The organism is Nostoc sp., from assembly GCF_036917465.1.
GTDB lineage: Bacteria > Cyanobacteriota > Cyanobacteriia > Cyanobacteriales > Nostocaceae > Nostoc.
This window is the reverse complement of record NZ_JBALDL010000085.1, coordinates 288,358-343,044: the sequence shown is the minus strand read 5'-3', so window position 1 is coordinate 343,044 and position 54,687 is coordinate 288,358. Positions and strand designations below refer to the sequence as shown.

Annotated in this window: 52 protein-coding genes and 1 pseudogene (1 of these 53 only partly in view); 28 read left to right on the top strand and 25 right to left on the bottom strand. The window is 41.2% G+C overall.

All coding sequences use genetic code 11. The features are described 5' to 3' along the window. Positions 1-352: 352 nt before the first annotated feature. From V7K38_RS21115 to V7K38_RS21090, 6 genes are all read right to left on the bottom strand, one after another. Positions 353-850, bottom strand: coding sequence for a PAAR domain-containing protein (locus tag V7K38_RS21115; protein ID WP_334860366.1), 498 nt, complete (start codon positions 848-850; stop codon positions 353-355). 108 nt (positions 851-958) lie between these two features. Further along, the gene (locus tag V7K38_RS21110; protein WP_334860364.1) at positions 959-2,692 is read right to left on the bottom strand and encodes a VgrG-related protein; all 1,734 of its coding nucleotides are present in this window, start codon (positions 2,690-2,692) and stop codon (positions 959-961) included. 78 nt (positions 2,693-2,770) lie between these two features. Then, entirely contained in the window at positions 2,771-3,331 is a 561-nt protein-coding gene (locus V7K38_RS21105; RefSeq protein ID WP_334860363.1) for a CIS tube protein, read from the bottom strand. A 37-nt stretch (positions 3,332-3,368) separates the two neighbouring features. Then, a complete protein-coding gene (locus V7K38_RS21100; protein ID WP_334860361.1) occupies positions 3,369-7,007 on the bottom strand; it encodes a hypothetical protein in 3,639 nt (1,212 codons plus the stop codon). 107 nt (positions 7,008-7,114) lie between these two features. Next, a complete protein-coding gene (locus V7K38_RS21095) occupies positions 7,115-7,639 on the bottom strand; it encodes a phage tail protein (RefSeq protein WP_094331978.1) in 525 nt (174 codons plus the stop codon). Further along, positions 7,639-7,878 carry a hypothetical protein gene (locus V7K38_RS21090; protein ID WP_334860359.1) on the bottom strand — a complete coding sequence of 80 codons (240 nt, stop codon included), beginning with the start codon at positions 7,876-7,878 and terminating at the stop codon, positions 7,639-7,641. Before V7K38_RS21090 ends, V7K38_RS21095 begins: the two co-directional genes overlap by 1 nt. A gap of 95 nt (positions 7,879-7,973) precedes the next feature. Here V7K38_RS21090 and V7K38_RS21085 point away from each other — a divergent pair, with 95 nt between their 5' ends. From V7K38_RS21085 to V7K38_RS21055, 7 genes are all read left to right on the top strand, one after another. Further along, the gene (locus V7K38_RS21085; RefSeq protein WP_334860358.1) at positions 7,974-9,566 is read left to right on the top strand and encodes an eCIS core domain-containing protein; all 1,593 of its coding nucleotides are present in this window, start codon (positions 7,974-7,976) and stop codon (positions 9,564-9,566) included. Between the two features lie 260 nt (positions 9,567-9,826). Beyond that, positions 9,827-10,045, top strand: coding sequence for a hypothetical protein (locus V7K38_RS21080; protein ID WP_334860357.1), 219 nt, complete (start codon positions 9,827-9,829; stop codon positions 10,043-10,045). Between the two features lie 102 nt (positions 10,046-10,147). Further along, a complete protein-coding gene (locus tag V7K38_RS21075; protein WP_334860377.1) occupies positions 10,148-10,435 on the top strand; it encodes a type II toxin-antitoxin system VapC family toxin in 288 nt (95 codons plus the stop codon). Between the two features lie 259 nt (positions 10,436-10,694). Beyond that, positions 10,695-16,406: an eCIS core domain-containing protein gene (locus tag V7K38_RS21070; RefSeq protein ID WP_334860355.1), complete on the top strand. Its 5,712-nt coding sequence runs from the start codon at positions 10,695-10,697 to the stop codon at positions 16,404-16,406. Between the two features lie 75 nt (positions 16,407-16,481). Beyond that, a complete protein-coding gene (locus V7K38_RS21065; protein WP_334860354.1) occupies positions 16,482-17,321 on the top strand; it encodes a hypothetical protein in 840 nt (279 codons plus the stop codon). Positions 17,322-17,474: 153 nt separating this feature from the next. Then, positions 17,475-17,672, top strand: a complete 198-nt coding sequence (locus tag V7K38_RS21060) for a hypothetical protein (protein WP_334860352.1) — start codon at positions 17,475-17,477, stop codon at positions 17,670-17,672. 62 nt (positions 17,673-17,734) lie between these two features. Beyond that, on the top strand, positions 17,735-18,874 hold the full coding sequence (locus V7K38_RS21055; RefSeq protein WP_334860351.1) for a YbjN domain-containing protein: 1,140 nt from the start codon (positions 17,735-17,737) through the stop codon (positions 18,872-18,874). An 11-nt stretch (positions 18,875-18,885) separates the two neighbouring features. Here V7K38_RS21055 and V7K38_RS21050 read toward each other — a convergent pair. The 5 genes and pseudogenes from V7K38_RS21050 to V7K38_RS21030 all read right to left on the bottom strand — a co-directional run. Beyond that, a pseudogene (locus V7K38_RS21050) lies at positions 18,886-19,023 on the bottom strand (Txe/YoeB family addiction module toxin); the annotation flags it as partial. A gap of 75 nt (positions 19,024-19,098) precedes the next feature. Continuing rightward, complete coding sequence (locus tag V7K38_RS21045) at positions 19,099-19,743, bottom strand: FHA domain-containing protein (RefSeq protein ID WP_334860350.1); 645 nt, start codon at positions 19,741-19,743, stop codon at positions 19,099-19,101. Then, a complete protein-coding gene (locus V7K38_RS21040) occupies positions 19,721-21,853 on the bottom strand; it encodes a substrate-binding domain-containing protein (RefSeq protein ID WP_334860349.1) in 2,133 nt (710 codons plus the stop codon). The genes V7K38_RS21045 and V7K38_RS21040 overlap by 23 nt, the downstream gene beginning before the upstream one ends. Before the next feature lie 34 nt (positions 21,854-21,887). After that, positions 21,888-22,568 (bottom strand): response regulator transcription factor, encoded by a 681-nt coding sequence (locus V7K38_RS21035; protein WP_334860348.1) that lies wholly within the window; start codon positions 22,566-22,568, stop codon positions 21,888-21,890. 40 nt (positions 22,569-22,608) lie between these two features. Beyond that, entirely contained in the window at positions 22,609-23,745 is a 1,137-nt protein-coding gene (locus tag V7K38_RS21030) for a sensor histidine kinase (RefSeq protein ID WP_334860346.1), read from the bottom strand. A 537-nt stretch (positions 23,746-24,282) separates the two neighbouring features. On the opposite strand from V7K38_RS21030, the gene V7K38_RS21025 reads away from it, so the two are divergent. The 10 genes from V7K38_RS21025 to V7K38_RS20980 all read left to right on the top strand — a co-directional run bounded on the left by V7K38_RS21025 (position 24,283) and on the right by V7K38_RS20980 (position 33,638). Further along, entirely contained in the window at positions 24,283-25,122 is an 840-nt protein-coding gene (locus tag V7K38_RS21025) for a Pvc16 family protein (protein WP_334860344.1), read from the top strand. A gap of 30 nt (positions 25,123-25,152) precedes the next feature. Beyond that, positions 25,153-26,814 carry a phage tail sheath family protein gene (locus V7K38_RS21020; protein WP_334860343.1) on the top strand — a complete coding sequence of 554 codons (1,662 nt, stop codon included), beginning with the start codon at positions 25,153-25,155 and terminating at the stop codon, positions 26,812-26,814. Between the two features lie 103 nt (positions 26,815-26,917). After that, positions 26,918-27,373, top strand: a complete 456-nt coding sequence (locus V7K38_RS21015) for a phage tail protein (RefSeq protein WP_251959046.1) — start codon at positions 26,918-26,920, stop codon at positions 27,371-27,373. A gap of 22 nt (positions 27,374-27,395) precedes the next feature. Beyond that, positions 27,396-27,890, top strand: a complete 495-nt coding sequence (locus tag V7K38_RS21010) for a phage tail protein (protein WP_334860342.1) — start codon at positions 27,396-27,398, stop codon at positions 27,888-27,890. Positions 27,891-27,901: 11 nt separating this feature from the next. Then, the gene (locus tag V7K38_RS21005; RefSeq protein WP_334860341.1) at positions 27,902-28,249 is read left to right on the top strand and encodes a hypothetical protein; all 348 of its coding nucleotides are present in this window, start codon (positions 27,902-27,904) and stop codon (positions 28,247-28,249) included. Between the two features lie 238 nt (positions 28,250-28,487). Then, positions 28,488-28,871, top strand: coding sequence for a phage tail assembly protein (locus tag V7K38_RS21000; protein ID WP_334860339.1), 384 nt, complete (start codon positions 28,488-28,490; stop codon positions 28,869-28,871). After that, on the top strand, positions 28,814-29,017 hold the full coding sequence (locus tag V7K38_RS20995) for a DUF6760 family protein (protein WP_334860338.1): 204 nt from the start codon (positions 28,814-28,816) through the stop codon (positions 29,015-29,017). The genes V7K38_RS21000 and V7K38_RS20995 overlap by 58 nt, the downstream gene beginning before the upstream one ends. Next, a complete protein-coding gene (locus tag V7K38_RS20990) occupies positions 29,014-30,951 on the top strand; it encodes an FHA domain-containing protein (RefSeq protein WP_334860337.1) in 1,938 nt (645 codons plus the stop codon). The genes V7K38_RS20995 and V7K38_RS20990 overlap by 4 nt, the downstream gene beginning before the upstream one ends. Before the next feature lie 145 nt (positions 30,952-31,096). After that, a complete protein-coding gene (locus V7K38_RS20985) occupies positions 31,097-33,277 on the top strand; it encodes a CHASE2 domain-containing serine/threonine-protein kinase (RefSeq protein WP_334860336.1) in 2,181 nt (726 codons plus the stop codon). 142 nt (positions 33,278-33,419) lie between these two features. Continuing rightward, positions 33,420-33,638 carry a hypothetical protein gene (locus V7K38_RS20980; protein ID WP_334860335.1) on the top strand — a complete coding sequence of 73 codons (219 nt, stop codon included), beginning with the start codon at positions 33,420-33,422 and terminating at the stop codon, positions 33,636-33,638. A gap of 171 nt (positions 33,639-33,809) precedes the next feature. On the opposite strand, the gene larC is transcribed toward V7K38_RS20980, so the two are convergent. Continuing rightward, positions 33,810-35,093 (bottom strand): nickel pincer cofactor biosynthesis protein LarC, encoded by a 1,284-nt coding sequence (gene larC, locus V7K38_RS20975; protein ID WP_334860375.1) that lies wholly within the window; start codon positions 35,091-35,093, stop codon positions 33,810-33,812. 100 nt (positions 35,094-35,193) lie between these two features. On the opposite strand from larC, the gene V7K38_RS20970 reads away from it, so the two are divergent. From V7K38_RS20970 to V7K38_RS20955, 4 genes are all read left to right on the top strand, one after another. Then, a complete protein-coding gene (locus V7K38_RS20970) occupies positions 35,194-35,853 on the top strand; it encodes an L-threonylcarbamoyladenylate synthase (RefSeq protein WP_334860334.1) in 660 nt (219 codons plus the stop codon). 396 nt (positions 35,854-36,249) lie between these two features. After that, complete coding sequence (locus V7K38_RS20965) at positions 36,250-37,470, top strand: HetZ-related protein (RefSeq protein WP_334860332.1); 1,221 nt, start codon at positions 36,250-36,252, stop codon at positions 37,468-37,470. 377 nt (positions 37,471-37,847) lie between these two features. Further along, positions 37,848-38,144 (top strand): PD-(D/E)XK nuclease superfamily protein, encoded by a 297-nt coding sequence (locus V7K38_RS20960; RefSeq protein ID WP_334860331.1) that lies wholly within the window; start codon positions 37,848-37,850, stop codon positions 38,142-38,144. Continuing rightward, positions 38,104-38,331 carry a PD-(D/E)XK nuclease superfamily protein gene (locus tag V7K38_RS20955; RefSeq protein WP_334860330.1) on the top strand — a complete coding sequence of 76 codons (228 nt, stop codon included), beginning with the start codon at positions 38,104-38,106 and terminating at the stop codon, positions 38,329-38,331. The genes V7K38_RS20960 and V7K38_RS20955 overlap by 41 nt, the downstream gene beginning before the upstream one ends. Here the strand turns inward: V7K38_RS20955 and V7K38_RS20950 are convergent. Then, positions 38,328-39,155, bottom strand: coding sequence for a DNA adenine methylase (locus tag V7K38_RS20950; RefSeq protein WP_334860329.1), 828 nt, complete (start codon positions 39,153-39,155; stop codon positions 38,328-38,330). The genes V7K38_RS20955 and V7K38_RS20950 overlap by 4 nt on opposite strands. 165 nt (positions 39,156-39,320) lie before the next feature. On the opposite strand from V7K38_RS20950, the gene V7K38_RS20945 reads away from it, so the two are divergent. The 3 genes from V7K38_RS20945 (at position 39,321) to V7K38_RS20935 (ending at position 41,218) form a co-directional block, all read left to right on the top strand. After that, positions 39,321-39,527 carry a DUF751 family protein gene (locus V7K38_RS20945; protein WP_334831048.1) on the top strand — a complete coding sequence of 69 codons (207 nt, stop codon included), beginning with the start codon at positions 39,321-39,323 and terminating at the stop codon, positions 39,525-39,527. Between the two features lie 114 nt (positions 39,528-39,641). Beyond that, complete coding sequence (gene rbfA / locus V7K38_RS20940; RefSeq protein WP_334860328.1) at positions 39,642-40,061, top strand: 30S ribosome-binding factor RbfA; 420 nt, start codon at positions 39,642-39,644, stop codon at positions 40,059-40,061. Positions 40,062-40,981: 920 nt separating this feature from the next. Next, positions 40,982-41,218, top strand: coding sequence for a DUF4327 family protein (locus V7K38_RS20935; protein ID WP_094332736.1), 237 nt, complete (start codon positions 40,982-40,984; stop codon positions 41,216-41,218). A 485-nt stretch (positions 41,219-41,703) separates the two neighbouring features. Here V7K38_RS20935 and V7K38_RS20930 read toward each other — a convergent pair whose 3' ends face one another. Next, complete coding sequence (locus V7K38_RS20930) at positions 41,704-42,057, bottom strand: hypothetical protein (protein ID WP_334860327.1); 354 nt, start codon at positions 42,055-42,057, stop codon at positions 41,704-41,706. A 560-nt stretch (positions 42,058-42,617) separates the two neighbouring features. Here V7K38_RS20930 and V7K38_RS20925 point away from each other — a divergent pair. Then, on the top strand, positions 42,618-43,523 hold the full coding sequence (locus tag V7K38_RS20925) for a cation diffusion facilitator family transporter (protein WP_334860325.1): 906 nt from the start codon (positions 42,618-42,620) through the stop codon (positions 43,521-43,523). Positions 43,524-43,539: 16 nt separating this feature from the next. Here V7K38_RS20925 and V7K38_RS20920 read toward each other — a convergent pair whose 3' ends face one another. From V7K38_RS20920 to V7K38_RS20875, 10 genes are all read right to left on the bottom strand, one after another. Beyond that, positions 43,540-43,950 (bottom strand): response regulator, encoded by a 411-nt coding sequence (locus tag V7K38_RS20920; RefSeq protein WP_334860324.1) that lies wholly within the window; start codon positions 43,948-43,950, stop codon positions 43,540-43,542. 360 nt (positions 43,951-44,310) lie between these two features. Beyond that, positions 44,311-45,933, bottom strand: coding sequence for a glutamine-hydrolyzing GMP synthase (gene guaA, locus V7K38_RS20915; RefSeq protein ID WP_334860323.1), 1,623 nt, complete (start codon positions 45,931-45,933; stop codon positions 44,311-44,313). A 224-nt stretch (positions 45,934-46,157) separates the two neighbouring features. Beyond that, positions 46,158-47,273, bottom strand: coding sequence for a cobalt-precorrin-5B (C(1))-methyltransferase CbiD (cbiD, locus tag V7K38_RS20910; RefSeq protein ID WP_334860321.1), 1,116 nt, complete (start codon positions 47,271-47,273; stop codon positions 46,158-46,160). Between the two features lie 62 nt (positions 47,274-47,335). Next, positions 47,336-47,818 (bottom strand): hypothetical protein, encoded by a 483-nt coding sequence (locus tag V7K38_RS20905; protein ID WP_334860320.1) that lies wholly within the window; start codon positions 47,816-47,818, stop codon positions 47,336-47,338. Positions 47,819-47,965: 147 nt separating this feature from the next. Continuing rightward, positions 47,966-48,142: a hypothetical protein gene (locus tag V7K38_RS20900; RefSeq protein WP_334860319.1), complete on the bottom strand. Its 177-nt coding sequence runs from the start codon at positions 48,140-48,142 to the stop codon at positions 47,966-47,968. 117 nt (positions 48,143-48,259) lie between these two features. Continuing rightward, the gene (locus V7K38_RS20895; protein WP_334860318.1) at positions 48,260-48,484 is read right to left on the bottom strand and encodes a DUF433 domain-containing protein; all 225 of its coding nucleotides are present in this window, start codon (positions 48,482-48,484) and stop codon (positions 48,260-48,262) included. Positions 48,485-48,596: 112 nt separating this feature from the next. Continuing rightward, positions 48,597-48,893, bottom strand: a complete 297-nt coding sequence (locus V7K38_RS20890; protein WP_334860316.1) for a DUF7734 family protein — start codon at positions 48,891-48,893, stop codon at positions 48,597-48,599. 36 nt (positions 48,894-48,929) lie between these two features. Then, the gene (locus V7K38_RS20885; RefSeq protein ID WP_334860315.1) at positions 48,930-49,526 is read right to left on the bottom strand and encodes a DUF3177 family protein; all 597 of its coding nucleotides are present in this window, start codon (positions 49,524-49,526) and stop codon (positions 48,930-48,932) included. Between the two features lie 678 nt (positions 49,527-50,204). After that, the gene (locus V7K38_RS20880; RefSeq protein WP_334860314.1) at positions 50,205-50,450 is read right to left on the bottom strand and encodes a Calvin cycle protein CP12; all 246 of its coding nucleotides are present in this window, start codon (positions 50,448-50,450) and stop codon (positions 50,205-50,207) included. A 211-nt stretch (positions 50,451-50,661) separates the two neighbouring features. Further along, complete coding sequence (locus V7K38_RS20875) at positions 50,662-50,823, bottom strand: hypothetical protein (RefSeq protein ID WP_334860312.1); 162 nt, start codon at positions 50,821-50,823, stop codon at positions 50,662-50,664. Between V7K38_RS20875 and V7K38_RS20870 the strand changes: the two genes are divergently transcribed. Both V7K38_RS20870 and kdpA read left to right on the top strand, forming a co-directional pair. Continuing rightward, entirely contained in the window at positions 50,822-52,063 is a 1,242-nt protein-coding gene (locus V7K38_RS20870; protein WP_334860311.1) for an FIST signal transduction protein, read from the top strand. The two genes, V7K38_RS20875 and V7K38_RS20870, sit on opposite strands and share 2 nt — an antisense overlap. A gap of 349 nt (positions 52,064-52,412) precedes the next feature. Next, positions 52,413-54,158, top strand: coding sequence for a potassium-transporting ATPase subunit KdpA (kdpA, locus tag V7K38_RS20865; RefSeq protein ID WP_334860310.1), 1,746 nt, complete (start codon positions 52,413-52,415; stop codon positions 54,156-54,158). Positions 54,159-54,226: 68 nt separating this feature from the next. Here kdpA and V7K38_RS20860 read toward each other — a convergent pair whose 3' ends face one another. Further along, complete coding sequence (locus tag V7K38_RS20860; protein ID WP_334860309.1) at positions 54,227-54,481, bottom strand: hypothetical protein; 255 nt, start codon at positions 54,479-54,481, stop codon at positions 54,227-54,229. Here V7K38_RS20860 and kdpB point away from each other — a divergent pair. Continuing rightward, positions 54,475-54,687 carry the 5' portion of a potassium-transporting ATPase subunit KdpB gene (kdpB, locus tag V7K38_RS20855; RefSeq protein WP_334860308.1) on the top strand. It continues 1,929 nt past the right edge of the window, so only the first 213 of its 2,142 coding nucleotides appear in the window; the start codon lies at positions 54,475-54,477; the stop codon falls past the right edge of the window. The genes V7K38_RS20860 and kdpB overlap by 7 nt on opposite strands.

The following is a 54,687-nucleotide window of genomic DNA, read 5'->3' as shown; positions in this document are numbered from 1 at the left end:
CTCAGAGCTTCGTTAATGAGTCTTTGAACTCCGTTAATGAACCTCAGAGCTTCATTAATGAGTCTTTGAACTCCGTTAATGAACCTCAGAGCTTCGTTAATGAGTCTTTGAACTCCGCTAATGAACCTCAGAGCTTCGTTAATGAGTCTTTGAACTCTGCTAATGAACCTCAGAGCTTCGTTAATGAGTCTTTGAACTCCGTTAATGAACCTCAGAGCTTCGTTAATGAGTCTTTGAACTCCGTTAATGAACCTCAGAGCTTCATTAATGAGTCTTTGAACTCCGTTAATGAACCTCAGAGCTTCATTAATGAATCTTTTTTACTCGTGGACGCAGATTCCTTACATTCCAATCAACCGCCAATCAAAACAGTGGGATTACCTTTGATAATTTTATTCGGTGGCCCTAATGCTTCTATAATAGTGTCGCCCATCCGAGAGGCGGGTAGGTTGTTAATTAGCACAGTCTGGCTACCGTCAATCACAACCCCAGGGCCGTGGGGAGGGATAGGCAATGGTGTAGTGCAATTATGAATATCAGCACCAGCAGCAGCAGCAGCGATCGCACTACCCATAGTAGCTGATGATGTTGCCTTCGTAGTTTGTTCGGTAGCTAAAGCAGCAGGCGCGCCTGGTGTGCCAGCCGCCGCTAGAGTAGCAGCCTCAGCCGCTTTGATAGCTATATCAGAAGATGTTTTGGCAGACATCAAACCTGGTACTGCTGCTGCAAGCACACCCCGCCACGCAGGTAAAGACCCAATCAACACATTACGACTACCCGGCCCTCCTGTTAAAACTGGGGGTAAAGGATGCGCCACATTATCAGTAATTCGTGCTGCCGGTTTACCCATCACAACCTCCTATAGTCTTTTTAATTATTTTGCCGAAAATTACGAATTACGTAAAGCCTGCGGCATGGCTTCGCTTAACGCGGAGCGTGCCGGAGGCTCTATTACGAATTAATTAAGTCGAATCAATGCACCTTTGACCGTAATCGTCCCGGTGGCTGAAATGTCTATATTTCCACGAGCATCTAATGACATATTGCCTGTTGATTTCACTGAAACAGATTTAGTCATATCGTCCATTTTGATTCTATGACCACCTTTGGTTTCAATCTCTATACACCTTTGACTATCATTGAGATATATTTTATGACCGTCTTTAGTTTCTACGCGAATACCTGTTTTACTACTTCCTTTATCCTCTTCAACAAACTGTAAAACATGACCAACACGAGTTTTAATGGTGCGTAATCTTACGCCACCTGTCACAGAATCACCCACCTTTTCCGGTGGTGCATCCTTCCCGTTCCATACGCCGCCAATGACGTAGGGACGGTGAATATCGCCATGTTCAAAACCTACCAAAACTTCATCGTTTACCTCTGGTAAACAGTCGAAACCTCTGTTTTGACCTGCTCCCACAGCGACAACTCTCGCCCAGTCACTTGTATGGTCTTCTGTGAGAGTGGGAAACTTAACTTTCACTCTGCCCATTTTCTCTGGGTCTTTATTATCAGTCACAATTCCGACTAATAAAGTCTCAGATGGCTGTAGACGTTTTTCTGGGGATAGAGTTGTGAATAAGTTACCAGAACGTAGCCCCCGGACGCTGAAATCAGTTTCATAAACGCGCTGACTGAAGAAATGGCGAGTTTCTGTAACATAATATTTACCACTATAGCGATCGCCCATACCCTCAAGATTAATAACTCGTCCTGGACGAATCTCAGGATTCCCTTCTGCTTTGGCATCTGCATAAACAAATTCTCCTCCCAGTTCATCACACAAAGCCTGAGCCATCGCCTCTGCTTGTTTTTTACTGGCAACAGGTTTATCTACAACAATCATTTTGGGAGACTTAAGATTAGAAAATGCATTACTACTACTACTTCCTAGCTTATTACCTGTCTCGGTTATTTGCTTTTCTTTCTTGGCTGTTCCACTAATCAATTGTTTCTTGGTATAGTCCCAAGCGCGTACTTCTACAGAACTTATCTGTTCAGCACTGGTAACGCGGGTACTAAATTTATTAATATCAACTAGCCATTTTAGTGATAAATCTTTCTGACTATCTGGTTTGCAAAAATTTAGTTCTTCCTTTCTAATAAATAACTCAAAACCAATGCGAGCAGCCCTTTCTCGCAAAAACTCCATATTAGTTTGATTTTCTTGAAAGACATACTTATGAACTTCACCAGTCGCCTCTATATTGCCAGTTTTTATACCTACTTCTTTAATTATTTTTTTGACTATACCGCTATCCGTTTCATTTAAAAAAGAACGATTATAACGACCTCTATGCAGACGATGAGAAATATCATAACCGCGAACAATGATATCAGCTTCAGATTTTTCATTGAAGTGAACTTCCATCGCTGTAATTTCGCCTTCAATCAGGAATTCTTCTGCTTCCTCCTGAAAATTATTATCTAGAGTAGTACTGGAAGTAAAACCCAATTTCACTTTGTTCCCAATCTTAAACAACTTGTCATGTCGCCAAGCCTTGTTTTCTGGTCGGTCAGATGCGGGAATATAGCTGTTATGGATTACTAGCGTAAACATTGCTGGTAAATGAAGGCTTTCTTCGATTGTGATCTGCAATAAATCCTTCATTAATTCAGGAGAAGCTTGTTTTCCATCTATCTGTATTTTAGGTTCGCTTAAATAAAGGCTTTTTTTAGCAGGCATAACTATTATTTGATAACCTATGAAATGTTCAGAGCAGCCTTTCATGACAAAGTAAATACTAATTTACAACTTTACTTATTATGTCTTACTCAGTGTTTGCCCCTTTTGATCTCCCTGACGAGCATCCCCTGTAGAAGCAGATTCACGTCCTCCCGGAAGGTTATTCTTATCTACTTCTTGTAAGGCTATATCTACCAGCGCCCTGACTGGTGTACCATCACTCAAAAACATACTTAAAGTGTAGGTTAAGCTCGTGATTACACAATAAAAATACTCATTTCCCCATGTAAATATATAAACAGGTGGGCGTTTGTCAATTGCTTTACTGATAGTTTCTACACCTTTCTTGATATTGTCTATATATTTTTTCATCACCGACTCTTTCGTTTCATAAGTATCATAAAGTAACTGTTTAAGTGTAAACTTATAAGGCTCAACGCCAGAAAAGTTGACTTTTGGAAGTAAAGTAGTTCCTCTATTACCATCCTTACTTTCCCACTTAACAGTCCGAGCGAAACTAATATCTGTAGGATTAAACATTAATTCAATATCTGGCGCTTCACCGTTATAAGCTACAAGTTTAGCTTTCTCAAGTTGTGGTTGACGTTTTTGAATAACAATAATTGCTGGACTTGCCATTTTAATATTCTCCAAAAATTAATTATTGAATGGAAATTTACCAAGGTAATCGACCGGAATAACCGCCATGACGCTCCCGCTCAATTTCTATCCGTTGTCGTAATCTGTGATAAATTTCACGGGCTAGAGCTTCCAGATTGGCTGTATCATCTTTCTCATCTCCTCCAGAAGATGAGAATGCGCTCTCTATCGTCTCAGTCACTGGTTGTATTTCTCTAGATATATCGGGTAGAGTGACTTCTCCACCATTAGCAAAGCCTCTAGGTGCTGGAAGATGTTTAGCAAAAACTTGTGACGATTCGGAAACATGAGAAAATTCATAATTTTGGCTATTAGATTCTCCATCATGAGAATTAAAGCTAGTAAAATCATCATTATTTCCATCATGAAAATTAAAGCTAGTAGAATCATCATTATTTCCATTGAGTAAATCTTCCACACTTGACCATTGAGAAGGCGTGTTTAACGATTGTGAAGATGTATAAGTTGTAGGATTTGCTTTTCGGAAAATCAGGGGAGGCGATGAGTATTGAGGTGAAGCTTCACCGACATCAATTGTTTCATTTTGAAGAGTATGAAGCTGTGGAGAATTGAGGATAGAAAGTTTCTGTTTGCTAATATTCAATCCCAAGGAAGAAGGAATTAAAGAATTGGATATCTCAGGTGAATCAGTCTCAGTGCTTTTTAGCTGTAATGAAGTGTCTGAAAAAGAATCGACTTTAGTCGGAGTCTCTGGAGAAATAATTTCTTCTGCTTCTGTAAGATTGGGTGTCTGTAAACTTGGAAGGATAATATCGTGCGGTGTTCCACCAGTGTTGATGTGATGTAGTAGGGGTAAATTCTTCTGTGCATCCCTGATATTAATCACGAACTCCCCAGGCGTTAGCATTGCAGGTACTGTATCTGAGGGTGCTATGTGCTGGCGATTTTCAACGTGAGAGTCTGTAACATGACCACCAGTAGCATAACCTTTAGGTGCAGATTTTTGTGCGATCGCATTTTGCTCAACTTTAGTTGCTGTGCTTACCTCATCTTGTGGAAAAGTTGGGTTTTCTTGAATCTCTGGATTATCCCAGGTATCACCAATGGCTGAGATTTCAGGATTTTCTGATTCTACTGTTTGTTCAAGATTAATAATTCTAAAAATACTTGCTTCTTCAGCAATTTCAGGTGAAATGGCGGTAATTGTTGGTGTTTCAACAATCTCAGGTGAACTGGCGCTAACTACCAATGCTTGAGCAAATTCAGGTGATGTGGCGGTAACTGTTGGTGTTTCAACAATTTCAGGTGATGTGGCGGTAACTGTTGGTGTTTCAACAATCTCAGGTGATATGGCGGTAACTGTTGGTGTTTCAACAATTTCAGGTGAAATGGCGGTAATTGTTGGTGTTTCAACAATTTCAGGTGATGTGGCGGTAATTGTTGGTGTTTCAACAATTTCAGGTGATATGGCGCTAACTGTTGGTGTTTCAACAATCTCAGGTGATATGGCGCTAACTGTTGGTGTTTCAACAATCTCAGATGATATGGCGCTAATTGTTGGTGTTTCAACAATTTCAGGTGATATGGCGCTAACTGTTGGTGTTTCAACAATCTCAGATGATATGGCGGTAATTGTTGGTGTTTCAACAATCTCAGGTGATATGGCGCTAACTACTAATGCTTGAACAATTTCAGGTGATGTGGCGGTAATTGTTGGTGTTTCAACAATCTCAGGTGATGTGGCGCTAACTACTAATGCTTGAACAATTTCAGGTGATGTGGCGGTAATTCTTGGTGTTTCAACAATTTCAGGGGATATGGCGGTAATTGTTGGTGTTTCAACAATTTCAGGTGATATGGCGGTAATTGTCGGTGTTTCAACAATCTCAGGTGATATGGCGCTAACTGTTGGTGTTTCAACAATTTCAGATGATATGGCGCTAATGATTGGTGTTTCACCAATTTCAGGTGCTGCTAAGATAGGCTGACTTTCTGTAAACTCGCTGGTAGTATTATCAAGATTGCTATAACGTTGTAGTGAAGCCACATTTGCTGAGACATCTGAGACATTAACCACCATAGCAGACTGTGACTCTGAAGCTACTAATTGTTCATCGCTATCAAAGTTGCTGAATAAACTAGGTATGTCTTCAATCTCTGCTGAGTTAGGCGTTAACTGAACAGGCGCACCGTCTAGAGACTCACTCGTAATAATGGAATCAATTTCCTGACTTTTCACAGAATCTATAAAACCTCTAGTCTGCCCTTGCAGAGGCTTTAAATTCTTTCCTTTTTCTGGTAGTAAAGGGGGCTGAGGAGGTAGATTTTGCGTTGTCTTTTCTACATGGTGTGAAAAGTCAGGAGTAATTTCTTGTTGTACTGTAATAGGATTTTTTGCAATTGAAAACTCAGAATTAGGTGAAGTAACATGCGCCGCTATAGTATTTTCGTCATTCTCTAAAGAATGGAGTAAAGTTGGTGCATCATTAACCTCAGATGAAGTAAATTCTGAAGAAAAAGTTAAAGAATTATCATAGATAGCATTATTTGGTACCAAATAATTTGTGCTTTTTTCTGATATTAAGTCGGATTCAATGGCTGTAATTGCCTCAAAATTAGTATTAGTATTTAGTGATTCTGCTTCTTGCAATGGAGAGTTTAAGGTTGGTAAAATCTCTTTTGCTTGGATTAAATTTGTTTGACTTACGCTGTTTTTATTATCCACTATAGAAGAAACTTGGTCTATTTTAAGGTCTTGTTGTGGTGACGTTTGGCTAACTGGCATACCTGACCAATTAACTGATTCTGATATTTCAGGTATTATTTTTTGTTCGGCATTTATAAAATTAGTATTCGGTATAAATATTTCTTCTATATTATTTTCCGAAGGAAATTTTATATATGAACTGTTGACTAATTCACTTGTGTTATTTTCTAATTCAAAATTATTATTTTCTTCTGATATCAAAATATTGTCTGTTGAAGACAAATCTGTATTAGGCAAACTAGATATTAGCTCAGAATTTACTGGCAAATCATCGTTGGCAATATTCCTGAGTAAATTCGATTGACCTTTAAAATTAGGCGAATTGTATGCCGTTATGTTACTAACAGAACTATGATTCTTTGCCGAAATATCTGACACAATATCCAGTTGTAAATTTGGTGTTTCCAAATTAGTCTCAAGAGGTATAGACTGATCTAATGTTAGAGATTTATCTTTTTCAGTATTAATAGGATCTTTCTTTTTATCAACAACTTGCTTAACCTTTTTAGCCGGAGATGATTTGCTAGGTTGCTTATTTTTAGATTTTGAAGTTGACTTTTTTCCTGATAGCGGTTGGGATTTCTTTGCTTTTTTTGACTTAGATTCAATTTTTAGATTTACTTCTTGTGAGGTATCATTATTCGTATTTACCTCGGTGGCAGTTGGCATGATTTCTGGAATACTATTTTTTACTGATTCATTACTATTTTTTAGTGCAGCTATTGAATCAGAAGCATCAAAATCAATCAACGGAAATTCAGTACTTGTATCCTCAGTATCCCAGCTATCCCAACCTATTAATGCTTGAATCGATGGTTCATACTGACGAGACAGTAAAAATTTAGAGGACGTAGCTAATGGTGGTTTAGTTTGTATTGTACTGATGAGATTGCTTTGAGAATGCAAAGAATGAGATGCTTTTTTCAATATCATTCTCTGAGGATTTGATAAAAATGATATTACCCCAAGGGGATGAATATTGTTTCCTAGTGGAGATTGAAGATTTTGCATAGTTATAGTTGAAGAATAGCCAATTAACTAGAAACAAAATATCCTGTTTTTTGATTTCTTTGTACAGAAGTGCCTCCTCCTGTAGACCTTGCAATTTGTAACCCTTCATAAGCTAAAGTTAATTCTTCAATTGCAACTGCTTTTCCATCTGCTTGGAGTGCAGGTGTTTTCCAGGTTATAGGAATAGCACCAATCAAAGTCCAACTCATCATGGTTTCACCAGCTTGATTAAAAATCAGAATATTAACATTGCGTCGAGATGTTTTCTTTTGTTCATCAAAAACTGCATTCATCCAATTCCAAAAACCTGGATGATCGGTAAATCCTCGTTTAAGGGTTATGTCTGCAAATTCTGTATGACCTAAATAAATTCTTTGCTGGTCATTGACACCACCTTCCTGAAAAACATTTTTCTTAATTTGAACACTTAATCCTGTACATTCCGCGAAAGATGCAGCAATAGAACTATCTATCTCTACATAGAACCGATTAGTAGTAACATAATTTAATTCGTGAGTAATGTTGCCATTGTTAGCGCCTGTAGCCATCACAACCACCTTTGAGAATCATAACTACCTACCCTTTCGCGCTGCGATCGCAAGTCTTCTAGCAAAAGTTTATATACGTGTTCTGTGAGTTGGTTCATCAGCCGTGAGTCGTTAAGATATTTACTTGCCGTTTTAGCCGCCTTGCTTGCATCAGATGCGGCTGAAACCCCGGCGTATCCAGCAGTACCGCCTACATCTCCATCGAAGGTGAAAAAAGTTTGTTGCTGTTTTGAGTCCATAAATAAAAAACCTCTCCTAGAATCCAGGCTAAAGGTACTGCATCAGAATCAAAAGTAGCCAAAAGTCGAACTTAGTTTTTGCCTGGATTTAGACTTTGGGTCAATTGTGTTACAAGTGCGATCGCAGTACTCTAGATGTTAGTAACAGCAAAATATTTATCTACCTACTGCTTGGGCATCTGGAGAAGAAAATGAGAGAACACGTCAGCCGGCAGAAAAAAACTACTACAAGTTTCTCAATTCCATCCCTGAAACACCCGACACCCGGCTTTGGTTTGGAGTCGTCGGCAATTTCACGCCAAGCAGTTTCTAAAATACAACCGCTCCATAGACCAGTTACCCACGATATAAGTCGCATACCACTGCGTTCCCAAGCAAAACTTTCAATTAGCCAGCCGGGAGACATTTACGAACAGGAAGCTGATAGTGTAGCCCAGCAGGTAATGCAAAGAATGGCGCAACCTGTAAATCACCAGCCTATGCAACGAGAAGCAGTGCCAGAAGAAGAATTGCAGATGAAACCTCTGGCAAATTCCATCACGCCTTTGGTGCAACGAGAAGAAGTGCCAGAGGAAGAGGAAGAAGAATTACAGATGAAATCTCTGGACAATCGCACACTGCAACGAGAAGAAGTGCCAGAGGAAGAGGAAGAAGAATTGCAAATGAAATCTCTGGACAATCGCACGCTGCAACGAGAAGAAGTGCCAGAGGAAGAGGAAGAAGAATTGCAAATGAAATCTCTGGACAACAGCACACTGCAACGAGAACAAGCGCCAGAAGAAGAAGAATTACAGATGAAGCCGACGGTGCAGCGTCAGGCTGGGATAGCTACTGCGCCAGACTTAGAAACGTCTATAAACCAAGCAAGAGGTGGTGGACAATCGCTCGCAAACAACATCCGCAAACCGATGGAACGGGCATTTGGCGCAGATTTCAGTGGGGTGAAGGTTCACACCGATGGTCAATCTGACCAGTTGAATCGGTCAATTCAGGCGCGGGCTTTTACAACAGGGCAGGATGTGTTCTTTCGTTCGGGTGAATATAATCCAGGGAGTCGAGGCGGTCAAGAGTTGTTGGCGCATGAGTTGACCCATGTGGTGCAGCAGAATGGGGGGGCGGTGCAGAGGCAGAGAGATTCAACAGACGAGTCACTATTGCAAGGCGAATCGGGCAATGATGTGAAGGGTGTTAAAGACAATGAAGGGGACGTGGAAGGAAGTTCCATAGACATTGAACCATTATTGACACAGTCATCGGCGCTACAAAGGATGCAGGAAGGAACAAGTACACCAGTAATCGATATAAAAGGTGATAATAATGCCGACCCGGGAATATATATAAACGGACTGATCATGTGTGTCGGTGTGGTGGCAAAAATATACTCGCCCAATGGAGGAATGGATTATCAGGCGGTAGCGGGCGGTCATTTTGTAACACCCGATATGTATGATGTCCCGACATCGGCATTTACACCCACTGGAGAAGCATTCATCGTAGCGATGCAAGCCTTAGTAGCAGGGTATCCGGCTAATGACATTGAGTGGGACTATCATGTTGGGATAGCTGCCGTTGAGGGAGCCAAACCTAAAGCACTTGAAGAGGCAAGACAAGCGGCGACAGCACTGAAAGGTAGACTAGGCCAGGGTACCACAGTAGATTCAGGGAGCAGCATAAAGGTGAATATTTAATTTGGAGGTATAAGCGTCCATGTGTAAAGAAGTCCCATATTAGCGATCCGATTATTGATCGGGATGTGATCGTGGCGGCATAATAGGTTCCGTTGAGGAGAGTGCGATGCCTGATCTTGAAGCGTGCATTAACGAAGTGCGATCGCCTGATATTGTAGGGTGTATTAATGAAGTGTGATCGCGTTCTTGTCGCTTGGGTTGAGGAAAGACCTAACAAATCACCGTTATAATATTTCAAAGATTGAACAATCACTGAACCTATGCAATACGAAGCCCTTTATGAAAATGGTCAAATAACGTGGTTAAGCGAAAAACCCCCTCTTAAGTCCGCTCGAATTATGATCTCAATTCTAGAAGAGATCCCACCCCAACCCCAAAAACGCCGTCAACCTTCACCCTTGATTGCTGGTAAGGGAAAAACATTAGGAGACTTGGTAAATCCACTTGTTAATGACCAAGATTGGGAATGTCTGAAATAATTATCCTAGATACTCATATCTGGATTTGGTATATTAATCGAGAATTAGATCAATTTCCAACTTCATGGTTAGAAATAATAGAAACAGCCAGATCAGGTAGGAATTTCGCCAGTATCCTGTTATGAAGTAGCTTTAGCCCAACAAAGAGGACGTTTATTATTACCAAGTCCGGTGAATCAATGGTTTCAGGAAGCCTTAGAACCTTCGGGAATCTCTCTTTTACCCTTAACTCCGGCGATCGCGTCAAGTGCTGTTAATTTATCACCCATTCATCGAGATCCTTTTGACAGAATTATTATCGCCACAGCCATTGAACATCAAGCGAAATTAGCCAGCATTGATGGGATTTTCTGTCAATATCCAGAATTAGCAACTTTGTTAATGGTTTAGAATGCGTAGTGCGATCTCTTAAGATATCAACAAAGTGCGATCGCCTTATCTAGTAGAGACTGTCTTAATAGTCTTGCGATCGCTCGAAGTGCAGTAATAAGTGCGATCGCTGTTATCGGGTGTGTTAACTATTTAATAAACTTCCCGAAAATTTAGACTTTGGGTTAATTGCTGGATAAGTGCGATCGCAGTACTCTATATATATGTTGGTATTAACAAAATATTCGCCCCCTTACTGCTCGGTCATCAGGAGAACAAAATGGGAGAACACGTAGGACAGCACAAAAAAGCTACCACAGGCTCCTTTTCAATACCTACACTCAAGCAACCGACACGTGGTTTTGGTTTAAACTCTCCTGGTGCTTCGTCCCAAGTAGCTACTGAGGTACAGCTTAAAAAACCTCTAGGTCACGACATTAGCCGAATATCATTGCGCCCACAAACAAAACTCACAGTTAACCAGCCAGGAGATGTTTATGAGCAGGAAGCTGATAAAGTAGCACAGCAGGTAATGCAGAGGATGAGCGAACCTGCTGGAAATCAGCAATCTATCCAACGGGAAGCTTTGCCGGAGGAAGAAGAAGAAGAATTACAAATGAAATCCCTTTCCAATGCCAATATTCCCTCACTACAACGGGAAGCTTTGCCAGAGGAAGAAGAATTACAAATGAAATCCCTTTCCGATGCCAATATTCCCTCACTACAACGGGAAGCTTTGCCGGAGGAAGAAGATGAAGAAGAATTACAAATGAAATCCCTTTCCGATGCCAATATTCCCTCACTACAACGGGAAGCTTTGCCGGAAGAAGATGAAGAAGAATTACAAATGAAGCCTCAAGCAGTTGGGATGCAATTCCTAAACAAACCTCTCACCCACGACATTAGTCGAATGTCACTGCGTCTACAAACAAAACTTACAGTTAACCAGCCTGGAGACGTTTACGAGCAGGAGGCTGATAAAGTAGCGCAACAGGTGATGCAAAGGCAGTCTATCCAACGGGAAGCTTTGCCAGAGGAAGAGGACGAATTACAAATGAAATCCGTGGCGGGTTCCATTACTCCTGTGGTGCAACGTAAGGGTGGTGGAATGGCAGCCACCTCCGACTTGGAAACCTCAATCCAAAAAGAACGGGGAAGTGGACAGCCACTCGCTGATGATGTCCGACAACCAATGGAGCAGGCGTTTGGTACTGACTTTGGTAGTGTGAAAATACACACAGATAGCCAATCAGACCAACTTAACCAATCTATCCAAGCGCGGGCTTTCACCACTGGGCAAGATATCTTCTTCCGTCAAGGAGAATATGCTCCTGAAAGTCACGGTGGGAAGGAATTACTAGCCCATGAGTTAACTCACGTTGTCCAACAAAATGGTAATGCTCTTGGGCGTAAGTTGCTTCCCGACCAAGGGATTAAAAAAAACAAGATCCAAGCCAAAGCCCTACTTAACTCCCCTTCTGGGTATCAACCAGTAATCCAACGTAGAGATAATCCTCCGTCACAAACCGAGCCAGATAAACAGGGACAGCCAGAGCAAACAGCTAATAAGGCTAATTCTGAACAAGGACAAGGGCAAGGTCAAGCGATCGCAGATAAAACTGTAGCAGTAGCTTCACCGCCAGCAAATGGGGCTGGCGCAGGAACAAATTCGCCTCCAGCAGACGCTTCCGGCAATCCATCAGCAAACCAGAATAAAAATAAGGCTCAGAAAGAAACTCAGGCAGATAACCAAGGGCAGTCAAAAGCAGTTAATCAGGCTAATCCCGAACAAGGGCAGAATCAGGCAGAAAAAGTCGCAGTTGTAGGTAAGCCTGGGACAGAAGCAGGTGGTGAAAAAGCTCCCGCCTCTGCTGAAAATGACCCAGCATTCAAAGCAGTAGTCGGCACAACTAAAGAAGTCGCAGGACAGCAGAAGAAACACGAACCCGCTAATAGCAAAGCCCAGGAAGCACAAGCTGCTGCCCAAGCCCCTGGGAACGAAGTAGACAGCAAGGCGCAAGCCAATCAAGTTGGCGAAATGGGGCAGGCTGAAACCCCACAATTTGATGCAGCTGCTTTCAAAGCTAAACTGATGCAGCGCATTGCTGATATGGCTCCCAAGAACTTGGAAGAGGCGGACAACTTTAAAGATAATAATAAACTTGACTCGGTTAAGAGCGATTTGAGTGGCCAAGTCAAAGACGAGCAGAAAAACTCTCAAGAACCGCTAGAAGAGAAAACCAAAGAAAAACCTGACACCAGTGGCATTGAGGCAAAAAAAGTAACGCCATTGCCACAGAATAACCCTGGACAACCGCCGTCAGATATTGGTGCAGACAAAGCAGCACCTAAATCTAAGGGACAGACTGAAGTCGAAGCCCCATTGCAAGATGACAGTAAAAAACTTGACCAGCAGATGAAAGAGGCGGATATTACTGAGGAGCAATTGGCCAACTCCAATGAACCGGAGTTTCAAGGGGCGCTTGCAGCCAAGAAAGATGCCCAAACCAATGCACAAGAAGCGCCGCCCAAATATCGCCAACAAGAGCAAGGCATCCTCGCAACCGCTCAAGCTACGGCGGAAACTACAGCCCAAAAGCATCTGCAAGCAATGCATGGTACACGGACTCAAAGCGTGGGTCAGGTTGGAGATCAGCAAGTGGGAGCCAAGGGCAAGGATGAGCAAGCACGGGCAAAAGTTGCTGGTGATATTAATAAAATTTATGACAATACCAAAGCCAAAGTTGAGAAAACCCTCAGCGATCTAGACGGACAAGTTATCCAAGCCTTTGATACTGGTGCTGCTGACGCGAAGAAAGCCTTTGAGGATTACGTTGGCAAGCGGATGGACAAATATAAGAGCGATCGCTATAGCGGCATTTTCGGCCCAGCAAAATGGGTGTGGGACAAATTGTTTGGTATGCCTTCAGAGGTGAACGCTTTCTATCAAGAGGGTCGCCAGCTTTACATTGCTCAGATGGATGGTGTAATTAACAAAGTTGTCGCCATTATTAGTAAAGGACTGACCCAAGCTAAAGGAGAAATTGCCAGTGGTAAGCAGGAGATTCAGAATTATGTGAACAAACTGCCGCAAGACTTGAAAGGAGTTGGTCAACAAGCCGCCGCAGACATTGACAGCAAATTTGAAGAATTGCAACAAAGTATTGACGATAAGCAGGATGAGCTAGTTGATAACCTAGCCCAGAAGTACAAAGAAAACCTGGAAGCTGTTGATACCCGCATTGAAGAGATGAAGGCAGCAAATAAAGGTTTTATTCAAAAAGCTTTCGACTTCATCGTGGGAATCATCAAGACAATCATTGAACTGACCAAAATGCTCTTTGAAGTGCTAGCACGAGTTGCTGGCGTAGTTGGGCAAATCCTCAAAAACCCGATTGGTTTCTTGACTAATTTGATCCAGGCGCTGAAGCAAGGCTTCCTCAACTTCATGAATAATATCGGGAAGCACCTCCAGCAAGGATTAATTGGCTGGCTGACTGGCACAATGGCAGAAACTGGTATTCAAATGCCAGAAAACTTCGATCTCAAAGGGATCTTTAGCCTAGCCATGCAGCTTTTGGGCTTCACTTATGAAGCAATTCGCGCCCAAGCCGTGAAACGATTGGGTGAAGAAAAAGTCGGCCGATTGGAACAAACTGTTGATGTATTTCAAGTCTTAGCCAGTGAGGGAGTAGCTGGGATTTGGCAGTTTGTCCAAGAGAAGATGGGCGATCTCAACGCTTTGGTAATCGAACCCATCAAGAACTTTATCATTGAAAAAGTGATTACAGCCGGGATTGAGTGGATTCTCAGCCTGTTGACTCCGGCTTCAGCATTCATCAAAGCTGCTAAGGCGATTTATGATATTGTCAAATTCTTTATTGAACGCGCCCAGCAGATTGCCGATTTAATTAATGCTATTTTAGATGCCATTGGTGCGATCGCTAGTGGTGCGATCGATCAAGCAATCAAGGGTGTTGAAAATGCTCTAGCTAAATCTTTACCTGTGGTGATCAGTTTCCTAGCAAGTCTTTTAGGCTTGGATGGTATTGCCGGCAAGATTCAAGCAATCTTCCGCAAACTGCGTAAACCGATGGAAAAAGCAGTTGATTGGGTAATTGATAAAGGAGCGAAAGCGTTTAAGAAAGTTGGTAACAAGGTTAAGAATAGCAAGTTTGGCAAGAAGGCTGGGGAACTGAAAGATTCGGCGAAGGAAAAATATAAAGCTGGTAAGCAGTGGGTTGAGGATAAGAAGGAAGCTGGTCAACAGTGGGTTGAGGATACAAAAGAAGCTACCCATAATTGGGTTGAAGGCAATAAAAAATCCGTCAAGGATAAGTTTGACAAGTCTGGGAATCAAGTCAAAGATAAGTTTGGATTTGGCAAAGATAAGAAAGCCAAAGATAACAAAGATGATGAGCGATCGCCAAAGCAAAAGCAAGACGACCTCAACCAGGCTTTGGCAGAAGCCCATGAATTGATTAAGGATGATAATACATCTGTTAAAGTAGTCAATAAACGCTTACCAGGTATCAAGTCCAAGTATAAGATGACCTCACTTGAACTGGTAGTTAAGAGCCAAAATGGTGCCAAAGAAACTGTCTATGTCAAAGGCAAGGTCAATCCTGAAGGAATAACGCCTAACGAAGAGATGTTGGACGACAAGGCGAACCCAGGAGAATTAGTTAGAAAAGCAAACAGTGATTGGAAAAAAGTAAAAGCAACATACTTAAGTAACCCGGAAATAATGAAACAAATCATTGCTTTCCGCGAGCAAGAGGTGGCAAGGATTATCGCTGAGGTGAAAAATGAGATACCGGGGTTCAAAGAAGAAGCTTTTGGAAGCAAAGATTTAACCTCTGACTACGATGTGACTTTCAATGCTAGCGGTAATCAATCGATTGAAATTAAAGCAGTGAAGCTATTCAACAAAATTTTCCGCCAAAAGTGGAGTAAAGAGTCCGGCACTGTTTTCGACACAAATGTTTATACAACTGGGCATATGCCCGTTGGTGAAGGAAAAGAAGAAAAAGAAAAAGATAAAAAGCAAATAGAATCGCAAATGACACCAGAAGGTAAAGAATCTTCTCAAAAAATCCAAGATGTAATGTCACTTCTGAAAATAAGACGTTTTATGTCTGATCCTCAGTGGAAAAAACATAAGAAGAAAATGGTTAGGGATACTAATGAAAATCAGAAATCAGAAATAACCAGTCGCTTCAATGAGGTTGATACCATTTATCGAGAAGTTAATTCTGAAATGAAGAAAAAGATTAATGATCTCAATCAAAAGGTTATAAAAGTGCCCAATCTGCTTGCTGGTCTTCGCGCATCATATATTAAGAAGACTAATTCGGACGCTGAGATGGAGGCTAGCAACCGACTATATGAAGAGTATCTAGGAGAAGTTGATCAGATATTGGAAGAAATTAAGAAACTCAAGGACAAGGAGGAACAAAGTAGAGAAGATAAGCAGAAGCTGAATGAATTAACCCTCAAATTGCAGGAATTACGTAGCAAAGCACTTGTATTTGCCAATGAAGCTTATCACACAGGGGGGGCAGTCGAACACGTAGTGCTTAACCAACAGATGAGATTAGGCATATCTGTTAACAATCAGCAATACTTGCAGTCAATCAACGAGCAGACAGGTTTCGCAGTTGAGCAAATTAATCATAGTCCAGACTTAGGCACGGCTCTTTGGAAAAGTGCTAAATATGTTGATCGGCTTTGTGATGCAATTAATAAAGTCGATATAAAAGACTTTAACAAACTGCAAGAACAAAAAGAATTGTCGGAATTAGCGCAAGAAATGCTGAAGATTAAAAGAGGGAAGGATAAGTATGCAAACTTGAAAACAGATAAAGATAAATCAAAAGCTGCCGAGCAAGTGGGTAGGGATTATGGGTACACCTCTCAAAAGGCATTTTTAAAAGCTGTTTTGAAATTGAATCGCGAAGCGAATCAACAAGCCCGGAGAGGAAATATTTAGATTTGGACATAAATACCTTCCCCAGATTTGTGACTGAATAAAAAGAGAAATTAGAATTCCAAACACAAGAAGCATATGAACATAGGGTTTTGTTATATTATTCTACGTAATGTGCCAAAAGAAAAAGCACAGATAGATGCAGATATTTATCAGATTGAAGGTGGTTTTCGAGGCTTCAAGCAGGTTATACCTGGGCTTCATTATGTGGGCGTGCAAGTTGATAAAATATATCAAGGCTTTTGGTCTTGCTTGCAACCAAACGAGGTTTTAGTGAAAGTCTTTAACCACACTTTGCAGCAATTTGAAGACGATCAACCCGAAAACACAGATCACTACCAAAAATTAGCATTAGGAGGGGCGATAGATCAGGCACTGCTCCCTTATAACCATAATTCTCGGGAAATATGGGAGAAACTGACTAACCATATTGCTCCTCGTGTTTTTTCCCCAATCCTTAATGAAGAAAAATCAAACCATGCTGCGGTCAATATACTTTCTGACAAGCCCAGTGATTTGTTCTTAGAACAATTATCTCGCTTTGAACAAGCCTTATTTAATACTCACAGTGGTGATACAGAGGCTTTTCTGAGTGAGCTTCAATTTGCCTTTGTTCGATGGTACACCAACATTGAAGATATAGAAGCATTAAATCGCTGGCGTTACCTACTGCAAGCTATTTATAATGCTGGCGAGTCTGGTATTGCCAAAGCACCTGAACTATTTTCCAGCTTGATTGACACTTTGTTAGTGCAGTTCGACTGTTTGCCAGAGGATATGTTTACACCAAACAGCTTTGTCACCAGCCAAGCCAGTTACCTGGCTGAAGATATGATTGACTCAGATATTGAGGGCATTGTCGAGAAAGGGCGAGATTTTGAGGCTTATTTAGAAGAAAAAGGGGTTTTAGTTAACTAATGTGTGCTAGAAAGCCAACATATTCGTTTATGTTGACTAAAATTGCGCCTAATACCTCCTACCTAAAAGCGATCACTTCATACTTGCTTGGTAGTGGGATAATGTTTAGGGCAATCAGTATTTTAACACCGCGATGTATGGTTAAAAATATCAGTGAACGTAAAAGCAGAAGTTAACAAAGCAAGTTCTCCCGAACCTAGTTATCTTTTCCGTCCTGATGATAACTACAACATAGGCGATGCTGTAGGATTCGAGAAAATCCTAAGAAAAAAAAGCAGTTACATAATTGAAATAGCAAATAAAGCACTTCAAGATTTGCAAAATTCTCAGAAATTAAGAGAGGTTAGCTGATAAATGCTACTAATTATGTGATGAATTATCAAGCAAAATCATCAATTGTTAAATAACCATATATGTACGCGATCGCCAAAACAGAAAATCATCAAATAAACACCGACTTAACCCTACACGACTCCTCCCAAACACCCCTAATAGTTCGTGCGATCGCTCTATCCCTCACCAAACATAACAACGAACTAATCGGGTGTTGCCTCACCTTCCAAGTCAACCCGCAACTCTACCAACGCATCGACACCGCCGCCTTATTCAATCTCAAACCAGATGTTCGTAACCCTCTATCATCTGGCAAATTCCTCAGCGAACCAGACATTACCATTAAAACCAGCCTGAAACCAGATTTATTACCACTATTAGCAGAACACGCCGTCAACATAGATGAAACTGCAAAATATATCTTGAATTTAAGCCAAGAACAACCCGCTAACCAAATCCTCTATACCGAAAGCTGGTTAGGTTTATCTGTTAAACAGCAACAAGAATCAGGCGAAATCGGCTATCGTACTCTTTGGTCTTATATTAGTCCAGAAAATCTGGCTCAAACAAGCGTCAATGGTGAAGGAATTGCTGAAGGTATTGTCAATTTTTTTAAAGATTGGAGTGAGGCTAAATTATCTGTAAAAACTCAGAAAGCGTCTGCCAAAATGCTGGAAGGAATCGAGAAATTTTTGACAGAGTTAGCTGATATTAACCCAGATGACATAACACAAAAAATGGAGGCAAATTTTCCACTATCTCCTACAAATGGTAGTATTTTTGAAGCAATAATCAATTTCTTCACAGCCGATGATTGGCCTTTTGTACAACTTCCAGGACAGCCAGCTTTACAAATACCATTTCAAGGCGAAAATGGCAGATGGAATTGTTACGCTAGAGCCAGAAGTGAACAAAATCAATTCGTTTTTTACTCAATTTGCCCAGTCAATACACCAGAAAACAAGCGGCTGGATATAGCAGAGTTTATCACTAGAGCTAATTCTGGTATGATGATCGGCAATTTTGAGCTAGATTTTGCTGATGGGGAAATTAGCTACAAGACTAGTATAGATGTAGAAGGCGATCGCCTCAGTTTTGTACTCATTCAACGGGTAGTTTACGCCAACGTCACGATGATGGATGAATACTTACCAGGGATTTTGTCTGTCATTTATGGTAATCTCTCGGCAGAAGAGGCGATCGCTAAAATTGAAGTCTAGTTAATCAGCCTTTATTCATAGTAATACCGACAAGCGAGAAAATCAATCTGAGTGTTTCTCACCAGATATACAAGCCGATGTTCTAAATCAATTCGCCGCGATCAAATATCTGCATCCATATATTTCAATACTTCCGGCTTTCCAATTCCTTAGGAAGCGATCGCTAGCCAAAATTGAAGGGTAGTTGATCGATCAACTACCCCAGGAAATTTGATAGCTTTTAGCTACACAACATATACCGTAAAATTAACTAGATTGTCTTGACCAAATCGCAGCGAATCGCCATTAAGCAGGCGATATTGCATTCCAGGATTTAAAGGATTGTTGTTTAAATAAATACCATTTGTACTCATGTCAACAATCATGTATGCATTTTGCGACCAGTCCCAATCGACTCGCGCATGACGACGAGAGACTATTCCCTCGCTAGGGATGCCGGTCAAGTCAATTTCTGGCGGCGCTATTCCTGGACTCTGACTGCGGCGACCAATATAACCTCCCTCGCCAACGAGTTGAAATTCTCTCCCAGTGGTATGAATCAGCTTTAAGGCTGGCGCTCTTTGAGGCGGAGGAGTATAAGCAGGCGGTGTTGGTTGATAGGAAACTCGTGGCTGATAGACTGTTGAATAATCAACAGGGGCTTGTTGGGGAGGTTGATAGTTAGGTTGATCTGTAGGTGGCCGTTGATGCTGAACAGGTGGTGGTTGACTAGGTTGTTGTTGAATAGGCGGTGGTTGACTAGACGGTTGTGGTGTTGGGGCAACTACATTACCCACAGGAGTGGAACACCAGGGGCAAACCTTAGCATTGTTAGGTAGGGCGCGGTTAAAATATTCGCAACTAGGATTAGGGCACCGATTTGCAGGCATAGGAATTTATATCATCAGGCATAGGTTGTAAAGCTACAAGACCGACTTTACTAAGTAAACACTGACCCTGACGAGTGGTTAGCATCTGGGCAAATGTAGAACCACCAGGCAGGCGACTGGTGTCTTTAGGATACACTACAAAAATAGGGTATCCCAACGGGTAGCTCTGGAAAGTTGTGACATCAACATAATAATCATCATGTTGACACAAATCATCTGAGGGATTAATTGAGCGGCGATCGCGTCGTTGAAACAGAGGTTGAATTGCTGACTTTTTGCCATCTGCGATCGCTAGTGGATAACCAGTACACTGACTCGAAGTTTTACTGATAATCCCAAAACTGATAATACCAGTGCTTCGCCCATCTAGAGTCTCGCTGCGAATCTGATTTTGGGTTTTTGTTGTATCAAGTTTAGTAACATTTGCTGCAAAGAAAGCTTCGTCTTGAGGGACATTTTTGAGAACTATTTCTTGAAATTTACTGATTGCTTCCGGTTCAGTTGGGGCAAAAGGTTTCACAGGCAGATTTGGAAGTTTGGGGCTAATTTGTTGCCAATTGGTAATTTTACCTGTGTAAATTTGACGCAATTGCTCAAGATTTATTTGCCCCCCAAGAGCATTAGCAAGATTTGAATCTCTCTTGTTAAAGGCTACAAAAACAATTAATCCATCATAAGCAACTGTTTTTTTAACTAGTTTATCTGTGATGTTGTCTCCCAAACTAGTAATTGCAAAATCTTTTTTGTTTATTTGGACTTGTTCGATACTTTTAATCGGATTATTTACATTTAATGACAAAACAGATTCATAGTTAAATGTTGCTGTTGCATCTAACTTGGGTCTAGTGAATAACTCTCCTAAACGACTGTTGTCTACTGGTTGCGTTAAAATATAACTCCACGTACTGTCTTTTTCTCCTGTGTAAGCAAATTGTCCAGAAGGAACATTAGAGACTTCTGAGAAATTCCGCACAAGTTTAGACCATAGTATATATTGATTAGAATTATCTGTTTTCTTGCTCAAAAACCAATATAAAATTCCTCCACCGAGTAGTAATAAAGCCAGGATTCCGATCAGGATTAAAGGCATTGGCAAACGTTTTTCTATTGCTTGAGAAGCTGGAGAACGCACCGAACTTTTGCCATCATCTTGTTTGGGAAGTTGCAGCAATGCTTGACGAGCCATTTCAGCATTCTCGAAGGAAGTTTCTAGCCCCATTAAGTGATAAATAAACTGTTTTAAATGGCTATCGGTATCTGGCCAATTTTGATTATCTTTAGGGTCAAGAGGTTGGTTGGATGAAAAATTAGTTGTCCGTCCCACCCATAAATAAAAAGCTAGCAATCCTAATGATTCTAAATCTTGCTCAGGTCTGGCGGGTGCAGGTTGGGGAATAATAGGTGGAATAAATAAGTTTTCCCAGGTAGCTAAATCGCAAAAATATATAGAGAACTTTTGATTATTTTCTACTTTAATTAAAGTACTATCTAAACTAATATTGCCGTGAGTTATACCCAGTTGTGTTTGATTGGAGGGAAAACGCAGCTTTTGGGTGTGGAGAAACTGAAGAGTTTGTAAACCTTGATTTAATACCTCACGGACATCGGGAGATGACATTGCGCCCTTCTCAATCAGAAATTTCCCTAAAGTTTGGGATGACTCTATGCCTTGAGTAATAAGATAGCAGCGTTGTCCTTTATCATCTGCGATCGCTTCTCTCGTTTCCACAAGACGGAAGTTTTGAATTCGACTATCAGCTAAACTTACCCCGCCTACCCGTTTGAAAGTATCTTTTCGCTTCAGAGTCTCGCTTTCATTAAAACAACGATTGGGTAGCAGATATTCTTTGATGATGACAGGTTGTTTGTCCTTGAGTTGGATACCTGAGTATAAGCGGCCTAAACCCCGCACACCGAGAAAACTAGTTATTTTATAAGTTCCCTGACTTCCTTTAATCTCAGCCTCCTGTGGTAAAGTTGCCGGGAAACCACATTCCAGGCAAAACTTAGCCCCCTTGATTTGCTGCGCCGTTTGGAAAGGGCGATCGCAACTTAAGGGAGAATTGTACGAACAGGGGTATTCTTGATAAAAAGATTCAAATGAAGACATATAAACAATTCAAAATTCAAAATTCAAAAAGCTATCAAGCGTGAACTAATCCTAACTTGAGGGCAGCCACAATAGCTTGAGTGCGACTATTAACCTTCAATTTTTCAAAAATACTGGTGAGATGCGCCTTAACAGTCGCAACTGTTACATATAAATGTTTGCCGATTTCTTCATTAGAAGCACCTTGAGTTAACCAGTATAAAACTTCTTGCTCTCTTTCGGTTAAATTTACCTTATGACATGCTTTCAGACAAGAGTCTGAATAAGCCTGAAAAAACCGGAAAAATCGACTAGCAACTTCTGAAGGCAGATAAATTTCCGATCTTGTAACAGTCTCAATCGCCTCACACAATTGTGTTGCTACACGATTTTTAAATACATAACCTGCGGCTCCTGCCTGCATTGCTCTAAAAATCCAGTCATCTTCTTGATGAGCCGACAACACTAAAACCTTCCCAGTGTAAGCAATTTCCTTAAGACGTGACAGAACTGTAATTCCATCACATCCCTTCAATTGCATATCCAGCAAAATTAAATCTGGACACTTCTGGGCTGTAAACTTTAAAACCTGCTCTACAGAATCTGCATCACCCATAACTTCTACAGGTAAGGCAGAATTAATACTATAGAAACTGAGAAGAGTACGTAATCCTTGCCGGAACCGTTCTTCATCATCTACCAATAAAACCGAAAGTTTCTTATTATCATTAGCCATCTTTCTAATTACAAATTACATTAGCCACGTAAAAGCATCATTACGAATTACGGATTAATTCTCCCCTCCTTCTCCGAGGCAAAATTACAGAAAATTGCGTTCCACTTTCGGATAAAGCTTGTGCCCAGATACTCCCTTGATGATCCAAAACAATTTTTTTAGCAATAGTTAAGCCTAGTCCTGTGCCTCCTTTACGCCGAGAATAAAATGGAGTAAATACTTTTAGTAAATCCTCTTCAGATAATCCTCGCCCTTGATCTGAAATTTTAATTAAAACTTCATCTTGAAAAATTTGCCAGCTACAGGTAATAGTTGCTGAGTAAGGACTGAAATGGACAGCATTACTGAGGATATTATCAAACACTTGTTTCATTTGTAATTTGTCTAGGTTCAGTATCGTTGATGTATCGGGAATCAATATTTTGAGTTTTTTCTGATTAATTAGAGGTTGTAAATTTGTGATACTTTCAACGAACAAACTTCTCAAATCTTGAGATTTTACTCTTAATTTTGCTCCTTGTCCACAATCAATAAGCTCATTTAAATTAGTATCTAAATCTTGTATACTTTCACCGATGATTGTTGCTTGCCCTTGCCAAGGACTATCCTCTAACCCTAAGCATAAGTTATGAGCATACAATCCTATAAGCCCTAGAGAGTTACGCAATTGATGACCTATCCGATGCAAGATATCTTCTAGGAGTTGAATTTCAGTTTTTTGTCTTCCATAATCTAAGTAAATATCTACATACTTACTCAGGAGCATAGCAGAGCGTTTTACGTATAACTGTAAATTCTCTGAGAGAGGTTTATGAGTAATGATTTGAATGTATTCAGGTTTTTGATTTCTATAGGCGATAGGACAAATGTAAGAAATAGATGAAAAATCCTTCAGTCTAAATTCATGCAAAGTCAAAGCAGGCGGAAAATCTGTTAACCATGCTTCAGAGCGCAAATAAGCTAAAGTTTTTGGGGAAAAAGGAGCTTGGTGTTGACCATAATTGATAACTTCCTGATGATTTTTCAGCAAGCAATCATGATAGACAATCCGAGCGAAAAAGATTGGATATTGACTAGTTAACTGCTGAGACTCTAGCTGACAAAAGCTCTGAATATCTGAGGAATTCAAATAATTCGAGCCATTCTCTAGTTTTTGTATATAAAAGCCTAGTGTCATAGCTTCACTCGCTTTTTGCAACCAAATATTTTACTCTTCTGCTGACCAGTATAAAATTATGCAGTCTTAGTAATGTTTATTTTTTTGTTAAGTTATCTTCTTGGATGCTTAATAGAAAAAATTATTAAGTTTATATTCATAGGCGCTTCTCATCGATCTAAGTATATATAGATAAGTAGTAGTTATTATTTGTCATACTGGAATAAATCTTGTGAGGATAAGCGTATCGCCCGCCCCACAAGAAAAAATGTTGTGCATCCGATTAAGACTTGCCCCAGACTAATCTACAAACTGAAGTCCCTACTTTTCGGATTTTTGAAAATATAATATCTTCCAGCCCTCCATTATTAAGAGAATGGGGAATGGGGAAGAAGCAAGGGAGCAGGGAGATTAGTTTTCCCCTCTGCCTCTTTTCAATTCCCAATTCTCAATTCCCAATTCCTAATTGAAAAAATATCGACAAAAGTCTAATTAACTTTAGAAGGCTGATACATATACTGTAGATGCATCTGGATTAGCTACCAGCAGAACACCTTCATGCTTATCTTCGTTCTTCAAACTTTAGCCGATATTCTCGCTGGAGGAACCTCACTTACCAGTACAGAGCAAATTGACTTTAGCCATCCTGGTAATCGAAGGGAAGAGGGAGCAGGGCCGACTCTCAATTTATACATTTTTGATATACGTGAGAGTAAGCAGGTACAACATTCTGGTAGGCAAGTTGAGCGCAAGCTAACACGCGCTCTACAACCTGCCACTGTAAATTGGGCACCCGCTTGGTTTGATGTTTCGCTGCTATTAACAGCCTGGGATAGAACAGCTTTAGGTGAACATCACTTTATTAGTGAGGCGTTGGCTGTGCTGTTGCGCCATCGCACCTTAGAAGAGGAGTTTTTGGTTCCTGAATTACGGGGTTATGGTAATTTGAACATGACAGTTGCCCTAGAGCCACCAATTGAAATTGGTTCTTTATGGAGCGCTCTCAATGTGCCATTGCGTTCAGCCTTATATTTAACAGTTACAATCCCCTTTGAGCCACAACCTACTCCAGTACCTTTGGTTTGGGAGCGGATTTTCAATTTGCGAAATCAATTGTCTCGTGATAGTGACAGTCTAGTATTAACCAGGCGAGTTGCGATCGCGGGTATTGTCAAAAGTGCGGTGACAAATCTGCCACTGGTAGCGGCAGAAGTAGCTGTGAGGGCAACTGAAAAGTCCGTATTAACCACTAAAGAAGGGCTGTTCTTTTTTGAAGACCTTCATTTAGGTAATTATGTTTTGACTCTGAATCATCCGGGCTATTTACCTCAAAACGTCAATGCATTGGTAGATAACCAAAGTAATACTTTCAAAGAAATATTTCTAACTCCTGAATAATTAGATTTTTACTGACTTGGAGAGATTTTTATGGCTAGACTTGATTACTTTGCTCCTGGTGTCTATATCGAAGAAATTGACCGGGGTAGCCGACCAATTGAAGGTGTTAGCACGGCAGTTGCCGGATTTGTAGGCTTTACAGAAGAGGTTCGTGGTGGGGCTGAGTTATACAAGCCCATGCTAGTAACCACTTGGACGCAATACTTAAACTATTTTGCCCGTCTCAACTCTGACGGCTTCACCGACTTCAACGCCTATTTACCATTTTCAGTCTACGGCTACTTTATGAATGGGGGCGGTCGTTGCTGGGTAACAAGCATCGGCACTCAGTTACCAGGCGCACCCAGACCGGCAACTCCAGAACCGGCTACTCTCAGAATCAACTCTAGAGGTAATCGTCCAGCCCTCCGCTTTACTTTGCGTCCTGAGCAAGCAGCAGGCGGATTAGTAAATCTCCTCATTATTGATGGTTCGCCCCGCGCCTTACCTGAAGGTACTGAAGGTGAAGCACCTCCAAATACGGGTGAATATTTCACTATCCAAATTCGCCGGGAAGATGAACTTCTAGAGGAATACGAAAACTTGACAATGAACCGCGAACCTGCTGCTCAAGCAGCGACTTATGCGGTGACGGCATTGAGAAATTCGATGTACATCACCTTAGAAGACATAACTCAAAGTGGACAGCCTTTAGCTCGTCGTCCGGTAAATGGTCAATATGAACTAGCGCCGCCCATTGTCGCCGCTCCACCCGACAGATTTTCACAAAATTTAGAAGGGGTACGAGACGATCGCACCGGGGTACGCGGTATCTTTGAAGTTGATGAAATCACAATGCTGGCCTGTCCTGATGTGATGCGGGCTTATCAAGAGCAGATACTTAATTTAGATCAAGTTCATGGCATCATCGAACTGATGATTAGTATGTGCGAAGGTTCTGCCAGTGGCGATATTCCCAACCCGCCCAACCGCATGGTTGTACTTGATGCGCCACCGGATGCCGTCAAACCTCAGCAAGTAGTGGAATGGTTGAATAGATTTAACCGTCGTTCGATGTTTGCAGCCCTTTATTATCCTTGGATTAAAGTACCTAATCCACGCGATCGCGGTAATCCAATTTTAGTACCTCCTTGTGGTCATGTGATGGGTGTTTGGGCCCGCACTGACGAAACCAGAGGAGTTTACAAAGCCCCTGCAAATGAAGTTCCTAGAGGCGTAATTGGTTTGGGCTATGACACCAACTTCCGCGAACAAGAACTATTAAACCCCTTGGGGATAAATTGTATTCGCAGTTTCCCAAATCGAGGTATCCGCATTTGGGGCGCACGCACTTTAGTTGAGCCAGATAAAACAGAGTGGCGTTACATCAGTGTGCGGCGGTTAATTAGCTATATCGAAAAATCTCTAGAACTGGGAACTCAATGGGTAGTTTTCGAACCCAACGACCAAGATTTATGGGCGCGTGTAACTCGCACCGTCAGTAATTTCTTAGAGCGTATCTGGCGTGAAGGTGCATTGTTTGGCGCATCTCCAGCACAAGCGTTTTATGTCAAGTGTGACGAAGAATTGAACCCACCAGAAACCAGAATTTTAGGACGTTTGTACATCGAAGTCGGTGTTTGCCCAGTCAGACCAGCTGAATTTGTTGTTTTCCGCATCAGCCAATGGAATGGTATTGAAGATAGCGAATAGCGAATAGGGCATTGGGCATTGGGCATTGGGCATTGGGGAAAGAATTCTTATAACTCCCCATTCCCAATTTCAAAATTAATCACACACAAAGGAGTCTAAAAGTATGGCAGGCGAATTTTTAACCTCTTGTAAATTTTACTTTGAGGCTGATGGAATTACTGATAAATTTATCAAAGAAATTAGTGGATTAGGCGTTGAGAATACTCCAGCGCAAGAAGTCCACGGTTCATCTAAAGGCGCGAAACTAATGCGTCAAGCTACACCAACGGTTGTTAAATTTACTAACATTACAGTAAAAGTCATCGCCACAGATGATATAGACCTTTATACTTGGTATCAAAAGTGTAACGAAGATATGGGTGATCCTCGTCAGTGGTCACAGAATCGTAAGACTGGTTCAGTGGTTGCTTACGACCAACAAGGCTCTGAAAAAGCACGTTGGAACATTGTAAATTGTTATCCCTGTAAATACACTGGGCCTACCTTAACAGCCTCTGGTGGTGATATGGCGAATGAAACAGTTGAATTGGTTCACGAAGGAATTAAAAGGATCAAATAATTAACTTATGCAGTAATTAACAGTGGTACAATCCGCAAGCCGAATTCCAGAAGTTCTGACAGCCCATCGGTTCTATTTAGAACTGACACTAGAAGGTCAAAACGATGCCAATTGCTTCTTTTTGGAGTGTCAAGGCTTCAAAAGAACCCAAGAGGTAATAGAAATTTGTGAAGTGACTTCTCAATCCTGGGGTACAAAAGGGCAGTCAAAAGGTCAGGTGGTAAGAACTAAGCTTCCTAGCAATCCCAAGAGTGGTAATCTCACTTTGCGTAGAGGTACCACTAAATCTATGGATTTTTGGAAGTGGTTTGAAAAAGTCGAAAAAGGTAATTGGTCTGAGCAACGTAGACTTGTTGCTTTGTCTATTTATAATCAGGCAAATGACGAAGTAGCTAGATTTGAATTAGCCGGTGCTTGGCCCGCAAGTTACAAAATTGCCGATGTCAACGCCCGCAGCCATGATATCGAAATTGAGGAAGTGGAGGTTGCTTTTGAGGAATTTAAGCGCGTGAAGTAATTAGGAGGAGTATGTTTCCCACAGAGTTTGAATTTACACTGCCAAAGGGGTATCTAGACTCTGAAGGCAACCTCCACCGCAAAGGTGTAATGCGGTTATCAACGGCGATAGACGAGATTGCACCTTTGCGTGACCCCCGCGTTAAAGCTAATCCCGTTTATGCCACAATTATTATCTTGGCGCGAGTGATTACCCACTTGGGTGCTTTATCAGAAGTGACTCCTGCAATAGTAGAAAACTTTTTTGCCCAAGATTTAAATTATCTCCAAGATTTTTATCGTCGAATCAATGGTTTGGAAGGTGAAACTTCCATACCAGAAGATACAATAAATTCCCCCGAATCACTTGTTCATAATTGAATAAATTGGGGAATGGGGAATAGGGGGATAAGGGAGATAGGGAAAAAGAACTATTGGCATTGCTGAATTAAGGGATGATTCTTCTGGGATAGGCATCCTGCCCGCTTGGAAATACAAGGGACGCTCATGTTGCCCATCCCACAAAAATAGTAAAATCATCTCGCAAATATGTAACGCCGAACTATTGATTATTGCCCAATGCCCAATTCCCAATGCCCAATTCCCAATGAAATGACTTATGCGCCGTAAAAAAGATACTCTCTCCACAGAATTTGCCTTCACTCTTCCTAAAGGATTGAGTGATAGTGAACACCGAATACATCGTCATGGAGTGATGCGTTTAGCCACCGCCAAAGATGAAATTTTGGTGCAACAAGAGCGCAGAGTTCAGGAAAATCCAGCTTACGGCGTATTAGTAATGCTTGCACGGGTTATTAGTCGCTTGGGCAGTCTCAATTCTGTTAGCCCTGATTTACTTGAAGAATTGCTCTTACATGACATTGCCTATCTCCGAGAATTTTATAATCGAATTAATCAGCAAGGTAATGTACATATTCCTACACAATGTCCCCAGTGCAATACTCAATTTTCAGTGGAGCTAGAACTAGCGGGGGAGTCGTAAGCTACCCCTCTGATACTTTATATGAGGAGGTAGCTTTTATTGCTTATCATTTCCACTGGTCACAAGATGATATTTTAAATTTAGAACATACTACCCGTCAGCGCTGGGTAGTAGAAATCAATAAAATTAACCAAAAATTAATATGAAAGTAAAAGTTAGTTACTCACCAACTTTAAGTGAAGTCAATGAAGTTGACCTTACCACAGAAACTACAACGAGAGGAGAATGGTTAATAGGTCGTTCTCCTGATTCTGATTTAGTCTTAGACAGTCCTGATATCAGTCGGGTACATGCTAAGTTTTTTGTTAAAGCTGGAAATTACTACTTTTCTGACCTTGGCAGTAGAAATGGCTCAATATTTAACGGGAAACAAGCTGAAAAAGATCGACTATATTCTTTGAGTGATGGAGATATTATCAGAATTGCAGATTATGTTCTGATATTGGAAGCAGTTGCTCCTGCTTATGAGCAACCAGAGACAGTCTTTAGAATTATAGACCCTTCACTGTTTTCTCGGCCGCGATCGCCTGAAAATGTAAGTGCTGCCAATGTTGCTAATCCAGCGCCAGAAGTAGTTAACAAAGTTTCAGCGCCTATTACTCCCGAAGTAGAAGCACCTTCCCCAAAAGTCAGCGAAATCCCAGAAGTTGTTGCTACTCAACCGGATGATGTCATCCCTGAAAACATCATTCATTCACCAGAAGCAGTTAGCGAAGTTCCACACAATGTCAGTGATGAAGTTGGGGATTTGCAAACGTTAGTTGCACCAGAAGTTAGTGCGGATGCTGAGGAAGTTTCTTCTACTGTAGCCGATGATGCGATCGCAGCACCTGAAAATATCATTGCAACTTCTGAAGAAGAAAGTACAGTTCCAGAAGCCAATCACGATGATGTTACAGACTTTGAAACAGCACTAGCCACAGAATCTACTTTTGTACAACGGCGTGATATAAATGCCATCCCCAAAGCTACGTCTGATGAGAATGCAGAGTTAGAGGCCGCACTAGAAGCAGAAGTCACCTTTGTACAGCCGCGTGACATTTTCCACCAAATTCCTGCGCCGAGTAGCATTCCCCAAGCTACCAACCATGAGCAAGCAGAAGTCACCTTCGTACAACCGCGTGACATTTTGGGCGAAATATCTGAGGAGAAAACTACCACCCCTGAAGCTACTCATAATGAAAATGAAGTAGTAGATTTAGATACACCAGTTGCAGAAGAAGTTAATTCAGATTTAAGTGAATTTGTCAATCAAGTTCCTGAAAAAGAGGAGATTCAGCCCTCAGAAACATTGAGCCAAGTTACACAAGATATCAATGATGAATTGCTAGACTTAGAAAGGTCATTGGCAGCAGAAAATAGTGCAGATATTGAAGAAGTAGAACCTAATTTCGCTGTTGATGAAACAATAAGCGAGGTTTCTGAAACATCAACTGTACCAGATAATATCGTCGCGGAAGTTTTTAGCAATCAATATATTAATTCGAGTCATACAACTACCGAAGAATCTAGTGTAGACGTTGATGATACTGTTCCAGTAAAAGAAGTTCCTAATTTAGCTCATATTCCATCTTTAGAAACAACAGAAAGTGAAGCTCCTGAGAGCATCAGTCAAACTATTAAAGAGACTTCTGAAGTAGAAACAACTCAATATGATGAAATTCCAGAGGAAACAAATGTAAATGAGCCTGTGCAAGTTATTATTCAAAGAAACATAGTACTCATCGCTCATGAAAGCAAAAAATTAGAACTTGCTGAATTTGTTTCTCAACATCAAGAATTTTTCTCACAGAGCTTTACAATTACCTGGCCATCTGTTGGCGAAGTATTACATCAACAGGCAGGAATAACTATTAGTCAACAAACTCCCGCACCAATTTCTGGAGGATATCAAACAATTGCTTCATTGGTTGGAGCCGGAGAAATTGTAGCAGTTATTTTCCTGAGAGACTTGTTGCAACCTCAGCCTGGTCAAGCAAATGAAGAAGCACTGCTAAGGTTATGCACTATCAATCAAGTTTTACTGGCAACTAATTTGCCAACAGCAGAGGCGATCGTGCATTATCTTAAACAGATATAGACCTACTTAATTATTCGTAAGCAACTAGATCCCCGACTTCTTAAAGAAGTCGGGGATCTAGGTATTTCGATAAAAGTTGCAAATTGCATAGAATAATTTCAATGAGGAAAAATATGTATATCTTAAAGTAAAATCTATTTAAAAAATGCTTGCAAACTTAAAAAGTTTATTTAGACAGCCTGTTATTTTTTCAAGTGCGATCGCTACAATTTTAGTAGTAGGCATTCAAAAACTTGGGGTTTTCGAGCCTCTAGAGATGAAAGTCTACGACCAGATGATGCAATTACGCGGCGATTCAGGCCCAGACTCTCGTCTATTGATTGTTGCTTTAACTGAAAAAGATATCCAAAAATGGAATTGGCCCCTATCTAGTGAACTTCTAGAGCGACTATTAGGCAAACTTGAAGAATATCAACCACGAGCCATTGGTCTAGATATTTTTCGTGACTTACCAGTACAACCTGGTCATGAAAAGCTACTGCAACGCCTACAACAGAGCGATATCATCATTCCAATCTGTAAACATTCAGATTCTGGTTCTAACAATCAGGGAATAGCACCTCCACAGGGAATTGAAGCCGAGCGAGTAGGATTTAATGATGTTGTAGAAGATACTGATGCTACAATTCGTCGCAACCTGTTATTTGTAAGTGCAGAGTCATCCGATTCTTGTCAAACTACTTATTCTTTTAGCTTACAACTAGCACTTAAATACTTAGAAGTCGGAGGCATCCAACCAGAATTTACCCCAAAAAAGGAACTACGACTACGAGATACTATATTTAAACCCCTAAAAAGTAATGCTGGCGGTTATCAGAAAGCGGATACAAATGGCTACCAAATCTTGCTTAACTACCGCTCTGGCCACCAGATTGCCCAACAGGTAACTATTACACAAGTACTTGAAAATCAAGTTAAACCAGATTTGGTGAAAGACCGCATTATTTTTATTGGTTCAACAGCTAATAGTTTAAATGATATTTTTAACACGCCTTTTGCTACTGGGAAATCAGATAATTCTGGCAAAATGGCAGGAATTGAAATTCATGCCCACAGCGCTAGTCAAATTCTCAGTGCTGTTCTTAACAAACAGCCTCTATTTTGGTTTCTACCTGAGTGGGGTAAAGTCCTTTGGATATGGGGATGGACTGTAGTTGGTGGGTTGCTAGTATCGCGGATTCAACATCCATTAGGTTTAGGACTGGCAGGAGCAACAGCCCTTGCAGTATTATTTGGAGGCAATTTTGTCATTTTTACCCAAGCTGGATGGTTCCCAGTAATCCCTCCGGCGTTGGGGTTAGTATTTACCGCCGGGAGTGTCCTTGCCTATAGTTATTATAAAACGAAACAAGAGCAACAAGAAATTACCCAACGGGTTCAAGAACACCAACAATTAATTGTAGAATTGCAAGGTCTTTTACGGCAACGCGGCAATGCCTCAAATGAAGCACCAACTGTAATTACAGATTCCATCGGGCAAGAAATTTCCCAAGGAACTCTACTAAATAACCGCTACAAAATTACTCAAGGCTTGGGTTCTGGAGGATTTAGTAATACTTATTTAGCTGATGATATCCAGCGTCCTGGTAATCCCCAGTGTGTGGTTAAACAGTTACGACCCCCTCGCCAAGATGCAGAATATTTAAATGTCGTCAGACGATTATTTGATGCGGAAGCACAAATTTTAGAAATTTTGGGTAAGCATCCACAAATTCCCCAACTGCTAGCTTTTTTTGAAGAAAATCGCCAATTTTCTCTAGTGCAAGAATTTGTGCGAGGACACGCGATGGACAAAGAGCTAACCTCTGGGAAGCGACTAAAACAAGTTGAAGTTGTAGAGATACTCAAAGAAGTTTTAAACGTGCTTGTTTTTGTTCATAGCTATGGCGTAATTCATCGAGATATTAAACCTAGTAATTTGATTAGGCGAGAATCAGATCAGCATATTGTTTTAATTGACTTTGGCGCTGTTAAGCAAATTCAACCTCAGCAGCAAGAAGCTCAGACCATTTCAATTGGTACTCCTGGTTATGCACCTTCTGAGCAAATGAGCGGTTTGCCAAAACTCAACAGCGATATTTATGCGTTGGGAATTATGGGGATTCAAGGTTTAACTGGGGTAGACCCTAGAGAATTTCGCAGAGATATAAATACTGGTGAAATAATTATCGAAGCTGATGGCAATCAACAGATTTGGCAACATTGGCGTGAACTAACTGACGCTACAAACGATTTAGTGATTATTTTAAATAAAATGGTGCATTTCGACTTTACGCAACGATATCAGTCAACGGCAGAGGTGCTAAAAGCTCTCGAAATTCTTTAGTAATCAATTAGCTCACCCGAATGGGTGAGGAATAAATCAACCGATCGGGCGATCTAAGTGCAGGAAGTTAAGACTGAACAAAAAATGAGAATCTATTACTCAAGAAGGCTAATTGCACTTGACTATAAATAGAAATAATTTTATGAAACTCTCAATTTTTATAGATTCTGTATTCATTGTAACTTCTATTGCTTTATTCCCTGGAATCGGTGGCGCTCAAACAACTACTAACAATAGTGGCAAACCTATAGCTATTAACTCCAATAATTTACCCACTTCTTTTACAAAAATCAGCTACCTCAAACCCATTGATGCTGTATTTCTCGCTCATCAAGGAGGAAAAGCTTCTGTTTCCCCCTAATCACCATCCCATTAGCAAAAATTACTTTAACCCTTCCAATCTTGGAGGGGTTTTTAGTTGGTGCTTGCTCTAGTGCATTGGTGTCAAGTTAATGTAAAAGCGATTCTAAAATAAGCTTTTATAGGTTGTCTGCTTCTCAGTCACAGACAGAAAAGGAGGAACGAAGAGATTTTAACTATTAACTAAATACCAACGCTGTAGCGCCAATCGTTGAATTTCACGCCAGGGAATATTATGTTTTCGAGCTAACTCTGCACAATCTTCATATTCTGGCTGCACATTAGCAATAACTTTTTCTGGTAATTGTCCCTTCCATGCTACCTTGACACCTACTTTACCATATTCAATTTCCACATGTTGAATTTCCCGTTGTAAAATGGCGCGTTGCTGAGTTGTTCGCCGAATGCCCAAAGTTGTAGTTTCACGAAATATAACCCTTTCACAACTGAGTAAATTTTCTGGATGACAAATCACAGTCAGCAAAATCCCTGGACGGGACTTTTTCATTGCGATCGCTTGCGTAAAAACATCCACCGCCCCAGCAGCAAACAACGCCTCAAATACATAGCCGATCGCTTGGGGATTTAAGTCATCAATTTGGGTTTCTAGTACTGAGATTGTTTCTAAATTTGAGCTACTATCTTCAGAATCGCTGAAATTTGACTGTAAACTTGTGCTTTCGCCCAGCCAGAGGCGTAAAATATTGGGAATGGGTAAATTTATGGTTCCTGCTCCTAGTCCTATTTGCTTAATAGCGATCGCGGGTGGTGAACCAAAGTCTCTTACCAAAGTAGTAGCGATCGCAGCTCCTGTTGGTGTCACCAGTTCTCTATCAATGCCGTTACTATAAACTGGACAACCCCGCATTTCCCACAGCTTTAATACAGCTGGTACTGGTACTGCCATTTGACCATGTGCAGCCCGAACAGTACCGCCACCAGTCGGGAACGCCGAGCAATAAAGTAGGGGCAATCCTTCGTCATTACTGTCAATCCCCAGCCAATCCAAACCCAGACAAGTACCCACAATATCTACGATCGCATCTATAGCACCAACTTCATGAAAATGAACTTTTTCAGGGGAAATTCCATGCACCGCGCCCTCTGCTATTGCTAGCTGTCGGAATACCGCCAAACTCCAAGCTTCTGCTCGTGATGGCAACCCCGCCTTGAGAATCATCTGCTCGATTTCTGGCAACTGGCGTGTGTGATGGTGACTGTGTTCGTGGCCGTGGTGGTGATGGTGATGATCGTGTACTAAATCCACATGGACTTTAGTCGCCTGCTGGCCATTCCGTTGGACAAATTCTGCCCTTAACTGATATTCGTGTTCAATACCCAACCCATTGAGTTTTTCAATTAAATACTCCACAGGAACACCCAAACTGACCAAAGCACCCAGGCACATATCACCAGAAATTCCTGTCGGACATTGAAGATAAGCAATTTTATTCATAATAAATTTGTCATTTGTCATTTGTCATTTGTCATTTGTCATTTGTCATTTGTCATTCTCCCCAATCCCCAGTCCCCAGTCCCCAATCCCCAATCCCTCTATGGCAAAAATTTTCCCAGTTCATCCGGATAATCCTCAAATTCGTCGAATAGAGGAAATAAAGTCGGCGCTTTCTAGTGGCGCAGTCATGCTTTATCCTACTGATACAGTTTATGCGATCGGTTGTGATTTGAATGCTAAGTCGGCGGTAGAACGAGTGCGGCAAATAAAACAGCTAGCAAATGATAAACCACTGACCTTTTTATGTCCCTCGCTTTCAAATGTGGCAACTTATGCCTTCGTAAGTGACACAGCCTATCGGATTATGAAACGCCTGATTCCAGGGCCATACACGTTTTTGCTCCCAGCAACTAAATTAGTACCGCGATTGGTGCAAAGCCCCAAGCGGAAAAGTACTGGAATTAGAGTACCAAACCATACTGTGTGTTTGGAGTTACTGGCAGCTTTGGGTAATCCAATTATTTCAACTTCAGCACATCTGCCAGCAGATGAAGCAGATAATGGCATGATTCGGATAGATCCAGAAACTGTTCAGTCACGGGTAGAGCTATTTGACCGTTTGGATAAGTTGGTAGACATAATTGTAGACACTGGCGAAGAACCTACTTATGAAGTATCTACGATTTTGGATATGACGGGAGTCGAAGCAGCAATTATACGGAGGGGTTTAGGTTGGGAAGCAGCAGCAGCATGGGTATAAGAATGAGACTTCACAGGCACACCTCTCCGTTTCGGAAATTGCGATCGAAGTGACTCCAGTTTTTAAATTGTCATATTTCAAAGCGATGTCTACGACGGGCGCGGACGCAATAACAGGATGGTGGTAAAAGTCGGTACAGCAAGAAATTTGACAACTTTCAGAAAATGGTGGGTACTCATGTCCCCGCTTCAATGTGATGGCTTGTGAACAAACCGACACATTGCCATAACTGTAACTCTCTCGTATTTCCTACAGTTTTATATATGAGCTTTAGATGTGAGCATTATATACGGCAAGCCTTAATGGATGAATGCCCAAAGATTCTCCAGCCAAGGCCAGCCTTGATTGCTGTCTCTGCGTTGTAATTACGGTGCAATACTACTCCCTGGAAAAGTCATGAAAGCTAACGTCGTCAATCTACCAAACTCTACACCCATTTTTGATAACCACCTTTCGACTGAAGAATTTTCAGACAGCAGCAGCGAAACCTTGATTGAATTGCTGTGTCAGGAAATGCAAGCACAAGTGAAAGCAGCACCCAGGTGCGTAGAAGCTTTAGCAAACCGCATAGCCGTAGAAGTAGAACGCATTTGCGACAAAAGCTCGCGTATCCAAACATCCGGGCAAATCAAATCCTGGCAGATTACGTTGGGAAGGCATCGGATGCAAAAGTGCTTACGTTATTACCAACTAGGTTCCAAACAAGGGCGGGTGGAATTACATAGTAATTTGGGTGCTATGGTTTACCGCCATGTAACTATATCCGGTTCTGAGTTAGGTTTTGATGCTCGTTACAGCCTAATTGAAGATTTTTTACAAGCATTTTATATCGAAGCTATCAAAGCTTTCCGCAGAGAAAACGAACTACCTAATGATCATACGCCGCGTACTCAGCTGCAATTAGCTGAATATATGGCCTTTACAGAACAGTACGCCAAACGCCGCATCAATTTGCCTGGTGGTGCAAATCAACAATTAATTATCTTACGCGCCCAAGGTTTTGCTCGTCGTCAGCCGCAAGAAACTACTGTAGATATCGAAATGGCGGTAGAGTCTGCTAAGGGCGAAGAAGCAGAATCTTATCAGCGTAACTCGGCGGTGCAGCAGCTGCGATCGCAGATGATTGCCCAAACTAATTTTGATCCATCTGAAGAATCAGAACGCGATCGCGTCATCACCGAATTGATGAAATACCTGGAGTCTCAAGGTCAATCTGACTGTATGAACTACCTCAGCTTGAAGCTTCAAGACCTCTCAGCCCCAGAAATTGACCAAATTCTCGGTTTAACAAGCCGTCAGCGCGATTATCTCCAACAACGGTTTAAGTACCACGTAGAAAAGTTTGCTAAACAACACCATTGGCAATTGGTACATCAATGGTTAGGTGCAGGTTTAGAGCAAAAATTGGGTTTATCTTCCCAGCAGTGGGAAATATTTGTGAATCAACTCACAGAACAACAACAGCAAATATTACAATTAAAAACTGCACGGGAAAACGACCAAGCGATCGCTAAAACCATTAAATGCACCCCCAAACAGTTACAAAAGCGCTGGACTCAACTGTTAGAGCTAGCATGGTCTATCCGCAACGGTCATACTGAGGCACAGACCGGTTGAAGCTAAGGTGAAATAACTAAAAAACATTATCGAAGCTTATGACTGGGACGAGGAGCGCAAATTTAGCTTATACACTAAATACAAAATTTCATTAGAATTCTTTGCGTGCCTCTGCGCCCCTTTGTGTTTAAATTTCACCCATGAATTCGCCATGAGCTTATGCAAATAACTATTATCTGAATTAGTAACTCGTTCTTCATCCAAATTATTAATACATTTGTATTTATTTAGTACAAAAATACTAAATTTATCCTACTTCATACCTAATAAATCTAACTTTGTGTATCCAAAATCAAAAATTTATATAACCTAGCATTTACTGTTGCTTCCAGGGAATCCTAAAATCAGGAAACCTTTTGAAGAGAATTAGGATAAAAATGACTCAAGGTGCAAGAGCAGTTACTTCTGGCAATGTCTTGGAAAAAGCTGTAGAAGGGACTTTACTGAGTCATGGATATGTCCAAGTGGGCTTTGATTTACCAAAAAAACAGCGCCTTGGATGTCTTTTAAGCTCAAATACTATATCAAAACGATATGCAAGGCAGGTTTATATCGGAGCAGGAATTTATGGGAGCTACATATATGTAGACTTTTATATTATTGGTGCTGCATCCGTTTCTTGTGGGCTGATTATTGAGTGTAAATGGCAGCAAACTAGCGGGATCAGTCGATGAAAAACTCCCTTACCTAAACTTGAATATTCAAAATTGCTATCCTGCACAAGCAGTTGTATTAATTGACGGTGGAGGTATGAAACCGCAAGCTGTATCGTGGTTAGGTAAACAAGTTGGTTTCAATCAAAATCTTCTGTCTGTTCATAATTTAAGTTCATTTATTGCCTGGTCTAACAATAATCTTTAATACGAAGTTACTAGTACTTCTGTAATCTTTCCGCGCTTTTTGGCGTTAGAATTAATTGCCCTAGATGCTGATATAGTGTAGATATTGAAACCACTGTAAAGGTTGCGAATAAATTCGCAATCTGAATTAGATAGCATAACTTTAACTCCACGTTCAGCTAATTTTTCAAATACTTCTTTGAGTTGAACTTGCTGATCTTCAGCAAAACGATAGCTACTGTAAGCTGTAAAATAGCTAGTTTCACTTACAGGATAGTATGGTGGGTCAAAATAAATAAAATCATCACTGTTTGTAGCATAATTTAGTACATCAATAAAATCTGCTTGTTGAATTTCTGCATGATAAAGCGCTTCTGAGGCTGTTCTCAGTAAAACCTCAGAACAAATATTAGGGTTTTTATATCTGCCTAAAGGTACATTGAACTTTCCCTGTGAGTTGACTCTGTAAAGACCATTAAAACAAGTCTTATTAAGATAAATTAAACGAGCAGCTTTTTCTATATCAGTGCCACCAGAATGATTTCTTACACTATAATAATAATCTTTTCTATGTCTATTTTTGTGTTCTTTTAATAGATAAATTAATTCTTCAACACGATCTCTAACACAACAATAAGTGTTAATTAGTTCGGCATTTATATCAGTTAAAATTGCTGCGCTTGGTTGGAGATAGAAAAAAACAGCACCACCACCTAAGAATGGTTCATAGTAATTTTTATAACTTTTGGGAAAATAAGGAATATATTGCTGTATCAATCTACTTTTACCCCCTGCCCACTTCAAAAATGGACGCGGGCTAGTTTCCTTGGAGATTTGAATTACCATTTACTTGCAATTTAACTGAAAATAATCGTGACTAAATAAAGCTAATATAACCGACGAAGTATATTTTATATTAGCTGGCTAATTTTCGGCCTGCATAGATTACAATTAAGTTGATAAAGCATATCAAAACAAACGTAAGTATATAACAAGGCAGTTTACATTCAGATGTTTGACGGATTTTGGGATAACGTTTTTCGCTACCCCCGGTACTTAATTAGTATCGTCTTAGGACTGTTTCTGAACACCTTTGCGCCCTTAGTGCCATTGTTGAAGCGCCCAGTCACCTTGATCGCTATTTTAGGTTTATTTGTGAGCAGCCTAGTCTTCCTTACTTTCACCCTACGGGCAATGCTCGGTTTAAGTACAATCTAGACTAGCGCTATATGGGGGCTATGCCCCACAGACGGTTGCTCTTGGCGTTACTCTCGCTAATTACTGTCTGCATTTATTTTTGTCGTACAACCTCTGTCAGGAGGCGAAATTTTTATGGCTACAAATCGCCGGGTTTCCCGCGTTGCTGAATTGATCAAACGGGAAGTTAGCCAAATGCTGCTCAACGGCATTAAGGATGACCGTGTGGGTACAGGAATGGTAAGTGTTACTGATGTTGATGTTTCTGGCGATCTCCAACACGCCAAAATCTACGTCAGTATCTATGGTACAGATGAAGCTAAGGTAGAAACAATGGCCGGCTTAAAGTCAGCCACAGGTTACGTCCGTAGTGAACTTGGGGCGCGGGTACGCCTACGTCGCACACCAGAAGTCATTTTTCTCGAAGATCGCTCCATAGAACGCGGTAATAAGGTACTGGCACTACTAAGCCAGCTTAATGATGAGCGCCCGCCAGAACATCTGTTAACAGTAGAAGACAGCACAGATCAAGATGATGAATCATTTAGTGAATAAGTAACTTAAATAACAATGTAACTTCAGAACAATTAATCTTAGCAAATCCGCCAAACCGTTTACAGACGTGACTAGATCGCGTCTGTTTTAATGTAACCATAACCAACTTCAGCGATCGGTAGTTGCATCTATTGCTTTTTGTTTGGCTCGATCAATGCTAAGGAGCAAGGGTTTAAAGACCTCCACCGAATTCTTGTACCTTGCCAGAAGCTAACGCAACAGTGGCTTCAAATCAGTGGTAACAGAGTTTTAGCTTTGTCGTTTGCATAGTGTCCCGCAAGGAAGTGTAGGAGTCAAATCTCAACTCGTTTCCTCCTCTTGTCTTCTAAAGATGTTTTTCAAAAGAAAACTGTGTAATATTAGTGCTGAAAATAACTAAGCAAGTGCAGTCTTACTTAAGAAATTGTTAACAGATGCCAGAATAAAAGTTTTCGTAGTGTACTTTAGCCGTTATGTTTTGCAACAGTTTATACCCTACTGCCTGACAAATATTCTTGTGTTGTTTACCCTTAGATAAATAGCAGCAGTTCTAGATTCGGTTTTAAGGTGATTATTTGATATGTAAAAGATACCTATGGCGGGCTACGCTTACGTAATATGAATTCTTCCCACCCACCAAATATTGTCTAAATACAGTAATGGCAAGAGTTTCAGACTTGTTGCATAAAAATCATACAGCCGCCATAGCAGGTTAAGTTAACAACTCGGAATTTTTTTTGTAAAGCGGATTTTCGCTGAATGTCAGGATTCGTTGACTTTCTTAACATTTCTTGAGATAATTTCAGGAGATGTAGCGTCAAAATAAAAATAGTTCCGTATAGCAAACTACAAAATCCTAGCCACAAGTCTAATTTCTGTAATGTTTGTTCCTAATTATTAACGGGAACACTATCGTAAGTGTTAATTTGTGAGTAAAAAACATGAGTGTGAATACGGTGCCTTCTATCAATTACTACTCTCTCGATCTGATTCAAGACGAAGCACGCCGACTCGTGCAAAAGGGAATGGTTAGCCGACAACAGCCAATATATAGCCTCTGCCAATATATTCCAGCCAGAGAGTGGGTTTGCGTTGAATGTGAATTAGAGAAATGTGACTTTTTGTTACGCGATCGCATTGGCGACCTAATTGGTCGCGAACAGTGGGACAACGACTAAATCAATGTTTGATTTCGGGTTTGGGATTGGGAGTTTATTTTCGATGTGTGGATGTCACAATCAACGATCCTACGCCCAATCTGGGGGATAATCTCTGGTTTTTGATCGGCATTGCCCCATATAGAATCTTGCGTCTTTCATTAACACAAAAGTATTGGAGTCTGAATTTAGACAAATTCTCAAGTTAAAGAAGGCATCAGAAGCATTTTTTCTGTACATCTTCTGGTGCTAAAGCTTGAGTCTGGTGTGTAGATTCGGTGAAGCTCCTACATTGATCTGTCTGATATAAGTGTAGGAACTTCACTTTTGACTTGCAATTCACAGCATCGCCTGCTTTTAAAAGCCAAAACCAGTTTTGAGAAGTTTGCTAAGTCGGGCTAACCGACAGCAATTGCAACAATAAAGGGAATTTTCGCAAAATCCCAAATTTGTATAAGATTATTTGTTAAAAAATCTCGAAAAGCATAGAAAAATTATATGAGCTATTATCCAACTTGCTCTAAATATTGATTAATGTCTTCAATAATACGAGTAAGTTCAGCTTCAGTAGTCAAGCGAATATTGACATTGCGGACAGTCAGTAAAACTTTGGCTGCGAAAGGTGTTGGCCAAATATTAGGATTACAGAAAATTTCTAAAAATACTTCACCCGTATAACGATATTCCAGTGGAGGCTGGGGAGTGACTCTACCGCCGCCAGGAGTGGCTTTTGCGGCGACAGCTTTTAGGCGATCCATTAGTTGATCTGTCGCTTTCTTTAATTCTCGTGCTGATTGGGGTGAAAAACTGAAGGAGACAGAACCTTCAATTAGGTTCAATGTTAGAGGAATTGAAGACATAAGTTTTTTATTAAAGCTTCTTGATAAGTACTAATCTTACCGGAAGAAGAGACGAAGCCGCCAAGATCGAGGGTAGGCTGCGCCATCTCGTAACAAAAATATTTTTATTTGTTTTCATAATTAAAATTAGGGACAAGAAAACCCTACATTCGGGCAGGTTTTTCTTGTTGTTCCCTATTCCCTAACCGAAGAGCTTGGTAAATAAAACTTACTAAGCTCGTCATTTCTACTGAGCTAGTACAGAGCGCTAATGGTCGTCATAATATCTTTGAATACAATTCGGTTTGGACTGGCCGGATGTGTGAATAACAAAATTAATTAATTAAAATATTCCTGGAATTAATGCTAAAAATACGCTGTTATCTGTGAAGGCATTACTAATAGCTATAAACGTTGTAGCTGTTGTTAGTTATAAATAATCTCAACAAAACAGTATAAAGCATAGTTCCTATAGAGATACTTAATTCTTACTGCGTAAGACTTTGATACATTTCATTTGTGTTTATTGATGTTTTAAGTTTTACATTAGAAGTCATAGAACTTGATGTAATAAATTATTCATGATTTACGATAACCGCGCCGAAGTGCGAAAGGTTTTAATTATTACCCTATTACTCAACCTGTTCGTATTGGGATTGAAAGCAGTTGTGGGTTACTGGACAGGTTCCTTGAGTTTGTTAGCTGATGCCTTGCATAGTGTGACAGATAGCGCCAACAACGTTTTAGGATTAGTTGCAAGCAAATTTTCTTCTCCACAACCCGATCGCGAGCATCCCTACGGACACGGGAAGTTTGAAGCTGTGGGAGCTTTAGGAATTGCCTCATTTTTAGGAATAGCCTGTTTTGAAATTTTGCAAGGAGCAATCGAGCGAATTCTCAAAGGTGCTGGTGAACCTGTGAGAATATCACCACCTGAGTTGTGGTTATTACTAATTGTGCTAGGCGTGAATATTTTTGTGGCCTTTTACGAACGTGCTGTAGGTAGACGGGTGGATAGCTCTATTCTGATCGCTGATGCAACCCATACGATGAGCGACATTTGGGTGACAATCTCTGTAATTGCTGGCTTGATCGGAGTTTGGCTAGGTTATCAATGGATGGATTTAGTGTTAGCTTTTCCTGTCGCCTTGTTGGTATTTTGGAGTGGCTGGTCAGTTTTAAAAGAGAATTTGCCTTGGCTTGTGGATCAAATGGCGATCGCACCAGAAGCAATCCATGCGATCGCAACTTCTGTTCCAGGTGTAATTAACTGTCATGATATTGCTTCTCGCGGTGTTCTTGGTCGTCAAGTGTTCATTGAAATGCATTTAATAGTAGATGCACCAGACGTAGAAACAGCCCACCAGATCACCGAAGAAGTAGAAAGCCGATTAGAAGAACGTTTCCGTCCAGTGAGGATTTTAATTCACGTCGAGCCACCATCATATAAGTCTGAACAAATTAGCTTTGAAACTGGAGCAAACTAGTCTCAGCAATTCCAAATCATGCCTTGTTCAAATAAGAAGCAACCAAATCAGCGACGATCGCAACTAGTTCTCCTGGATCGACTGGTTTAGCCACATGAGTCTGAAAACCTGCTTCTAGCGCACGGCTGCGATACTCGCTATCACCATAAGCAGTTAAGGCGATCGCGGGAAGTTTTCTATAAATATCAGGCTTTAGCGCCCGGATCTTGCGAATGAGGGTGTAGCCATCTTCACCGGGCATAGCAATATCACAAATCAATACATCTGGTTGCAACTCAGACAGTACTTTAAATGCTACCTCTGCCGATGCAACTGCCCTAACGGTGGCTCCATCAGCTTCTAAGACAGTAGTAATGTAAAAGCGGCTATCATCATCATCATCAACTACGAGAATATTTAAGCCAGCAAGGGGGAGAGAAGGTTCCATAACATCTCCATTAATGTTTATCAAATGAAAGTTATTTCTAATGAGATGCTGGTTTTTCTCTTTTACCATACTATTAGTAATTTTACTGCGATCGCGTCTATTTTTCTAGATAATAATTCAATTTGCCCAGCCACAATCCAATAGATAGTTAATTTTTAGCTTAAATTTATAGTTATTAATTGGATAAAATCATGTTAATTTTTAAATTTCTTTACGAGCAAAAAAAATAGACAATGCCCAAACTAAAAACGAGTCAGGTCGGCATTGCCATTTCAAAATATGTGAATCTAGACTACTCCAAATAATTTGAATTATCGAAAAGAGTGATGAGCTTTTAGTTAAGTCTAACTCAAAAGTTAATTACTCCCATTCAATGGTTCCAGGCGGCTTAGAAGTGATGTCATAAACCACTCGATTCACCCCTTTCACCTCATTCACAATCCGCGTGGAAATCACTTCCAGGACATCGTAAGGGACTCTGGCCCAATCAGCAGTCATGCCATCTTCACTAGTAACAATTCGTAAAACAATAGGGTAAGCGTAAGTACGTTGATCGCCCATAACACCAACACTACGAATAGGCAGCAATACAGCAAATGCTTGCCAGAAATCATGATACATACCGCGTTGGTTAATTTCTTGCCGCACAATCAAATCAGCATCACGCAAAATATTTAACCGCTCAGATGTAACTTCCCCCAGAATGCGAATTGCCAAACCAGGCCCAGGAAAAGGTTGTCGTTGGACAATTTCTTCTGGTAAACCAATGGAACGCCCAACTTTGCGGACTTCATCTTTAAATAGTTTCCGCAGTGGTTCCACCAATTTAAATCTTAAGTCTTTGGGCAAACCGCCAACATTGTGATGACTCTTAATTTTCACCGCTACCCGCTCACCAGTTTGCGGATCAACATTGGTGTCAGCAGATTCGATCACATCTGGATAAAGAGTCCCTTGAGCCAGATAGTCAAAGTGGCCGAGGCGCTTAGAGGTTTCCTCAAATACATTGATAAATTCGTGTCCGATGCGGCGGCGTTTTTCTTCAGGATCTGTAACACCAGCAACTTTAGCTAAAAAGCGATCGCGGGCATTCACATACTCTACAGGAATGTGAAACTGCTCTTGAAACAACTTTACCAATCGCTCTGGCTCATACTTTCGCATAAAGCCTTGATCGATAAATACGCAAGTTAGTTGATCCCCAATCGCTTTATACAGCAAGAAAGCCAGGGTAGAAGAATCTACTCCCCCAGATAGCGCCAACAGCACCCGCTTCTCGCCAACTCTGGTGCGAATTTCCCGAATTGCCTCTTCAACAAAAGCTGCTGTTGTCCAAGTCGGTTCGCAATCGCAGATATGGTAGACAAAATTACGGATTAATGCTATGCCACCAAGAGAATGCACTACCTCTGGATGGAATTGAACCCCGTAAAGTTTCCTTTCGTGGTCAGCGATCGCAGCACAGGGGGTATTTTCTGTATGTGCCAGCAATTCAAACCCTGATGGCATTTGGGTAACAGAGTCTCCGTGACTCATCCACATGGTAGTGCCATCTTCAACATTAGTGAGCAAATCTGTAGGATCATCAATACACAATGATGCTTTGCCGTACTCACCTCGGTCAGCCTTCGCCACTTCCCCACCGAGTTGGCTTACCATTAGCTGCATCCCATAGCAAACACCCAAGACGGGTATTCCCAAATTCCAGATTTCTGAGTCACAATGGGGAGCGTTATCACCATAAACCGAACTCGGCCCACCAGAGAGGATGATTCCCTTGGGATTGAGTTGGCGCAATTGTTCGGAAGTAGTGCGATAGGATAAAACTTCAGAGTATACTTGAGTTTCTCGGATGCGACGGGCAATCAACTCAGAATATTGAGAGCCAAAGTCTAAAATTACAATCAATTGGCGATCGAGCCGCCCAACATTTTCCAATGTTTGGGGCGCTTGTTCAGTTGGTAGAGTCACCGTTGTATTCATGACGGGAGTGTTATATCTGCTAAGGGTAGATGCTTTGTGGTCTATGGTGATGCTATTATTCAGCCTGGTTAGGCTGATAATGGTAGAGAAGTCCTAGACAAACGCGAGGTTATGTGTGTTTGTCTAGTCCGGTAGTCGGAGACGGTATTAGAACGATAAACTTACCCTAGAGTGGTTACTTAAAAGATTATTTATTTGAATTGTTTACGATTATTCATAATAAATTAACATAATTTTTCCATCAACAGAGCAGCAGTTTTACTCTTCACGATAATTTTGCGATCGCGATCGAACAGAATCGAGCCACAGACTGTAACTGCTGTGCCACTTTCGCTATGGTTTTGGATGTATTCTTGAGAACGAACATCGATGGTTTCGGCGATCGCACTGTAAACTTGATTTACCCAATCACTAGCAGTTGTAGCATCTAGTGATTTTAGATATGTTAGGGCTGCTTCGGCGGTAGCACTGTCAAACACAGCTTGGATATCTGCTGATTTTAAACCTGCGATCGCACAGTGCGCGGTCAAAATTTCTCTCCGTCCGTCAGCCAAGTAGTGATGAGTGTGAAAAATCCCCCCCGCCAGCTTGATCAGCTTTCCGTGATAGCCAAATAATAAGATTTCTTTCACACCTAGCACATCAGCTTCTACTAACATTGGGCCGAGCCAGTTAGCAGTTTTGACCAATTGTTCGGGATTAATCCCTAGTTTCCGCGCTAAATCTAAACCATTTTCCCCGATACAGAATACTAAAGTCTCAAAACGACTAGCTTTATTTTGTAATTCTGTCCGAAAAACTGCAAGCTGATCTGGTGTACTTAAAGGTTGAGAAATACCGGTTGTGCCTAAAAGCGAAAGTCCTTCAACCACACCAAAAGCAGAATTTGAAGTCCGAACAGCTAGCGATCGCCCTTCAGGTAGAATAATCGTCACCGTGATTTTTTCTCCCGGTGCTAGCATCCCTTGCAAGTTTTCTTTTAAGAGCCTTTGAGCATAAGCATAAATAGCTGGCTTGTCATCAGCATTCGCCTGTTTGCCAATTCCTTCCCCGCCTTTAATGATTACAGCATCATCACCCTGTTCTCGCCATTCCACCAATGCCCAAATCGGTGTATTTTTAGTCAAATCGAGATTATCACCAGGATCGCTGCGAGTTATTGCTAAAGCTGTATTCTCAGATAATCCTGCTACCTGTTCAATTGGAATTTCGGCGATTTGAGTCGGTTCAATCAAATCTACAGATGCTAAAGTTAGGGGTTTGCGATCGCGTAACCAGTGTAAAGCTGCAACAGCAGCAGCACAGGCAAAGACGGGAAGTGTGTATCCAGAACGGGACATTTTTTAAATTTAAAAATCAAAATAATTCTTCAACTGCGATCGCGCAGCGTCACCAAGCTTCGCTACCTATCAATGTACATGCGCCACGAATCGGGCATACGCTGCTCCAGCAACCTGAGATGAGCGCTAAACCCGACGAATGGACTATCGGACACCACATCGTAAAGCCCTTTGCCCCAGTCTTCAATATCTCTCTCCTCGTAACGAGCGATAAGAATCCCCAAGTCGAAAACTAAAATACCAGTGATACCAAGCCAACGATAAAGAGCATAAACGACTGTTGCAATGGCAGGCAACTGAATCGGACGAGCGCCTGCCGCTCCCACCGCAGTTCTGAAATTAATTTCGTATCTGAAGTTTTCAAAATCAAGTTCGCCCTCGTTCTCGAAACCCTCAATTTTACCAAACGAGAACTCCATGCTCAAGAATCTGTCAAACCAATCTTCTGTGTCACCTAAATACGGAGCCAAAGAGCAACCCAGGCACTCGTTAATTTGAGCCAAATCTTGAGGATAGTTGAAGAAGTAGCCTATCTTGTAGCTCATATTTCCTATTCTATCGGTTCCACCCAAGCCACGCGCGACGGCAGAACTATTTATTATACGCAACACTTTCCATACAAGTCCCCATATTGGGTAATTATACAGAATGCCAAGCATGTTTATGATTCATTAACGGATTTATAACAATGGTTACGCCATCACCAAAAAACGAATCAGCATCTCCTCTGGTGCATTGGAATAAGCTTGGTGGAATGCCTGTTTTGCCTCGCTGCTCAGGTTACTACGTTGTAGCAAGTTTCGTACAATTTCCCAACGTTGTTCTCGACTAAATTGTTTTTGCGTGTTCGTATCCTGTGACTGTTGCATCTAAGCCCATCCAAATAACAAGTCTGTCTTAACTAAGATCGCCTTCGCCTGACCAACACCTTGAGTCAATAATCCATGAAATAATCCGATCGCACAGATTTTCGTCTACAAGCAGTTTCACAGAGATACCACAAATAACTGATTGTGGCGATCGGCAGCAAAAGCTAGACACGCTTTGATGTCTTCGGAAGTTAATTCCGAAAAATTCTCTAGGATTTCTGCTTCAGTCATTCCACCAGCAAGATATTCCAAAATATCATAAACAGTGATTCGCATTCCTCGGATACAGGGTTTACCACTGCGTTTTCCAGGCTCAATCGTAACAATGTCGTGGTAATTCATAAAAAAGTACATAACTTTTGAGATTTATGTGTTAATCACTGCCACCAGGAGATTAATAGTAAAATGACAAAATTGAGTAAGTCTTTCGGCAAAATTACGAATTACGAATTAATCAGACTCCCACTTCTGATAATAGAGCTTCCATATCTTCCCAATAAATTCCTTGTTGAATATAACGGGGTGCTTCAGGATTATAAGGACTCGCTACTCGGTCAATATTGAGGATAATTGCCCCATCTGGCAGAACTGGTACATCTGCATCAAATGCTGTTGGACGCATCAATGAACTAGAAAAGCCTTTAAAAATAGCAATTTTATCTTGCTCATCGGCAATTTCCACCGTTACAATTAGGACTTCTTGGGGGCGTTTAGCGGTGTATTGTTCCAGCCGCTTACCAATGGAATTCATTTTTTTAAAACTATGGGTATGGTTGCGTAGCGACAGTTATTGTGGTGAGGCTGAACGTCCTTGCTTGCCCAGCTTAATCAGAACAAAATAGCTTAAGTAAACCACATAAATTACTAAACTAGTTATGCCAAGAAAACCTAAAAATTCAGCTTTGCTATTAGCATGAAAATATTCTTTAAATAACAATGGAACCTCGAACCAGACGCGACAATAGGCAGTCTTCATCATATTGCCAGAAAAAGCACAACCCAAAAATGGGATAAAGGCTAGTGTACCCAAAAAACAATAAACAGTTGTAGCCCAGCGCCAAGAGGTAAAAATAAATTTCAAAGCGCCACTGGTTTGATACTCAATTTCATCGTTGATATCCACCCAGAACCACAGCGAAGCTACGATCAAAATCTGAGCCATCAATCCAGAGATAAAGCTAACTGGATACTGGGCAATCATTAAGTAAATCGTGATTGCCACCAGGCTTGATACTCTCCAATATATACTCAATAAGCGTTGTATACTTTCTACTTTTTGCACAAATGCCCAAATCAGAAGAATTAGCGGAATAATTACCAGAAATAATACTGCCAATCGGTAATCAATCCAGACGAAAGGGCGAAACCAAATATCATAGTCCATAGTTTTTCTCAAACGATAAATAAAACAATTTAAACTAAAAGCAAGTATCTATAACTGACAAACTTGTAAGCTATTAGCTAGCTAGTAGTCTATCTATATTACAAACAGTTTAATCAAAGCACAAAATCTAGCTTCAAGACTGCGCTCTAATCTCTTGGTGGAAGCAAGTGGCTACCCAACTTATACCATTTCACACAATTTATGCTATAAACACGTTTGTAGGGGCATACAGATGTACGCCCCTACAGACAACTCATTCGTTGCAAAGATTTTTGGAAAAGCTATTACATGGTAAATTGTTTAATTTACTTTCCTAAATCTCTCTATTTGGCAAAAAACAAGCAACTCAAATATCCTTAACTTAGATTTTGCACCTACTTGTAGTAGCATCAGGGAGTCTATTAAAAACCTACCCAGCAGCTATATACTTGATACTCGCGGAGTAAACCCCAATTTTCTTGGATGTAAAGGTTTGTTTTTCAAGATAAAAATTCTCAAACTTTAACCCTGATACATCCGTAACTCCAGATATTTCATCAATTTTTTGCCCGTTGGAGAAAATTATGAAAGAGGGAGAGTACGGTTTTAGGCGGAAGTAGCGTAAAAGTGCGAAATCTCAGTAAGTAAACCTTGGTTTCTTGGTGACGAACGAATAGAAAATTTACCTAATTTCAATTTCTAGTCGTCATAAACCCGGCATTCAATTGCATCTGGGTTGTCATCACAATACTGTTCTAGAGAATTTTTTGGCTTGCTTTGGCGCTTGTGGGAAGCTTCAGCTTGCAATTCTTCTACTGCATCCCAAGCAGCAGCACACTCTGGTGAACTGCTACCATTAACGTCACAGACAGTACGCGCTTGTTCTACTTCTTCTTGAATTTGGTCTTGGATGCCGCTCTTTGTTGTTTCTTGGATGTTAGTCATTGCTTTAGTCTCGTTGTGTGTTGTTAATACTAGTATAGAAAAAGTTCAGTAATGGCAGATTTTAGCTTGATTACTAACTATTCTAACCATTCAGTTCATAAGTTAGTACTTTAGCCTATTGATTTATAACCAATACAGTAAACTGCCGCATCTGTAATGCATTCATCTTTATTTTTTAAGATTTTGTGGAATTAGTACCATAGATAAACAATCATACAATATATTTAGATGCATCTATATAGGCAATGACAACCCCAGCTTCTTGGGATGGAGGAGACAAAAGGCTGGCACTAATTCTTGTAGGATGCAATTCTTCCGAAAATAAAATATCAAAACCTACTAGCCCAAAAAGAGAAAGAAGCTCAAAACTCATGGCAGACCAAATGCAGTGGGCAAACGCCCTATCAACCCGTCATTCTTTAGAAGCCGCAGTTACAGATGTGGTGGAACGAGCTGTCTCATCATTGACAGCACCTGCGGATCTAGGACTGGTATTCATTTCGTCTGCTTTTGCGAGTGAGTATTCCCGATTATTACCCTTGTTAACTGAAAAACTTTCTGTACCAGTGCTAATTGGCTGTAGCGGTGGCGGTGTAATTGGGACGACAGTTGGCGGAGAAACCCAAGAATTAGAAGCCGAACCAGCTATTAGCTTGACTTTAGCACATCTTCCAGGGGTGAAGATTCAAGTCTTTCATGTTGTTGCTGAAGAATTACCTGACTTAGATAGTTCTCCAGATGCTTGGGTTGATTTGATTGGTGTGCCAGCATCACCGACACCTCAGTTCATATTGCTGTCTAGTTCTTTCGCCTCTGGAATCAACGATTTGTTGCAGGGGTTAGATTTTGCTTATCCAGGATCGGTGATTGTGGGAGGACAGGCGAGTGGTGGAGGGATGGGTGGGCGTGTTGCCTTATTTTGTAATGAGACTGATGGCGAGGAATGCCAAAGCCTGCATCGTGAGGGAACTATCGGGATAGCTTTGACTGGCAATATTGTTTTGGAAACGATTGTAGCCCAAGGATGCCGGCCAATTGGTAAACCATTGCAAGTTACAAAAGCCGATCGCAACATCATTTTAGAGTTAGATGAGCAAGTGCCGCTAGTGGTGTTGCGAGATTTGATTGCCGGTCTTAGCGAACACGAACGGATTTTAGCACAGCACTCTCTGTTTGTTGGTGTGGCGATGGATGAGTTTAAGCTAGCTTTGCAACAGGGAGACTTTTTAATTCGTGGTATTCTTGGGGTCGATCCAGCAGCTGGGGCGATCGCAATTGGCGATCGCGTCCGTCCCGGTCAAAGGCTGCAATTCCACCTGCGCGATGCCCAAGCCTCTGCTGAAGACCTAGAATTACTCCTCCAAAGTTATCAAAATCAAACCCAACGAGAATCTGAACCCTCTGCCGTAGCCGCCTTAATGTTTGCCTGTCTGGGGCGAGGTGAAGGACTCTATGGTAAACCCAATTTCGATTCTGAACTATTTCGCCGCTACGTCAGCGATATTCCTGTAGGCGGCTTTTTCTGTGGTGGTGAAATCGGCCCTGTCGGTGGCAGAACCTTCTTACATGCCTACACTTCCGCATTTGGAATTTGTCGCCAAAATCAGTTATGAATTAGACTGCTGACTTTTCGCGGTGTTCAGATCCCCGACTTCATTTAAGAAGTCGGGGATCTAATTTTTTACGAATTACCTAACTGTGCTTCTATATTTGCAGATATATATCAAGATAAACTTTTTGAATATTTGTATATATATAAATATATTTATAATGTAGGCTAGTTTAAATATCAATTTATACCTTGTATTCTTTAACAAAAAGTTAGATGATTGATTGGGAAAGCCCATAGTTATAGGTTAGTTGATAATAATGCCAATATAATTGATTATTTTTTCTGATTCGTGGGCAGAAAACATCTGATATTCATCTGAAATTTATTCATGTCGGAGTTGAAATAATCCAATGCTACAAGGATGGATTCAAATTGCATTAACGCTACTAATTATAGTAGCAATTACTCCATTTTTTGGGCGCTATATGGCGCGTGTCTACCTAGAAGAAAGGACTTTTCTCGACCCAGTTTTGAATCCGATTGAGCGACTGCTTTACGCCTTGGTTGGCGTTACGGGTAAAGAAAATATGACGGGCTGGCAGTATGGACGGGCAATCGTCTACAGCAACGTAGTAATGGGGTTACTGCTTTTCTTTATCATTACGAATCAGGGATGGTTGCCCCTCAATCCCACGGGAATAAATGCTCCAACTTGGGATACAACGCTGCATACTACTATTTCCTTTATTACTAATACCAACCAGCAGCATTATTCTGGTGAAACCTACCTGAGCTATGCCAGTCAAATGTGGGGACTGGGTTATCACATGTTTACCTCTGCTGGCACTGGTTTGGCGGTAGGAATTGCTTTTATTCGGGGATTGACGGGTAGATCGTTAGGCAACTTTTATGTAGACCTAATTCGCTCAATTACCCGAATTTTGCTGCCTATTTGTATTGTGGGCGGGATTGTGATGATCGCTGCTGGTGTTCCTGAAACTCTGGCGGGTGTCGCTGTATTTCCGACCTTGGAAGATCCGAATATTAGTCAGGCGATCGCTCGTGGCCCTGTTGCCCATTTTGAAATTATCAAGCAATTAGGCGAAAACGGCGGTGGCTTTTTCGCCATCAACTCAGCACACCCATTTGAAAATCCCAGCGCATTTACGAATTTAATTCAGATCGTGGCCATGCTTTCGATTCCCACGTCGCTGATCTACACTTATGGTTTGTTTGCCAATAACACCAAACAAGCGTGGTTACTCTACAGTATGGTCGGTGTTATTTTTCTCGGATTTCTGATTGTGACTGCAATTGGAGAATACAACGGCAATCCGGCTGTAAATACGCTTTTGGGCAGTCAGCAACCGAATCTAGAGGGTAAAGAAGTCCGATTTGGTTGGGCAGAATCGGCATTATTTGCGGTAAGTACAACCGGAACCATGTGCGGCGCAGTCAACAGTTTCCACGACTCATTCATGCCCACAGGCGGTTTTATTTTTCTTTCTAATATGTTCTTGCAAATCATGTGGGGTGGACAGGGTACAGGAACAGCTTACTTGTTTGCCTATAGCATTCTGGCGGTATTTGTAACAGGTTTGATGGTGGGACGCACGCCAGAATTTCTGGGACGGAAGATTGAAAAGCGGGAAGTCGTACTTGCTAGCTTCTTGATTTTGCTAGTTCACCCGATCGCCATTTTAATTCCGGGGGGAATCGCCTTAGCTTTTCCTGACCAATTGGCAGGGATTAGCAATCCTGGCTTTCATGGCTTTTCTCAGGTGATTTATGAATATGCCTCAGCTGCTGCGAACAACGGTTCTGGGTTTGAAGGTTTAGGAGATTCACAACCTTCTCCGTTAGCGATCGCTACAGGGACAAAAACAACTGCAACCGCTTTGTGGTGGAACTTGAGTACCTGCTTCAGTTTACTAGCTGGCCGCTATATCCCAATTTTAGGTTTGCTGTTATTAGCAGATAGTATGTCTCGCAAGCAAGCTGTTCCCTACACCACTGGGACACTGCGAACCGATACCGGACTATTTACAGGCGTTACCGCAGGCGTGATTTTAATCTTGGGCGCACTTACATTCTTCCCAGTGCTGGCATTAGGCCCGATCGCAGAAGCCTTTTTTATCAGCAAAGGCATCGGGTAAGGAGGGAGAGGGAAGGGGCAAGGGAACAAAGGGAATTAGAAAGATTGTTCATCCACCTCTGAACTCCGTCAATCCACCTTTGAACTCCGTTCATCCACCTCTGAACTCCGTTCATCCACCTTTGAACTCCGTTCATCCACCTCTGAACTCCGTTCATCCACCTTTGAACTCCGTTCATCCACCTTTGAACTCCGTCCATCCACCTTTGAACTCCGTTCATCCACCTTTGAACTCCGTCCATCCACCTTTGAACTCCGTTCATCCACCTTTGAACTCCGTTCATCCACCTCAAAGACTGATGCCCAAAATTTAATATATGCCAACTACTACTGATTCTCCTTCAGCCCGTACTCCATCTGGAACTCGTGACTCGCGCAGGCACACCCCCAAGACAGATATGCGGGGACTTTACCAAAGAGCAATTCGGGAGTCATTTATCAAGCTCGATCCGCGAATTACTGTCAAAAACCCAGTTATGTTTGTTGTTTGGGTGGGGACAATTGTCACCTTCTTAGTAACCCTGAACCCA

What these genes read in the sequence shown, in the direction of transcription:
- V7K38_RS20895 (WP_334860318.1), bottom strand. Translation starts at nt 48,484, where the DNA reads ATGAATTACCACGACATTGTTACGATTGAGCCTGGAAAACGCAGTGGT.
- V7K38_RS20925 (WP_334860325.1), top strand. Translation starts at nt 42,618, where the DNA reads ATGATTTACGATAACCGCGCCGAAGTGCGAAAGGTTTTAATTATTACC.
- V7K38_RS20960 (WP_334860331.1), top strand. Translation starts at nt 37,848, where the DNA reads ATGACTCAAGGTGCAAGAGCAGTTACTTCTGGCAATGTCTTGGAAAAA.
- V7K38_RS21110 (WP_334860364.1), bottom strand. Translation starts at nt 2,692, where the DNA reads ATGCCTGCTAAAAAAAGCCTTTATTTAAGCGAACCTAAAATACAGATA.
- V7K38_RS20880 (WP_334860314.1), bottom strand. Translation starts at nt 50,450, where the DNA reads ATGACTAACATCCAAGAAACAACAAAGAGCGGCATCCAAGACCAAATT.
- V7K38_RS21005 (WP_334860341.1), top strand. Translation starts at nt 27,902, where the DNA reads ATGTTTCCCACAGAGTTTGAATTTACACTGCCAAAGGGGTATCTAGAC.
- V7K38_RS20885 (WP_334860315.1), bottom strand. Translation starts at nt 49,526, where the DNA reads ATGGACTATGATATTTGGTTTCGCCCTTTCGTCTGGATTGATTACCGA.
- V7K38_RS21000 (WP_334860339.1), top strand. Translation starts at nt 28,488, where the DNA reads ATGCGCCGTAAAAAAGATACTCTCTCCACAGAATTTGCCTTCACTCTT.
- larC (WP_334860375.1), bottom strand. Translation starts at nt 35,093, where the DNA reads ATGAATAAAATTGCTTATCTTCAATGTCCGACAGGAATTTCTGGTGAT.
- V7K38_RS20950 (WP_334860329.1), bottom strand. Translation starts at nt 39,155, where the DNA reads ATGGTAATTCAAATCTCCAAGGAAACTAGCCCGCGTCCATTTTTGAAG.
- V7K38_RS20965 (WP_334860332.1), top strand. Translation starts at nt 36,250, where the DNA reads ATGAAAGCTAACGTCGTCAATCTACCAAACTCTACACCCATTTTTGAT.
- V7K38_RS20985 (WP_334860336.1), top strand. Translation starts at nt 31,097, where the DNA reads ATGCTTGCAAACTTAAAAAGTTTATTTAGACAGCCTGTTATTTTTTCA.
- rbfA (WP_334860328.1), top strand. Translation starts at nt 39,642, where the DNA reads ATGGCTACAAATCGCCGGGTTTCCCGCGTTGCTGAATTGATCAAACGG.
- V7K38_RS21070 (WP_334860355.1), top strand. Translation starts at nt 10,695, where the DNA reads ATGGGAGAACACGTAGGACAGCACAAAAAAGCTACCACAGGCTCCTTT.
- V7K38_RS21045 (WP_334860350.1), bottom strand. Translation starts at nt 19,743, where the DNA reads ATGCCTGCAAATCGGTGCCCTAATCCTAGTTGCGAATATTTTAACCGC.
- V7K38_RS21030 (WP_334860346.1), bottom strand. Translation starts at nt 23,745, where the DNA reads ATGACACTAGGCTTTTATATACAAAAACTAGAGAATGGCTCGAATTAT.
- V7K38_RS20930 (WP_334860327.1), bottom strand. Translation starts at nt 42,057, where the DNA reads ATGTCTTCAATTCCTCTAACATTGAACCTAATTGAAGGTTCTGTCTCC.
- V7K38_RS21115 (WP_334860366.1), bottom strand. Translation starts at nt 850, where the DNA reads ATGGGTAAACCGGCAGCACGAATTACTGATAATGTGGCGCATCCTTTA.
- cbiD (WP_334860321.1), bottom strand. Translation starts at nt 47,273, where the DNA reads ATGTCCCGTTCTGGATACACACTTCCCGTCTTTGCCTGTGCTGCTGCT.
- V7K38_RS20945 (WP_334831048.1), top strand. Translation starts at nt 39,321, where the DNA reads ATGTTTGACGGATTTTGGGATAACGTTTTTCGCTACCCCCGGTACTTA.
- V7K38_RS21040 (WP_334860349.1), bottom strand. Translation starts at nt 21,853, where the DNA reads ATGTCTTCATTTGAATCTTTTTATCAAGAATACCCCTGTTCGTACAAT.
- V7K38_RS20900 (WP_334860319.1), bottom strand. Translation starts at nt 48,142, where the DNA reads ATGCAACAGTCACAGGATACGAACACGCAAAAACAATTTAGTCGAGAA.
- kdpA (WP_334860310.1), top strand. Translation starts at nt 52,413, where the DNA reads ATGCTACAAGGATGGATTCAAATTGCATTAACGCTACTAATTATAGTA.
- V7K38_RS21015 (WP_251959046.1), top strand. Translation starts at nt 26,918, where the DNA reads ATGGCAGGCGAATTTTTAACCTCTTGTAAATTTTACTTTGAGGCTGAT.
- V7K38_RS20990 (WP_334860337.1), top strand. Translation starts at nt 29,014, where the DNA reads ATGAAAGTAAAAGTTAGTTACTCACCAACTTTAAGTGAAGTCAATGAA.
- V7K38_RS20970 (WP_334860334.1), top strand. Translation starts at nt 35,194, where the DNA reads ATGGCAAAAATTTTCCCAGTTCATCCGGATAATCCTCAAATTCGTCGA.
- V7K38_RS21065 (WP_334860354.1), top strand. Translation starts at nt 16,482, where the DNA reads ATGAACATAGGGTTTTGTTATATTATTCTACGTAATGTGCCAAAAGAA.
- V7K38_RS20935 (WP_094332736.1), top strand. Translation starts at nt 40,982, where the DNA reads ATGAGTGTGAATACGGTGCCTTCTATCAATTACTACTCTCTCGATCTG.
- V7K38_RS20995 (WP_334860338.1), top strand. Translation starts at nt 28,814, where the DNA reads ATGTCCCCAGTGCAATACTCAATTTTCAGTGGAGCTAGAACTAGCGGG.
- guaA (WP_334860323.1), bottom strand. Translation starts at nt 45,933, where the DNA reads ATGAATACAACGGTGACTCTACCAACTGAACAAGCGCCCCAAACATTG.
- V7K38_RS20980 (WP_334860335.1), top strand. Translation starts at nt 33,420, where the DNA reads ATGAAACTCTCAATTTTTATAGATTCTGTATTCATTGTAACTTCTATT.
- V7K38_RS21035 (WP_334860348.1), bottom strand. Translation starts at nt 22,568, where the DNA reads ATGGCTAATGATAATAAGAAACTTTCGGTTTTATTGGTAGATGATGAA.
- V7K38_RS20870 (WP_334860311.1), top strand. Translation starts at nt 50,822, where the DNA reads ATGGCAGACCAAATGCAGTGGGCAAACGCCCTATCAACCCGTCATTCT.
- V7K38_RS21025 (WP_334860344.1), top strand. Translation starts at nt 24,283, where the DNA reads ATGCTTATCTTCGTTCTTCAAACTTTAGCCGATATTCTCGCTGGAGGA.
- V7K38_RS20875 (WP_334860312.1), bottom strand. Translation starts at nt 50,823, where the DNA reads ATGAGTTTTGAGCTTCTTTCTCTTTTTGGGCTAGTAGGTTTTGATATT.
- V7K38_RS20905 (WP_334860320.1), bottom strand. Translation starts at nt 47,818, where the DNA reads ATGAGCTACAAGATAGGCTACTTCTTCAACTATCCTCAAGATTTGGCT.
- V7K38_RS21020 (WP_334860343.1), top strand. Translation starts at nt 25,153, where the DNA reads ATGGCTAGACTTGATTACTTTGCTCCTGGTGTCTATATCGAAGAAATT.
- V7K38_RS21055 (WP_334860351.1), top strand. Translation starts at nt 17,735, where the DNA reads ATGTACGCGATCGCCAAAACAGAAAATCATCAAATAAACACCGACTTA.
- V7K38_RS20890 (WP_334860316.1), bottom strand. Translation starts at nt 48,893, where the DNA reads ATGAATTCCATTGGTAAGCGGCTGGAACAATACACCGCTAAACGCCCC.
- V7K38_RS21105 (WP_334860363.1), bottom strand. Translation starts at nt 3,331, where the DNA reads ATGGCAAGTCCAGCAATTATTGTTATTCAAAAACGTCAACCACAACTT.
- V7K38_RS21095 (WP_094331978.1), bottom strand. Translation starts at nt 7,639, where the DNA reads ATGGCTACAGGCGCTAACAATGGCAACATTACTCACGAATTAAATTAT.
- V7K38_RS21090 (WP_334860359.1), bottom strand. Translation starts at nt 7,878, where the DNA reads ATGGACTCAAAACAGCAACAAACTTTTTTCACCTTCGATGGAGATGTA.
- V7K38_RS21080 (WP_334860357.1), top strand. Translation starts at nt 9,827, where the DNA reads ATGCAATACGAAGCCCTTTATGAAAATGGTCAAATAACGTGGTTAAGC.
- V7K38_RS20920 (WP_334860324.1), bottom strand. Translation starts at nt 43,950, where the DNA reads ATGGAACCTTCTCTCCCCCTTGCTGGCTTAAATATTCTCGTAGTTGAT.